The organism is Pseudomonas sp. FG86 (assembly GCF_057808775.1).
Genome location: NZ_JBMDIS010000019.1, coordinates 57,198 through 106,619 on the forward strand (window position 1 = coordinate 57,198; position 49,422 = coordinate 106,619).

The 49,422-nt window shown below is 59.7% G+C and carries 45 protein-coding genes and 3 tRNA genes (1 of these 48 cut by a window edge); 24 read left to right on the top strand and 24 right to left on the bottom strand.

Annotated elements, in window-relative coordinates:
* The 5 genes from mnmE to rpmH form a co-directional block, all read right to left on the bottom strand.
* A protein-coding gene (gene mnmE, locus ACODSV_RS14760) for a tRNA uridine-5-carboxymethylaminomethyl(34) synthesis GTPase MnmE (RefSeq protein ID WP_150054704.1) crosses the window boundary here: on the bottom strand, positions 1–991 show its 5' portion. The gene continues 380 nt to the left of window position 1, outside the view; only the first 991 of its 1,371 coding nucleotides appear in the window; its start codon is at positions 989–991; its stop codon lies beyond the left edge, outside the window.
* Between the two features lie 79 nt (positions 992–1,070).
* Positions 1,071–2,753 carry a membrane protein insertase YidC gene (yidC, locus tag ACODSV_RS14765; RefSeq protein ID WP_024078260.1) on the bottom strand — a complete coding sequence of 561 codons (1,683 nt, stop codon included), beginning with the start codon at positions 2,751–2,753 and terminating at the stop codon, positions 1,071–1,073.
* Between the two features lie 2 nt (positions 2,754–2,755).
* Complete coding sequence (gene yidD, locus ACODSV_RS14770; protein ID WP_077430980.1) at positions 2,756–3,001, bottom strand: membrane protein insertion efficiency factor YidD; 246 nt, start codon at positions 2,999–3,001, stop codon at positions 2,756–2,758.
* Positions 2,994–3,401 carry a ribonuclease P protein component gene (gene rnpA, locus ACODSV_RS14775; protein WP_020302575.1) on the bottom strand — a complete coding sequence of 136 codons (408 nt, stop codon included), beginning with the start codon at positions 3,399–3,401 and terminating at the stop codon, positions 2,994–2,996. The genes yidD and rnpA overlap by 8 nt, the downstream gene beginning before the upstream one ends.
* 13 nt (positions 3,402–3,414) lie before the next feature.
* Positions 3,415–3,549, bottom strand: a complete 135-nt coding sequence (gene rpmH / locus ACODSV_RS14780; protein WP_003213577.1) for a 50S ribosomal protein L34 — start codon at positions 3,547–3,549, stop codon at positions 3,415–3,417.
* Between the two features lie 585 nt (positions 3,550–4,134).
* On the opposite strand from rpmH, the gene dnaA reads away from it, so the two are divergent.
* The 13 genes from dnaA to ACODSV_RS14845 all read left to right on the top strand — a co-directional run bounded on the left by dnaA (position 4,135) and on the right by ACODSV_RS14845 (position 17,811).
* Positions 4,135–5,655 (top strand): chromosomal replication initiator protein DnaA, encoded by a 1,521-nt coding sequence (gene dnaA / locus ACODSV_RS14785; RefSeq protein WP_150095320.1) that lies wholly within the window; start codon positions 4,135–4,137, stop codon positions 5,653–5,655.
* A 38-nt stretch (positions 5,656–5,693) separates the two neighbouring features.
* Positions 5,694–6,797: a DNA polymerase III subunit beta gene (gene dnaN / locus ACODSV_RS14790; RefSeq protein ID WP_005783345.1), complete on the top strand. Its 1,104-nt coding sequence runs from the start codon at positions 5,694–5,696 to the stop codon at positions 6,795–6,797.
* A gap of 20 nt (positions 6,798–6,817) precedes the next feature.
* Positions 6,818–7,921, top strand: a complete 1,104-nt coding sequence (gene recF, locus ACODSV_RS14795; RefSeq protein WP_024072542.1) for a DNA replication/repair protein RecF — start codon at positions 6,818–6,820, stop codon at positions 7,919–7,921.
* A gap of 4 nt (positions 7,922–7,925) precedes the next feature.
* Positions 7,926–10,343, top strand: a complete 2,418-nt coding sequence (gene gyrB, locus ACODSV_RS14800) for a DNA topoisomerase (ATP-hydrolyzing) subunit B (protein ID WP_024072543.1) — start codon at positions 7,926–7,928, stop codon at positions 10,341–10,343.
* Between the two features lie 419 nt (positions 10,344–10,762).
* A complete protein-coding gene (locus ACODSV_RS14805; RefSeq protein WP_051448857.1) occupies positions 10,763–11,479 on the top strand; it encodes a helix-turn-helix transcriptional regulator in 717 nt (238 codons plus the stop codon).
* Positions 11,480–11,638: 159 nt separating this feature from the next.
* Entirely contained in the window at positions 11,639–12,214 is a 576-nt protein-coding gene (locus ACODSV_RS14810; protein WP_041160802.1) for an acyl-homoserine-lactone synthase, read from the top strand.
* Between the two features lie 135 nt (positions 12,215–12,349).
* The gene (locus ACODSV_RS14815; protein ID WP_024072551.1) at positions 12,350–12,943 is read left to right on the top strand and encodes an NAD(P)H-dependent oxidoreductase; all 594 of its coding nucleotides are present in this window, start codon (positions 12,350–12,352) and stop codon (positions 12,941–12,943) included.
* Positions 12,944–12,956: 13 nt separating this feature from the next.
* Positions 12,957–13,487, top strand: a complete 531-nt coding sequence (locus ACODSV_RS14820) for a DUF2867 domain-containing protein (RefSeq protein WP_150054605.1) — start codon at positions 12,957–12,959, stop codon at positions 13,485–13,487.
* Positions 13,484–14,683 carry an AfsA-related hotdog domain-containing protein gene (locus ACODSV_RS14825; RefSeq protein WP_069077294.1) on the top strand — a complete coding sequence of 400 codons (1,200 nt, stop codon included), beginning with the start codon at positions 13,484–13,486 and terminating at the stop codon, positions 14,681–14,683. Before ACODSV_RS14820 ends, ACODSV_RS14825 begins: the two co-directional genes overlap by 4 nt.
* Positions 14,684–14,696: 13 nt before the next feature.
* Positions 14,697–15,845: an oxidoreductase gene (locus ACODSV_RS14830; RefSeq protein WP_150054604.1), complete on the top strand. Its 1,149-nt coding sequence runs from the start codon at positions 14,697–14,699 to the stop codon at positions 15,843–15,845.
* 1 nt (position 15,846) lies between these two features.
* Positions 15,847–16,617 carry an SDR family NAD(P)-dependent oxidoreductase gene (locus ACODSV_RS14835; RefSeq protein ID WP_024072555.1) on the top strand — a complete coding sequence of 257 codons (771 nt, stop codon included), beginning with the start codon at positions 15,847–15,849 and terminating at the stop codon, positions 16,615–16,617.
* 8 nt (positions 16,618–16,625) lie between these two features.
* Entirely contained in the window at positions 16,626–17,393 is a 768-nt protein-coding gene (locus ACODSV_RS14840) for an SDR family NAD(P)-dependent oxidoreductase (protein ID WP_024072556.1), read from the top strand.
* On the top strand, positions 17,374–17,811 hold the full coding sequence (locus tag ACODSV_RS14845) for a hypothetical protein (protein ID WP_024072557.1): 438 nt from the start codon (positions 17,374–17,376) through the stop codon (positions 17,809–17,811). Before ACODSV_RS14840 ends, ACODSV_RS14845 begins: the two co-directional genes overlap by 20 nt.
* 155 nt (positions 17,812–17,966) lie before the next feature.
* Here ACODSV_RS14845 and ACODSV_RS14850 read toward each other — a convergent pair whose 3' ends face one another.
* Positions 17,967–18,689, bottom strand: coding sequence for a response regulator transcription factor (locus ACODSV_RS14850; protein ID WP_024072558.1), 723 nt, complete (start codon positions 18,687–18,689; stop codon positions 17,967–17,969).
* A gap of 293 nt (positions 18,690–18,982) precedes the next feature.
* Here ACODSV_RS14850 and ACODSV_RS14855 point away from each other — a divergent pair, with 293 nt between their 5' ends.
* Together ACODSV_RS14855 and ACODSV_RS14860 are read left to right on the top strand one after the other, a co-directional pair.
* Positions 18,983–19,915, top strand: coding sequence for a FecR family protein (locus tag ACODSV_RS14855; RefSeq protein ID WP_223817836.1), 933 nt, complete (start codon positions 18,983–18,985; stop codon positions 19,913–19,915).
* Between the two features lie 3 nt (positions 19,916–19,918).
* Complete coding sequence (locus ACODSV_RS14860) at positions 19,919–22,198, top strand: CHASE2 domain-containing protein (protein ID WP_150095321.1); 2,280 nt, start codon at positions 19,919–19,921, stop codon at positions 22,196–22,198.
* 181 nt (positions 22,199–22,379) lie between these two features.
* Here ACODSV_RS14860 and ACODSV_RS14865 read toward each other — a convergent pair whose 3' ends face one another.
* The 4 genes from ACODSV_RS14865 to glyQ all read right to left on the bottom strand — a co-directional run bounded on the left by ACODSV_RS14865 (position 22,380) and on the right by glyQ (position 26,776).
* Positions 22,380–23,150, bottom strand: a complete 771-nt coding sequence (locus ACODSV_RS14865; RefSeq protein ID WP_024072561.1) for a lysophospholipid acyltransferase family protein — start codon at positions 23,148–23,150, stop codon at positions 22,380–22,382.
* An 82-nt stretch (positions 23,151–23,232) separates the two neighbouring features.
* Entirely contained in the window at positions 23,233–23,772 is a 540-nt protein-coding gene (gmhB, locus tag ACODSV_RS14870) for a D-glycero-beta-D-manno-heptose 1,7-bisphosphate 7-phosphatase (RefSeq protein WP_172831391.1), read from the bottom strand.
* The gene (glyS, locus tag ACODSV_RS14875) at positions 23,772–25,826 is read right to left on the bottom strand and encodes a glycine--tRNA ligase subunit beta (RefSeq protein ID WP_150054603.1); all 2,055 of its coding nucleotides are present in this window, start codon (positions 25,824–25,826) and stop codon (positions 23,772–23,774) included. Before glyS ends, gmhB begins: the two co-directional genes overlap by 1 nt.
* The gene (gene glyQ / locus ACODSV_RS14880) at positions 25,823–26,776 is read right to left on the bottom strand and encodes a glycine--tRNA ligase subunit alpha (protein WP_003213601.1); all 954 of its coding nucleotides are present in this window, start codon (positions 26,774–26,776) and stop codon (positions 25,823–25,825) included. Before glyQ ends, glyS begins: the two co-directional genes overlap by 4 nt.
* An 81-nt stretch (positions 26,777–26,857) precedes the next feature.
* On the opposite strand from glyQ, the gene ACODSV_RS14885 reads away from it, so the two are divergent.
* The gene (locus ACODSV_RS14885; protein WP_150054602.1) at positions 26,858–27,415 is read left to right on the top strand and encodes a DNA-3-methyladenine glycosylase I; all 558 of its coding nucleotides are present in this window, start codon (positions 26,858–26,860) and stop codon (positions 27,413–27,415) included.
* Positions 27,416–27,455: 40 nt separating this feature from the next.
* The gene (locus ACODSV_RS14890; protein ID WP_017848962.1) at positions 27,456–28,343 is read left to right on the top strand and encodes a lysophospholipid acyltransferase; all 888 of its coding nucleotides are present in this window, start codon (positions 27,456–27,458) and stop codon (positions 28,341–28,343) included.
* Positions 28,344–28,474: 131 nt separating this feature from the next.
* Here the strand turns inward: ACODSV_RS14890 and ACODSV_RS14895 are convergent, their stop codons facing one another.
* The 4 genes from ACODSV_RS14895 to ACODSV_RS14910 form a co-directional block, all read right to left on the bottom strand.
* On the bottom strand, positions 28,475–28,933 hold the full coding sequence (locus ACODSV_RS14895) for an REP-associated tyrosine transposase (protein WP_454844112.1): 459 nt from the start codon (positions 28,931–28,933) through the stop codon (positions 28,475–28,477).
* 326 nt (positions 28,934–29,259) lie between these two features.
* A complete protein-coding gene (locus tag ACODSV_RS14900; protein ID WP_150095182.1) occupies positions 29,260–30,678 on the bottom strand; it encodes an efflux transporter outer membrane subunit in 1,419 nt (472 codons plus the stop codon).
* Entirely contained in the window at positions 30,662–31,831 is a 1,170-nt protein-coding gene (locus tag ACODSV_RS14905; RefSeq protein WP_024076288.1) for an efflux RND transporter periplasmic adaptor subunit, read from the bottom strand. The genes ACODSV_RS14900 and ACODSV_RS14905 overlap by 17 nt, the downstream gene beginning before the upstream one ends.
* Positions 31,821–35,042: an efflux RND transporter permease subunit gene (locus ACODSV_RS14910; protein WP_150054355.1), complete on the bottom strand. Its 3,222-nt coding sequence runs from the start codon at positions 35,040–35,042 to the stop codon at positions 31,821–31,823. Before ACODSV_RS14910 ends, ACODSV_RS14905 begins: the two co-directional genes overlap by 11 nt.
* Positions 35,043–35,282: 240 nt before the next feature.
* Here ACODSV_RS14910 and ACODSV_RS14915 point away from each other — a divergent pair, with 240 nt between their 5' ends.
* Entirely contained in the window at positions 35,283–35,693 is a 411-nt protein-coding gene (locus ACODSV_RS14915; protein WP_041161254.1) for a PA0061/PA0062 family lipoprotein, read from the top strand.
* Here the strand turns inward: ACODSV_RS14915 and ACODSV_RS14920 are convergent.
* Positions 35,690–35,851 carry a hypothetical protein gene (locus ACODSV_RS14920; RefSeq protein ID WP_168232119.1) on the bottom strand — a complete coding sequence of 54 codons (162 nt, stop codon included), beginning with the start codon at positions 35,849–35,851 and terminating at the stop codon, positions 35,690–35,692. The two genes, ACODSV_RS14915 and ACODSV_RS14920, sit on opposite strands and share 4 nt — an antisense overlap.
* Before the next feature lie 233 nt (positions 35,852–36,084).
* Between ACODSV_RS14920 and ACODSV_RS14925 the strand changes: the two genes are divergently transcribed.
* A complete protein-coding gene (locus ACODSV_RS14925; protein ID WP_150054356.1) occupies positions 36,085–36,747 on the top strand; it encodes a C39 family peptidase in 663 nt (220 codons plus the stop codon).
* Between the two features lie 7 nt (positions 36,748–36,754).
* Here ACODSV_RS14925 and ACODSV_RS14930 read toward each other — a convergent pair whose 3' ends face one another.
* The 5 genes from ACODSV_RS14930 to ACODSV_RS14950 form a co-directional block, all read right to left on the bottom strand.
* Positions 36,755–37,456, bottom strand: coding sequence for a VIT1/CCC1 transporter family protein (locus ACODSV_RS14930; RefSeq protein WP_024076284.1), 702 nt, complete (start codon positions 37,454–37,456; stop codon positions 36,755–36,757).
* The gene (locus ACODSV_RS14935) at positions 37,453–38,460 is read right to left on the bottom strand and encodes an FAD:protein FMN transferase (RefSeq protein ID WP_150054363.1); all 1,008 of its coding nucleotides are present in this window, start codon (positions 38,458–38,460) and stop codon (positions 37,453–37,455) included. The genes ACODSV_RS14930 and ACODSV_RS14935 overlap by 4 nt, the downstream gene beginning before the upstream one ends.
* Positions 38,450–40,630 (bottom strand): PepSY domain-containing protein, encoded by a 2,181-nt coding sequence (locus tag ACODSV_RS14940; protein ID WP_150054357.1) that lies wholly within the window; start codon positions 40,628–40,630, stop codon positions 38,450–38,452. Before ACODSV_RS14940 ends, ACODSV_RS14935 begins: the two co-directional genes overlap by 11 nt.
* Positions 40,631–40,655: 25 nt before the next feature.
* A complete protein-coding gene (locus ACODSV_RS14945) occupies positions 40,656–41,126 on the bottom strand; it encodes a DUF2271 domain-containing protein (protein WP_024076281.1) in 471 nt (156 codons plus the stop codon).
* An 82-nt stretch (positions 41,127–41,208) separates the two neighbouring features.
* Positions 41,209–41,532 (bottom strand): PepSY domain-containing protein, encoded by a 324-nt coding sequence (locus ACODSV_RS14950; protein WP_024076280.1) that lies wholly within the window; start codon positions 41,530–41,532, stop codon positions 41,209–41,211.
* Between the two features lie 131 nt (positions 41,533–41,663).
* On the opposite strand from ACODSV_RS14950, the gene ACODSV_RS14955 reads away from it, so the two are divergent.
* Together ACODSV_RS14955 and ACODSV_RS14960 are read left to right on the top strand one after the other, a co-directional pair.
* Positions 41,664–42,323, top strand: coding sequence for a response regulator transcription factor (locus ACODSV_RS14955; RefSeq protein WP_150054358.1), 660 nt, complete (start codon positions 41,664–41,666; stop codon positions 42,321–42,323).
* A complete protein-coding gene (locus tag ACODSV_RS14960; protein WP_150054359.1) occupies positions 42,320–43,654 on the top strand; it encodes a sensor histidine kinase in 1,335 nt (444 codons plus the stop codon). Before ACODSV_RS14955 ends, ACODSV_RS14960 begins: the two co-directional genes overlap by 4 nt.
* Positions 43,655–43,684: 30 nt before the next feature.
* Here the strand turns inward: ACODSV_RS14960 and ACODSV_RS14965 are convergent, their stop codons facing one another.
* The 4 genes from ACODSV_RS14965 to folD all read right to left on the bottom strand — a co-directional run bounded on the left by ACODSV_RS14965 (position 43,685) and on the right by folD (position 48,694).
* A complete protein-coding gene (locus ACODSV_RS14965) occupies positions 43,685–45,772 on the bottom strand; it encodes a TonB-dependent receptor (RefSeq protein WP_150054360.1) in 2,088 nt (695 codons plus the stop codon).
* A 103-nt stretch (positions 45,773–45,875) separates the two neighbouring features.
* Positions 45,876–46,265, bottom strand: a complete 390-nt coding sequence (locus ACODSV_RS14970; RefSeq protein ID WP_069077429.1) for a DUF2946 domain-containing protein — start codon at positions 46,263–46,265, stop codon at positions 45,876–45,878.
* Positions 46,266–46,475: 210 nt separating this feature from the next.
* On the bottom strand, positions 46,476–47,399 hold the full coding sequence (gene pbpG, locus ACODSV_RS14975) for a D-alanyl-D-alanine endopeptidase (protein WP_150054361.1): 924 nt from the start codon (positions 47,397–47,399) through the stop codon (positions 46,476–46,478).
* Positions 47,400–47,839: 440 nt separating this feature from the next.
* Positions 47,840–48,694 carry a bifunctional methylenetetrahydrofolate dehydrogenase/methenyltetrahydrofolate cyclohydrolase FolD gene (gene folD, locus ACODSV_RS14980; protein WP_150054362.1) on the bottom strand — a complete coding sequence of 285 codons (855 nt, stop codon included), beginning with the start codon at positions 48,692–48,694 and terminating at the stop codon, positions 47,840–47,842.
* Positions 48,695–48,969: 275 nt separating this feature from the next.
* Between folD and ACODSV_RS14985 the strand changes: the two genes are divergently transcribed.
* The 3 genes from ACODSV_RS14985 (at position 48,970) to ACODSV_RS14995 (ending at position 49,295) form a co-directional block, all read left to right on the top strand.
* Positions 48,970–49,046: transfer RNA gene (locus ACODSV_RS14985), tRNA-Arg, on the top strand.
* 32 nt (positions 49,047–49,078) lie between these two features.
* Positions 49,079–49,154, top strand: a tRNA-His gene (locus ACODSV_RS14990).
* A 56-nt stretch (positions 49,155–49,210) separates the two neighbouring features.
* Positions 49,211–49,295: transfer RNA gene (locus ACODSV_RS14995), tRNA-Leu, on the top strand.
* Positions 49,296–49,422: the final 127 nt, after the last annotated feature.

A 49,422-nucleotide genomic window follows, 5' to 3' on the forward strand; every position in this document is an offset into this window, starting at 1 on the left:
TGACTTTGGCCGGGTCTGGCCGTTGTTCAAGGAATTCCGGCCACAGCGCAAAAGGATCAACAGCTTCAGGTGCGGTGGCATCCACCACCAGCAGCACCCGATCCGCTTCGCCAATGGCCTTGAGCGCCCGTTCTACGCCGATCTTTTCCACCTGGTCGTCTGTATCACGCAGTCCGGCGGTATCGACCACATGCAAGGGCATACCGTCGATGTGGATATGTTCGCGCAGGATATCCCGTGTGGTACCGGCAATCTCGGTAACGATCGCCGCTTCACGCCCCGCCAGGGCATTGAGCAAGCTGGATTTACCGGCATTGGGTCGACCGGCAATCACCACGGTCATGCCGTCACGCAGCAAGGCGCCTTGCCCGGCTTCGCGCAGTACTGTGGATAATTCGTCGCGGATCTTGTCCAGCATCGCCAATACATGGCCATCGGCAAGGAAGTCGATTTCCTCTTCCGGAAAATCAATCGCCGCTTCCACGTAGATACGCAGGCTGATCAGTTGCTCGGTCAAGTTATGCACACGCAGGGAAAACGCCCCCTGCAGCGAGCGCAATGCATTGCGCGCAGCCTGTGCAGAACTGGCCTCGATCAAGTCGGCTATCGCTTCGGCCTGCGCTAGGTCGAGCTTGTCGTTGAGGAATGCCCGCTCGCTGAATTCTCCCGGGCGCGCCAGGCGACAACCCAGTTGCAGGCAGCGTTGCAGCAACATATCCAGGACGATCGGGCCACCGTGTCCTTGCAATTCGAGGACATCTTCGCCGGTAAAGGAATTAGGGCCCGGGAAATAAAGTGCCAAGCCTTCGTCCAATACCCCGTTATCCGCATCCAGGAAGGGGCCGTAATGCGCGTAGCGAGGCTTGAGTTCACGACCACTGATGGCTTTGGCGGCAATGCCGGCGAGCGGCCCGGAAATTCGAACGATACCGACACCGCCGCGACCTTGAGCGGTAGCGACAGCAGCGATGGTTTCACGAGGAGCGCTCATCAGCAGGTTCCAGAACAAAAGTGACGGAAAGCAAAACGCCCCACTAGGGGGCGTCTTGAGTGGTTATCCACAGAGTAAGTTACGCCGCGGCTTTTTTGGTAGCCGCTTCGATCTTACGTGTGATGTACCACTGTTGAGAGATCGACAACACGTTGTTGACCACCCAGTACAGCACCAGGCCAGCTGGGAACCACAGGAAGAAGAAGGTGAAGATGATTGGCATCATTTTCATTACCTTGGCCTGCATCGGATCCGGCGGCGTTGGGTTCAAGCGCTGCTGGATAAACATGGTCGCGCCCATGATGATCGGCAGGATAAAGAACGGGTCTTTGATCGACAGGTCAGTTATCCACAGCATGAACGGAGCCTGGCGCATTTCCACGCTTTCCAGGAGTACCCAGTACAGCGAAAGGAATACCGGCATTTGTACCAGAATCGGCAAGCATCCACCCAGCGGGTTGATCTTCTCTTTCTTGTACAACTCCATCATGGCCTGCGACATTTTCTGCCGGTCGTCACCATGTTGTTCTTTCAGCGCGGCCAATTTAGGGGCCACGGCACGCATGCGCGCCATCGACTTGTAGCTGGCGGCCGACAGTGGGAAGAAGATCCCCTTGATCAGCATCGTCAGGAAGATGATCGAGAAGCCCCAGTTGCCGACGATGCTGTGGATATGTTGCAGCAGCCAGAAGATCGGCTGGGCAATAAACCACAGGATGCCGTAATCCACAGTCAGTTCCAGGCCTGGGGATAACTCTTTCAGTACTGCCTGGCTTTTCGGGCCGGCATACAAGGTAGCGCTGGTTTCAGCCTTGGCGCCTGGAGCGACGGTCAACGCCGGGCCAGTAAAGCCAATAATGTAGTTGCCCTGGCTGTCCTTGCGGGTTTGCACCAGGTTGGCTTCACCCTTGTTCGGAATCCATGCGGTCACGAAGTAGTGTTGCAGCCAGGCAACCCAGCCACCTTGAACGGTTTCTTTCAGCGCGCCCTTGTCGATATCTTTCATCGACACTTTTTTGTACGGCTCGTTACTTGTCCACAGGGCGGCGCCCAGGTAAGTCGCGGTGCCGGTGGCGGTGCTGGAAGACGGATCGGAACTGCCATCACGCTTGAGCTGGGCAAACAGGTTGCCGCTCCACGGTTTGTCGCTTTCGTTGTCGATCAGGTAAGTGACCTTCAAGTCGTACAAACCACGGGTGAAGCTGAAACGCTTGATGTAGTTGACGCCATCGAGGCTGAATTTCAGGTCAACGTTCAACTGGTTTTGGCCATCAGCCAGTTGATAAGTCTTCTGTTCGGTCGAATAAACCGGACGACCGGTAGCACGAGCATCCGGACCGTTGGTGCCAGTCAGGCCGCTTTGTGCCAGATAAACGCGTTCGCCGCCGTTATCGAACAGCTGGAACGGAACATCCGGATGGTCTTGGCGACGTGGATAAAGCGGCAGCTTCAGCTGGGCGATATCACCACCTTGTGGATCGATAGCCAGGTCGAGCACATCCGTTTTGACGTGGATGAGGTCTTTATTGGTGACTACTGGCGTTTCTACAGGGGCGCTTGTCTCGCCATTCGCGCTGGGAACATCGGCACTCGCGGACGCATTGTTACCCAGCGGGGTGTCCGGAATAGCCGGCGCAGCCTGATTGGTAGCAACATTCTGAGTCGGCAGGGCAGCTTGGCCATAGTCCTGGTTCCACTTAAGAACCATGACGTAGGACACGATTGCCAGGGCGACGATCAGGATCGTGCGTTTAATATCCATGATTACTCGGCCATCGAAGAAGAACGGGAGGTAGGGATAGGTGGAACCGGGTCATAACCACCGGGATTCCACGGATGACAGCGGCCTAAACGACGAAAGGCCAGCCAGCCACCGCGCAGAAGACCATGATTTTCTATGGCCTCTAACGCGTAGCAGGAACAACTGGGGTAGAAACGACAGTGGTTGGCCATCAGAGGACTAATGGCATAACGGTAAAACTGGATCGGAACGAGCGCCAGTTTACGCATCAAGGCTGTCTACCCCTACAGTTTCGGTGCTGACTGCTGGTGCTGGCTTGTGGGTACGCGCCAAACGTTTCCAGAGCTTGCCGAAATGCTGAATCAATTCGGGGTTTTCTACGTCCCCCAAGCCTTTGCGCGCGACGATAACAATATCCCAACCAACCAGAGTGTCCTGGTGGAGGCGAAACGATTCGCGCATCAGACGCTTGAGGCGATTGCGCTCAACGGAGAGCTTTACGCTCTTCTTGCCGATCACCAACCCGAGACGGGGGTGATCCAGATCGTTGTTACGCGCAAGGAGCAGGAGATTTTTCCCCGGAACCTTGCCGGTGGGGGAGTCAAAGACTGCCTTGAAGTGCCGGGGGGTAAGCAGGCGCTTTTCCCGACTGAAGTCCTGACTCACCACCAGTACCGGATTATCAAACTGCCAGACGCGCACGACCTTTGGCGCGGCGACGCGACAGGACAGCACGGCCGTTCTTGGTGGCCATGCGAGCACGGAAGCCGTGGGTACGGGCGCGTTTGATGGTGCTTGGTTGGAAAGTACGTTTCATGGCGTTGTTACCTGGTTCGTCCACAACGGGCCGGAATGGCCCCCGTTTTAAGAGACCGGCGATTCTAGAGAAAGCAAGCCTCTAGGTCAATTTCCAACCAGCTTTTCCTTTAATTAGATCTTTGCACGTATCCAGGCCTTTTCTGTCCGCCTGGCTTCCATGGGCAATGCCATAGATATAAAAATAAAGAAGGAAGTTATTTAAAGCTTTTCTGTAAAGCTTATAAAAGCTAGGGAAGCGTTCGTCTGTGGATAACTGCCTTGAGGCCATATTCCACGTGATGTACAGAGAATGACAACACGGGGGAGAAACGGTGCTCTGCCTGTGCTGCGCTGTCGGATAAGCTGTGTGTGGAATGGCTTGTTATCCACAGGCCGGTTACCCACAGACTTTCGACCCCACTTGTACAACGGGCTTAGGTGCGCTTATCCACAGAGCTTATGCACAGACCATCTGTCGCCTTCTTTACGGTTAAGGCATTGATTTTGGCTGGTGTGTGAGCAACCTACATGTGGATAAGTGGGCGGCTGGCCGCTACAATGGCGGCTGTTTTTGCCTCACCGGCTTTCAACTTAGGGGATATCCGTGTCAGTGGAACTTTGGCAGCAGTGCGTGGAGCTTTTGCGCGATGAGCTGCCTGCCCAGCAATTCAACACCTGGATCCGTCCGCTACAGGTCGAAGCCGAAGGCGACGAGTTGCGTGTCTACGCACCCAATCGTTTTGTTCTCGACTGGGTCAACGAGAAGTACCTGAGCCGCGTTCTCGAATTGCTCGATGAGCATGGCAATGGCCTCGCGCCCGTGCTCTCCTTATTAATAGGCAGCAAACGCAGCTCGGCGCCTCGCGCTGCGCCGAATGCGCCGTTGGCAGCGAGTGCCTCGCAGGCACAGTCCGCTGCCGCGCCTGTTAATAACTCGCCAGCACCGGTTGCCCCGACGCCTTCAAAATCCTCGTCGCAGAAAAACGCGCCTATAAATGAAGAGCCGTCCCGCGACAGCTTCGACCCGATGGCAGGTGCCAGTTCGCAGCAGGCCCCGGTTCGCGCGGAACAGCGCACTGTGCAGGTGGAAGGCGCGCTCAAGCACACCAGCTACTTGAACCGCACCTTTACCTTTGAGAACTTCGTCGAAGGTAAATCCAACCAGCTGGCCCGGGCGGCCGCCTGGCAAGTGGCCGATAACCCCAAGCATGGTTACAACCCACTCTTCCTTTATGGTGGCGTTGGCTTGGGTAAGACTCACTTGATGCACGCTGTGGGTAACCATCTATTAAAGAAGAACCCGAATGCCAAGGTCGTGTACCTGCACTCGGAGCGCTTCGTGGCTGATATGGTCAAGGCCCTGCAGCTCAATGCCATCAACGAGTTCAAGCGGTTCTACCGTTCCGTTGATGCCTTGTTGATCGATGACATTCAGTTCTTCGCCCGCAAGGAACGTTCCCAGGAAGAGTTCTTTCACACCTTCAACGCCCTGCTCGAAGGCGGCCAGCAGGTCATCCTCACCAGCGACCGTTATCCGAAGGAAATCGAAGGCCTGGAAGAACGTCTGAAGTCGCGCTTTGGTTGGGGCCTGACCGTTGCGGTAGAGCCGCCGGAGCTGGAAACCCGCGTTGCGATCCTGATGAAAAAGGCTGACCAGGCGAAGGTCGATCTGCCCCACGACGCCGCATTCTTCATTGCCCAACGCATTCGCTCCAACGTGCGTGAGCTGGAAGGCGCACTCAAGCGGGTGATCGCACACTCGCACTTCATGGGCCGCGACATCACCATCGAGCTGATTCGCGAATCCTTGAAAGACCTGCTGGCACTACAGGACAAGCTGGTCAGTGTGGATAACATCCAGCGCACCGTGGCGGAGTACTACAAGATCAAGATTTCCGACCTGCTGTCCAAGCGCCGCTCGCGCTCGGTGGCTCGTCCGCGTCAGGTGGCTATGGCACTCTCCAAGGAGTTGACCAACCACAGCCTGCCGGAAATCGGTGATGTGTTTGGCGGTCGCGACCACACCACGGTCTTGCACGCGTGCCGCAAAATCAACGAACTTAAGGAATCCGACGCGGATATTCGCGAGGACTACAAGAACCTGCTGCGTACACTGACTACGTGATGACACCAGCGCAGCTTATTAAGGCAAGGGACTAGACCATGCATTTCACCATTCAACGCGAAGCCCTGTTGAAACCCCTGCAACTGGTCGCAGGCGTCGTCGAGCGCCGACAGACCTTGCCGGTGCTCTCCAACGTATTGCTGGTTGTCGAAGGCCAGCAGTTGTCCTTGACCGGTACCGACCTGGAAGTCGAGCTGGTGGGGCGCGTCCAGCTCGAAGAACCCGCCGAACCTGGCGAGATCACCGTGCCGGCGCGTAAGCTGATGGACATCTGTAAGAGCCTGCCCAACGATGCGCTGATCGACATCAAGGTTGATGAGCAGAAGCTGGTGGTCAAGGCCGGTCGCAGCCGTTTTACGCTGTCTACCTTGCCAGCCAATGACTTCCCCACCGTTGAAGAAGGCCCTGGCTCGCTGACCTGCAGTCTGGAGCAAAGCAAGCTGCGCCGTTTGATCGAGCGCACCAGCTTCGCGATGGCCCAGCAGGACGTGCGTTACTACCTCAACGGCATGCTGCTGGAAGTGTCGGAAGGCATCATCCGTGCCGTGGCCACCGACGGTCATCGTCTGGCAATGTGCTCGATGCGTGCTGATATCGGTCAGCCGGACCGTCACCAGGTGATCGTGCCGCGTAAAGGTATCCTTGAATTGGCACGTTTGCTTACTGAACCGGATGGCAACGTCAGCATTGTCCTGGGCCAGCATCACATCCGCGCGACCACGGGTGAGTTCACCTTCACCTCCAAGCTGGTTGACGGCAAGTTCCCGGATTACGAGCGTGTGCTGCCTAAAGGTGGTGACAAGCTGGTCATCGGCGATCGTCAGGCCCTGCGTGAAGCCTTCAGCCGTACCGCGATTCTGTCGAACGAGAAGTACCGCGGTATCCGCCTGCAATTGGCCAACGGCCAGTTGAAGATCCAGGCCAATAACCCGGAGCAGGAAGAAGCGGAAGAAGAAGTGGGCGTCGACTACAACGGCGGTTCGCTGGAAATCGGCTTCAACGTGAGCTACTTGCTTGATGTGCTGGGCGTGATGACCACGGAACAGGTGCGCCTGATCCTGTCGGACTCCAACAGTAGCGCCCTGGTGCAAGAATCCGATAACGACGACTCGGCTTACGTTGTTATGCCGATGCGCCTGTAATCATGCTCAGCAGAAGCTAGATGTCCCTCAGTCGCGTCTCGGTCACCGCGGTGCGCAATCTGCACCCGGTGACCTTCTCCCCCTCCCCACGCATCAATATCCTCCATGGCGCCAACGGCAGTGGCAAAACCAGCGTGCTGGAGGCCATCCATTTGCTGGGGCTCGCCCGTTCATTCCGCAGTGCTCGACTGTTGCCGGTGATTCAATACGAACAACTGGCGTGCACAGTGTTTGGCCAAGTTGAATTGGCTGAAGGTGGGCACAGCAGCTTGGGGATCTCCCGCGATCGTGGCGGGGAGTTTCAAATTCGCATTGATGGGCAAAATGCTCGCAGTGCGGCGCAACTGGCGGAAATCCTGCCGCTGCAATTGATCAACCCAGACAGTTTCCGTTTATTAGAAGGCGCACCGAAGATCCGGCGTCAGTTCCTCGATTGGGGAGTGTTCCACGTGGAACCGCGATTCATGGCCACGTGGCAGCGCCTGCAGAAGGCCCTGCGGCAGCGGAACTCATGGCTGCGGCATGGTACACTTGACGCCGCTTCGCAAGCGGCCTGGGACCGGGAACTGTGCCTGGCCAGCGACGAAATTGATGAATACCGCCGCGCCTATATCAAAGCCTTGAAACCAGTCTTTGAGCAGACCTTGAGTGAGTTGTTGGATCTTGAGGGGCTGACGCTGAGTTACTACCGTGGTTGGGACAAAGAGCGCGAGCTGAGTGCAGTGCTCGCCACGTCCTTGCAGCGGGATCAGCAAATCGGCCATACCCAGGCCGGACCCCAACGGGCTGATTTGCGCCTTAGATTAGGCGCACACAATGCCGCGGACATCTTGTCCCGTGGTCAGCAGAAGTTGGTGGTGTGTGCTTTACGGATCGCCCAGGGGCATCTCGTTAGCCAGGCCAGGCGTGGCCAGTGTATTTATCTGGTGGATGACTTGCCGTCCGAACTCGACGAGCAACACCGCCTCGCGTTATGCCGTTTGTTAGAAGAATTACGCTGCCAGGTTTTTATCACCTGTGTAGACCACGAATTATTGAGGGAAGGCTGGCAGACGGAAACGCCAGTCGCTTTGTTCCACGTGGAACAAGGCCGTATCACCCAGACCCACGACCATCGGGAGTGAAGGCATGAGCGAAGAAAACACGTACGACTCGACCAGCATTAAAGTGCTGAAAGGTTTGGATGCCGTACGCAAACGTCCCGGTATGTACATTGGCGACACCGATGATGGTAGCGGTCTGCACCACATGGTGTTCGAGGTGGTCGACAACTCCATCGACGAAGCTCTGGCCGGTCACTGCGACGACATCAGCATCATCATCCACCCGGATGAGTCCATCACCGTGCGCGATAACGGTCGTGGCATTCCGGTAGATGTGCACAAAGAAGAAGGCGTATCGGCGGCAGAGGTCATCATGACCGTGCTCCACGCCGGCGGTAAGTTCGACGACAACTCCTATAAAGTCTCCGGTGGTTTGCACGGTGTGGGTGTGTCGGTAGTGAACGCTCTGTCTGAAGAGCTGATCCTTACTGTTCGCCGTAGCGGCAAGATTTGGGAACAGACCTACGTCCACGGTGTGCCACAAGAACCAATGAAAATTGTTGGCGACAGTGAGTCCACCGGTACCCAGATTCATTTCAAGCCTTCGGCTGACACCTTCAAGAATATCCACTTCAGCTGGGACATCCTGGCCAAGCGTATTCGTGAACTGTCCTTCCTCAACTCCGGTGTTGGCATCGTCCTCAAAGATGAGCGCAGCGGCAAGGAAGAGCTGTTCAAGTACGAAGGTGGTCTGCGTGCATTCGTTGAATACCTGAACACCAACAAGACTGCGGTCAACCAGGTGTTCCATTTCAACATCCAGCGTGAAGACGGCATCGGCGTGGAAATCGCGTTGCAGTGGAACGACAGCTTCAACGAGAACCTGTTGTGCTTTACCAACAACATTCCACAGCGCGACGGTGGTACTCACCTGGTGGGTTTCCGTTCCGCGCTGACGCGTAACCTGAATACTTATATCGAAGCTGAAGGCCTGGCGAAGAAACACAAAGTCGCCACTACCGGTGATGACGCCCGTGAAGGCTTGACCGCAATTATCTCGGTAAAAGTGCCGGACCCTAAGTTCAGCTCCCAGACCAAGGACAAGCTGGTGTCTTCCGAAGTGAAGACAGCAGTGGAACAGGAGATGGGCAAATACTTCTCCGACTTCCTGCTCGAAAACCCGAACGAAGCCAAGCTGGTTGTCGGCAAGATGATCGATGCGGCACGTGCCCGTGAAGCGGCGCGTAAGGCCCGTGAGATGACTCGTCGTAAAGGCGCGTTGGATATCGCCGGCTTGCCCGGCAAACTGGCTGACTGCCAGGAGAAGGACCCTGCCCTTTCCGAACTGTACCTGGTGGAAGGTGACTCTGCTGGCGGTTCCGCCAAGCAGGGTCGTAACCGTCGCACCCAGGCCATCCTGCCGTTGAAGGGTAAGATCCTCAACGTTGAGAAAGCCCGCTTCGACAAGATGATTTCCTCCCAGGAAGTCGGCACCTTGATCACAGCCTTGGGCTGCGGTATTGGTCGCGAGGAATACAACATCGACAAGCTGCGTTACCACAACATCATCATCATGACCGATGCTGACGTCGACGGTTCGCACATCCGTACCCTGCTGCTGACCTTCTTCTTCCGTCAGTTGCCGGAGTTGATCGAGCGCGGCTACATCTACATCGCCCAGCCGCCACTGTACAAAGTGAAAAAAGGCAAGCAAGAGCAATACATCAAAGACGACGACGCCATGGAAGAGTACATGACGCAGTCGGCCCTGGAAGACGCGAGCCTGCACTTGAACGACGAAGCACCGGGTATTTCCGGTGAGGCGTTGGAGCGTTTGGTAAACGACTTCCGCATGGTGATGAAGACCCTCAAGCGTTTGTCGCGCCTGTACCCTCAGGAGCTGACCGAGCACTTCATCTACCTGCCGGCTGTGAGCCTGGAGCAACTGGGCGATCATGCCCACATGCAGGATTGGCTGGCTCAGTACGAGGTGCGCCTGCGCACCGTCGAGAAGTCTGGCCTGGTGTACAAGGCCAGCCTGCGTGAAGACCGTGAACGTAACGTTTGGCTGCCAGAGGTCGAGCTGATCTCCCACGGCCTGTCGAACTACGTCACCTTCAACCGCGACTTCTTCGGCAGCAATGACTACAAGACCGTGGTAACCCTGGGCGCGCAACTGAGCACCCTGCTGGACGACGGTGCTTATATTCAACGTGGCGAACGCAAGAAGCAGGTCAAGGAATTCAAGGAAGCCCTCGACTGGCTGATGGCTGAAAGCACCAAGCGCCACACCATCCAGCGATACAAAGGTCTGGGTGAGATGAACCCGGATCAACTGTGGGAAACCACCATGGACCCAGCTCAGCGCCGCATGTTGCGTGTGACCATCGAAGACGCTATTGGCGCAGACCAGATCTTCAACACCCTGATGGGTGATGCGGTCGAGCCACGTCGTGACTTCATCGAAAGCAATGCCCTGGCGGTGTCCAACCTGGACTTCTGATCAGGTGGAGGTTCTCAGAATAAATGAGAACTTTCACAAATAGATGACTCAAGCTTGTCAGCTCAACTGACTGAAAAAGCCAACGTTTTTAAACGTTGGCTTTTTTGTCTTTAAAAACAGAGATTTTTAGCGCTGTTGTAGTTATCGGCAGCGGGGCCAATTCGGTGGTGACGCCTGCACACGGTTCAGGTAACGCAACGTATCAAACTTCCCAACGCTCGGTCACCAACTGTCAATGAATTGTTCCAGCTCAATGATTTCCCGCCGCAGTCAGGCTACCCTTGCCTAGCGGCAGTAATCCCAATACCGATCACTGGTCTGGCAAGTTACCAAGCAGTAGCAGCACTACCCTGTGTCATGAGTGCGTCCGAAAGTGATAGTCGGCGCAGATAGAGCGTAACAAGGTCAATTCAAGGAGAATGACAGTGAAGTGGATGGATGACCTGTTACACACGATCGACAATGCCCAAACTGAAGCTGAATTGTTGGACCGGATAGTAAGCACTGCAAGACACCTAGGGTTCGACTATTGCGCCTATGGGATCCGAATACCTATACCCGTCACCCGCCCTGCGGTCGTGATGAGCAACAATTTTCAGCCTTCGTGGCGACAACGCTATGCCCAGTGCGAATACATTGCCGTGGACCCGACAGTGCAACACTGCACGAAATCGACGATACCGATTGTCTGGGACGAGCAAATAACCCAGCAAACCCCGCAGATGTGGGAGGAAGCCCGCGCAGCCGGACTGGTCCATGGTTGGGCTCAATCCTGTCTGGACGGCCGCGGCAGCGGCGGCATGCTGACACTGGCGCGCCCCAGCGACGCTATTACTGCGCAAGAGCTCGCATCCAATCAAAAATACATGCGGTTTTTGGTGAATGTCGCCCATCAGGGGTTCTTGCGAGTACTGACACCGCAGTGGCAATTACCGCAGGAAAAATCGCTGTCGCGGCGCGAATGTGAAGTCCTTAAGTGGGCGGCCGACGGCAAGACTGCCTACGAGATCGGTTTGATCCTCTCGCTATCGCGGGAAACCATCAAGTTTCACCTGCGCAATGCAGGCTCGAAACTGGGCGTCCATAACTGCACCGCTACCGTAGTGCGCGCCACTACACTGGGCTTGCTCGTCTGAGACACCACTCATGTGTGCACCGCTGAAGCGTTAACGGCGCCGAGTGAGAACAACAACAATAATACTCGCACGTTGAAGACGCACCTGCCCAAAAGAGCAGTACCTAAGCATTCGATTATTCTGCTGAATTATCCCTCGATTATTTGCCGAGGGTTCCTCATGTATATGACCACGGGTACGCGCCTTACATTACCGATAGAACTGTGGCAGGCCCTGCTGCGATATCGCTATCGCGTATTTGTCGAGAAACTTGGATGGCATCTGGACTGTGCGATCGGTGAGGAACTGGATCAATTCGATCGCGACGACACGGTATACGTGATCGCCCATCAAGGCCCGCGCATCGTCGGCGTAGCGCGGCTGCTGCCCACACACAAGCCCTATCTGCTGGGAGAAGTGTTTCCCCAGGTGCTCGGCGACCAGGCACTCCCTCATTCGGCGGACATCTGGGAAATCTCCCGTTTTGCTGCCGTCGACCTGCAGCAACAGACCTTCACTGGCCATTCAATGTCATCGCCGAACGCCGTGGCGCTGCTGCACGAAGTGCTCAAGGTCGCGGCTCGCCACGAGGTTCGCCAATTGATCACGGTATCTCCGCCCGGGATCGCCCGATTGTTGCGCAAAGCGGGCTTCGACGCTCATTGCGGGGAAAAGCTGACCGTGATCGAAGGGCAAAAGATCATGGCCAACTGGATCAGGGTACCGCCCAGCCTTGTTGATCGAGAAGTGGCCTGAAGCACTACGAATGGCCTGCCGCTGCCGGCAAATTGGGCAAGCCGCCTCCCCAAAAGGTTAGGTTACAACTTCAGGCCCCTGTTCTTAAATAGCGCTGCATCGGCATTTCAACCATATAAAGGACATGGGCCCTACATGAAAAAAGTCATTGTCATTTCGGGGCATCCGGATCTCTCGGTTTCCCGCGTCAATATCGCGATCATGAGCAAGATCAGCCATCGTGGCGTCAAGGTCCATAGCCTGTCCTGCGCGGTAACGCCCACCGGGTTCGATGTTCGTGCAGAGCAGGCGTTGCTCGATGCCCATGACCGCATCGTGTTGCTGTTTCCGTTGTATTGGTATTCCTGCCCGGCAATCATGAAACAGTGGATCGATGAAGTGTTCACCCCCGGCTATGCCTACGCACGCGGTGGCGACAAGCTCAAGAACAAGGAGTTCATGATCGTCACCACAGTGGGGGCGCCATCCACAGGCTACCGCGCTGGCGGGTTCAACCGTTACACACTGGATGAATTGCTCAGGCCTTTGCAGCAGACGGTGGCGTACGTCAAAGGTATCTACCTGCCTGTCGTCGGGGTTTACGAATCGGTATTCATCGACGACGAATCAATCGACGTCATCGCTCAGAATGTCGCCGAACAGGTCATTGAGGACCAGGCATCCGCCGACCAGCTCTACGAAAACATGCTATTGCAGGCCGAGCAGGCGCAAATCGCCCTGCTGCAATAAGGTGTCATCCATCATGAAGACGCCAAACGCCCAGATCCCACCGTGCGCCAGCCTGGTGGCCGAGCTCCATGAGCTAGGTTTTCTGCATTCGGCCAGCGCGATCATCGACACCGAATCCACGGTATTCGAACTGTATTGCCTGATGACGGCCGCGACGCCCGCCTGGCTCAAAGGTGCGTTCAGGCTGCGCGACAGCATCTCGCAGCACTTTCACGTCGAGAAGATCGGCGGGTTCTCGGGCGTCACACCAGAGTGCGTCCCGACGGTCGGCGAAAAGCTCGATTTCTTCACCATCGAGGCCCTCAGCGCACACAAGCTGGTACTGACCTCACGCGATACCCATCTGGCGGTCATGGTCTCGATCGATACAACACTCACGCAACCGCGTTGCCTGCATATCACCACCTCCGTCAAGACCTTCAATACTTTCGGCCGCCTCTACATGCTGCCGGTGGCGCCGGTACATGGGCCCATCATTAAGCTTTTGCTGTCCCGTCTCCCCCTACATTCCCCAATTCGCTCACTTGGAGATCGCAACCCATGAACTGCGCAGACTTGATTGACCCCCATCTGTTGCACAAAGACAGCCCCAAGGATGTCCTGATCGCTCGACCAAGGCTGATTCTGCCCAGTTTTCTCAGTACTACGATTGGTGCAGAAATACTGGCTGGCAACGCGCAGGATCAGGCCCTGTTCGAGGCGCTGTACAGTGCGCAAGATGGCCAGTATGTGCTGCGCTATCTGCCCTTGAAAATCAGTGCGGAACAGGCGAGCACACTCTCCACCTTCGAGATCCGCCTGACTGATTTCTATACCGAGTGCGGCGACCACTTCATCCTCACGGCTGAATTCATCCCCCTGCAGGCCCAACGCTACCTTGCCCAGCATTTTCAGGGAGGTGATGCCGAAATACCGTCCGACCAGGTATTACGCATGATCGAGTGCCTTGAAGCGCTCGCGCAGTGGGATAAGGCCAGGCAGGGGTCTTATCTGTTGATCAATGACACCAAGAATTACTACTTCTATAACAAGCAGCACGAACATGTGCCGGGCCTGATGTTGATCGAGGTGGCCAGGCAAGCCATGTACTACTACGTCTACAACTACTTGGGGCACCGGCGCGGCGCAGTTTCCATTTCCATCGAAGACTTGCGCATTTCCTTCAATGCCTACACCGAATCGGCCTATGAAGTCGAAATCGTGGTGCAGCAGGCCCAGGGCCTCAGGCGATCACAACCCAAGTCCATCGACAAGTGCGCGAACTTCTATCAGAACGGTCGGCTGGTGTCGCGTCTTTGGCTGCAAGGCGCAGTGATCAAGTTACCGCTGTTCAAACGCATGCGCTCGTTGAACTACCCTCAGGATCATTGGTTTACCCCTTCCGATCGCTTGCCCAAGAACATCCTCGTGCATCACGCCGATAGCGTGTTGCAAGCCAGGCTGAGCCTGCTCTCGGTACTGGGAGTGCTGGTGACTCATCAAGCCGGGGCCATCGATTGGAGCACGGTCAGTACCGTATCGCTCTACATCGAAGGGGGTGGTTTCCTCAGCCTGCCAGTTGCTTCGACCTGCTCCACCGGCGAATCCGACCAGCGGGTGCTGGTGTTCGGTAAGCTGTCTAAGGACCAGGCCAGCGAACTCCGTGAAACGATCAAGTGCCACTGCTTCTTTGCCGGGCAGATGCGATGGGCCGCGGCCTCTTCACCAGCCCCTCTGGCCCACGAGCAAATCGTGGCATGAGGATCGTTCGCCCATGAGCTATGAGCTTTCACAACGCCCACTGGTGATCGGTCAGAGCGTTTCGCTGAAAAACCGATTGTATTTCGCCCCGATGGGCATCGACCTGGCCACCTCGGACGGTTCGCTGTCCGAAGAAATGTTCACTTTCTATCAACATGTGATCGACGGTGGCTGCGCCATGGTGGTGCTGGGCAATTCCTCCATAGCGCCCTCCACGCGCCTGCATGCGCGAGGCCTGTGCCTGCACAGCGATGCCAACCTGGAAAAGCTCGCGCCGCTGGTGGAGTACGGCCACCAGCGGGACTGTCCGGTGGTGGTGCAACTTCAGCATTACGGAGCCCAAGGTGGCACGCAGATCAGCGGCCAACCGCTGCTTTGCCCGAGCCGCAGTGCGTTATCCGGTAGCAGTGGTGCCGATCTGTTGGTAGAGATGAGTGTCGAGGACATCGACGCTGTCTGCGATCAGTTTGCCCAAGCGGCTCTGCGTGCCAGACAGGCCGGCGCCAAAATGGTCCAGCTCCAGGCATCCAACGGCTATCTGCTGAGCAGTTTTCTATCGCCCTGGACCAACCATCGGCGTGACGCCTATGGCGCCAGCCCGCTCAAGCGAGCGCGGTTCCTGCTGGAAGTCATCGACCGCATTCATAGGGTTACCGCTGGAGACCTGGAGGTTTCCGTGCGCCTGGGCATCGATGATTGTCTGGGCACCAGCGGGCAGCAACCGGAACTGCTCGAGGACGTAGTGGCTGCCCTGGCGGACGCCGGGACGTCGGCAATCATGTGCTCGATCACCATCAAGGAAACCTTCCGCTACATGCTTTCTGCCCATCCTGAGATTCAGCGACAGTTCGTCGAAGGGGTGCGGCTGATCAAGTCGTTCACCTCGCTCCCGGTCGGCTATGCCGGTTTCATTGGCTCGCTGCAGGAGGCAGAAGATCAACTGCGGCTGGGTCACTGTGATCTGGTCGGCATGAGCCGAGCCCTTTTTGCCGATAACGACCTGATCAGCAAGTCGCTCGCCGGCCATGAGGATCAGGTCCAGCAATGCCGGTTTGACGGTAACTGCTTTCGAGACAAGAGCAATCCGCAACTCGATCGGGTGTATTGCTGCGTGAATGAGCATTACAAGCGGCCCGCTCACATCCATTACGGGAATCAATAACATGGAATTTCAAGACAAGAACGTCGTCATCACCGGCGGAGCAAGCGGTATCGGCCTAGCCGTGGCAAAGCAACTGGCCGGAGCGGGCGCGCGGCTGTTCCTGATGAGCAGAAACGAGCAAAAGGCTGCCGCCGCTCTGGAGATACTCGGGGCTTCGGCGCAGTTCATCTTTTGCGATGTAGCGTCGGAAACTTCAGTAGCCGAGGCCTTCGCGAAGGTGGCTGGCGAGGTTGATCAGTTGCACTACGCCATCAACAACGCAGGCATTACCGCCCCCTACGCGCCGATCGCGACAATCCAGCCGCAGGACTGGAACAGGGTCATCCACACCAACCTGAACGGCCCCCTTTACTGCCTGCAAAAAGAACTGGCATTGATCAGCCAGTACCCCGATGGAGCGATCGTCAATGTTTCCTCGTGCGCTGGCGTGATGCCGATGGCCAATCAGGCGGCCTACGTCGCCAGCAAGACAGCGCTCAATGCCTTGACGCAGGTCGCCGCCATGGAGAATGCCTGCGACAGCGATTCCGGCTTTGCCGTGCGCGTCAACGCCGTAGCGCCCGGGCCGACACTGGGAGGTATGAACTCTCCGGAACGGCTGGCTGCCCATCCGGAAAACACCCAGCGCAAGCGTGACGTGACGGCCATGAAGCGCTTTGCCCAGCCAGAGGAAATCGCCGATGCGATCATGTTTTTGCTGAGCAAGAGATCCAGCTATATCACCGGCACAGTGCTCAGCGCCGATGGCGGCTATCACATCGGCAAATTCTAGGGGTAATCATGGCTAGCATATTGATCACCGGTGTAAGCACCGGTATCGGCAACGCCCTGGCACGCTATCACCTGGCCAGGGGCGACGAGGTGCTCGCGGTGTCACGAAATCCTGCGGCCAATATCCCGCCACAGGAGCACTTCCACTTTATGCGGTGCGATTTGACCGATATCGAGCGCGCACCGGCAATCTTGCAGACGTTGCTATCGCGTACCCCTGCCCCGGTAGAGACCGTCTACCTGAATGCGGGACGGTTCGGCGGCGCGCCCCAACTGGCCACGCAGACCTCGATGCAGGAGTTCAATAGCGTCTTGGCGCTCAACCTGGGCGCCGTAAAAATGGTCCTGGACATTATGCTGAGTGCGACGCCGCCCCCCAGTACGGTGGTCTTTTCATCATCGATTTCGGCACTGCGCCAACGTGCGGGGATGCTCTCATATTCCGTATCCAAGGCAGCGTTGAATGCTCTGGCAAAAATCTATCAATTGGAAAACCCACACACATTCTTTGCAGTTCTGGGGCTCTGCAACGTCCAGACGACTGTGGCACGGACCATCATGGCGGCGGATGAGCGTTTCAGCGATCTTGTCGCGCTGCGGCAACGAGCGGCAGTTCCCGGCTACATCGTCGACGCCGACTCCCGCGCTGGGCATATTGTCCAGGTTTTGGCCGAGCGCCATCGTAATGGACTGAAATCGGGAGAGTTCCAAGAAATTCGCGACTTGCTGAACCAACCACTCAAGGAGGAGACCCGCAATGACCCAATCCACACATGAGAAAATCGTACGCGTTGGCGCTATATACGACATTCTTGCAATGGCCCCATTCGCCTTGCCGATGGTGTCCGTCTGGGCCTATTCAATGATCCAATGGGTCGATCAACAACTGGGCTTCAACAGCCGCTTCTCGACGCTCGACCCCACGGCCATGTTCCTGCTCAACATCGGCGCCTGGGCATACCTTGTGTGGGGCTTTGTGCGTTGGCGAGCCCCCACACGCGAACATGCCCGTCTCAGCGCCTTGCTGCGCGTGATCGTAGTGGTACTGCAGGTATTGGCCGTCAGCGGTGGCGCTTCGCCTTTCTTGCTGGTGCTGGGTGTCGTTCAACTGTTGCTGGCGGTACTGGAGTTTTCCCACAGATTATTCGAGCGCAACGTCGCCAAACCCACCCGAGAAGGGGCCCGTTCTTACTGATGGTTGGCGCCGATGCGGAGTTGACCCAGTTGCCGAGATTTCACCGATCGGTCAATCCCGGGGTCGGCATCAACACGACAATCCTGTTGGAACCGAGAACGGCCTGGACTGCTCAGGCCGTTTTTTAAAATGCTCCACGTGGAACATCGTGATTTTCAGCGTTGAGTCGCCGGCGCCACACTCTCCAATCGATACCCATACCCATAGATGGTCAACAGCTGCCAACCCCGGTCGGCCGTCAGGCCAAGCTTGTTACGCAGCCGATAGATATGCGTATCCAACGGTCTTGAAGAGACCATTTCCTCATGGCTCCAGAACCGCTCATAGAGGTACTCTCGGGAAAGCGGCCGTGCCAGGTTGGCAAACAAGCAACTGGCCAATCGGTACTCGCGTTCGGTCAGGTTGATTGGTTTGCCCGCACGGGTAACGGTGAGTTCGGCGTCATCGAAGGTCAGGTCGTTGAAGCTTTGTACTTCGTTGTTCGCGGACTTCTGAAAACCATGCCGACGCAAAACGGCGGTGACTCGCGCTTTGAGCTCATTGGGTCGAAAGGGTTTGCTGACGTAATCATCGGCGCCGCTGTTGAGCGCAGTGACAATATCGCTCTCGGCATCACGGCTGGTCAGCATGATGACCGCGGGGGGCGCTTCCATGTGTTCGCGTGTCCAGCGCAGTATCGCGATGCCACTGATATCAGGCAATTGCCAGTCGAGTATCAGCAGGTCAAAGGTTTCGCGGCGCAGTTGGCGCAGCAGGTCTTCACCGCGTTCGAAGCAATGCAGGGACCAGGGCTGTTCCGTGATACTGGGGATTTGTCGCAGTGTCTGTTCCACCCGCCGCAGTTCAGCGGGTTCGTCATCCAGTATTGCGACACGCATGTCGAAGGTCCTTTCTTCTAATATTAGGCAGCCGACGGCCTTGGATATATGGCACATACTGCACAGTTGCCGGCCTCTGAATCTGAAGAATTGTGGTCAGATTCAACGCCCCCTTGGAACTCTCGGTACGCTGATATCAAAGGGCCGTTAAGCCATTGAAAGTTCTCGATACCCAGGTGGGAAAGATACCGGCTCCCGATCGTAAGTAAAAGGATCAGCCGACAGGTACGCTGCCGCCAACACCTGCGCGTTGATGTCAGATGCCTTCTGGAACCCATACCTTAATGAGCACCATGACCCTCTCTCCCCGCGCGACGCGCCGTACCCTCCCCGCCCTGTTGATCCTGGTAGCTTCGGCCAGCGCCGGTGCCAAGACGCGTCCCCCCTACCTCGATGATGATTTTCTTTGCCGTGCGCAACCTTTGCCGGCCGTCGTCCAGCATGTCACCGGGGATGCCTGGAAACTCGACCCGCGAGGCAAGGCAATGCCTTTGCAGGAAGGCATGACCATCGATGAGCAGGAGGGTGTGAAGACATCGGCGTCGGCGTTTGTCAGCCTGTCGTTGGGGGATGGCTCGCGGCTGGTGCTGCCCTCCAGTTCCCAGGTGCGCTTGCGCCTGGTCGAGAAGCGGTCGATTCCGCAGGTCATACTCGAACAAGGCCAGGTTGAAGCGTATGTGATCAAGCGAGCCAGTGATTACGACCGGTTCCAGATCATCACCCCTGTCGGGGTGTTGGGTGTGCGAGGCACGCACTTTCGAGTACGTGATGACGGTGAACAGTCCATGCTGGAGGTGCTTGATGGTCAGGTGGCGGTCAATCGCGCCCTGAAAACCGCGCCTGCCGAAGCAGAGGTCAAGGTCGATGGCCGGCAAGGCCTGCTGTTCAAGCAACAAGGTGATCTTCACCCCGTTGAGTTACTGTCCGCGCCCAGGCTTATCGGCCAGGATGGGCAGAAAGGTGATGCGCCGGTCTGGCGTTTGTACCTGCGACCGTTGCCCGGTGCCCGGCGGTATCGCGCCCAAGTGGCGACTGATAAAGCCTTTATGAACATCCAGCAGGAAAACTTTTCCAGTGAGCCGAAAATGAGCTTCACTGGGCTCAAGGCATCGTTCTATCACGTTCGTGTATCGGCGTATGACGAGCATGGCCTGGAAGGAGAAACCGGGGTCTATGACATCTTCTACTACCCGCCCGCCACGCAGGCGCAGGCTTCCGGTGGCTGACCAATGATGTTCTGGCGCAAGGCCGAGAAACGCCAACCCACCCATGCCCAACGCCTGTTCCACGGGTTGGTCCGCGAGTGGTTGTGGATCGGTTTACTGTTGCTGCCGATCACGGCCTATCTGTCCTTGAGCCCCGGCCTCGCCCTGAACAATCCGTTGTATGACAGCCTGCGCCGTCTTACCCCCTTACCCGTTGACCCACGCATCTTGCTGGTAACAATTGATGACGCGAGCTTGAAAAAGCTCGGCCAATGGCCCTGGCCACGCAGCTTGCACGCCGACTTGATCGATCGCCTGAGTGCCGCGCAACCGGCAGGCATTCTGTTTGATGTGATCTTCAGCGAGCCCGGCAACGCTGCCAACGACAAACGCCTGGCCGAGGCAGTGTGCAACGCGGGGAATGTGCTGTTGCCACTGGTGCGCGAGGGCACCGCCAGCTACAGCGAGCCAGGGGAGCAGATGCTGCCGCTGCTCAAATGCGCCAAGGGCGTTGGGCATATTAATGTTGAGGCGGACAGCGACGGCGTGGTGCGCAGCCTGTACATGCGTGAAGGACCGCCTGCAGCCACCGCTGCGCAGTTGGCGTGGTTGGCGTACCAGTTGAGCGGCGAAGCCCAGGCCATGCCGGGGGAGCCCCAGGATTCAAGTGCTCAAACCTGGCATCGCGAGCACGCCATCCGTATCCCTTTCATCGCGCCGCACACTCATTTTCCCAGCGTGTCCTACGTCAGCGTATTACACGGTGAAGTCCCTTCCGAACTGCTACGTAATCGCCTGATCCTGGTGGGGGCTACCGCTTCGGGGATGGGTGACCGGTTCGTCACACCCCTCTCCTCCACCGTGGGCACGACCGCGGGGGTGGAGATCCAGGCCAACGTGCTCAATGGCTTGCTGCAAGGGCGCAGCATTGTCGATCTGCCTGGCTGGTTGGCGGCAACGATGGCGACGTTCCTGGTGGCGTTGTTGCTCGGCCTGCTGCTGTACCGGCCGCGCTATGCATTGTGGATGACGCTGGGCTGCATGGCGGTTGCGCTGCTCGGTTCCTGGGCGTTGTTACGCCTGGGGCACTGGTGGTCGCCGGCGGCCTGCCTGATTGGCCTGCTGTTGAGTTACCTGATCTGGAATTGGCGCCGCTTGAGTGTGATCCTCGCCTATTTCGGCTGGGAACTGGCGCGGCTGGATAACGAACCCAAAGTACTGCCCGAACGCCGTCGCGCGCCGGCCAGCAAGGGGGATGTGTTGCAGGCGCGTATCTTCGCCCTTGAGCAAGCTGTCGGTCGTACGCGGGACACTCGCCGCTTTATGGCCGATGGCCTGGAGTGCCTGCCGGTGGCGACGCTGATCACCGACCCCAAAGGCAACATCCTGCTGGCTAACCGCATCGCCCGCGATGTGTTCGGTAATGACCTGGTCAGCGAAAACCTTCTCGAACAACTCGCTGACCTGGGGTATCCACCGTTGCATAACGGCGTGCGACCCGCGCTTGCGGCGCTCGAACTCGTCGAGTTCCGCGACATTCATCAACGCAGTCTGCGAATGGAACTTGCGCCGCTTTTGCCCGCCGACGGTGACGTCGCACTCGGATGGCTACTGAGCCTGACGGACCTGAGTAAGGAGCGTGAGGCCCAGCAGCACCGCGAGACCATGCTGCGCTTCCTCTCTCACGACTTGCGCGCACCCCACTCGGCGATCCTCGCGCTGTTGGATGTGCACAATGGTGAGTCGCCCGTATTCGCCCAGATCGAGCAACAGGTTCGACGTGCCTTGAGCCTCACCGAGTCCTTCGTGCAATTGGCCAAGGCGGAAGCTGACGGCTACCAATTCCAGCCGACGCTGTTCGCCATGCTGGTGATGGATGCCTTCGACCAGGTGGCGCTGATCGCGCAGCTCAAGGGCATTCACTTGGTCCATGACCTCGACGAGGCGGACGAAGGCATGGTTTCAGCCGATCAATCGTTGCTCACGCGTTCGTTGTTCAACGTGCTGGAGAATGCGATCAAGTATTCCCCGTCCGGTACCACGGTAAGGTTGAGACACAGCAGCGTACAAGGCTGGTTGGAATGCCGCATCAGCGACCAGGGCCCGGGGATTGCCGCTGAAGATTTACCCGAGCTGTTCAGCCAGTATCGGCGCTTCGAGTCCGCCCAAGGCAGTGAAGGTCTTGGATTGGGGCTGACCATGGTCAAGGCCGTTGTAGAGCGCCATGGTGGCCTTATCAGGTGTGAAAGCGTGGTAGGCAAAGGCACCACATTCAGTCTGCAGCTGCCGTTGTTGGAAGACTGACCCGCGTACTATTCGGCTGTGTATAAAAAACCGGTCTCAAGGACCGGTTTTTTACTGCGCAAAAAACTTATGCACGTTTTTATGGATTTTATGATGCGGGGAAATATGTAATTAAATCAGGTTGTTAGACGGTAAAAATGCCAATTTGCCAACAATCCGTACACAGGTTATCCACAGAACCTCAAATCACCGGCGTCTCGACCACCACCGGCTCCGGTGGCAGCGAACCCATGGCGCGTTGCTGGGCTTCGTTCCACGCGGCAGCGCGGTCATTCAGCGCGGCAATGGCCCGCGGCCCTTCCCCCTCGGCGTACATCGGTTCGCCAATCACCACGGTGATAGTTCCAGCACGCTTGGCCCAACCGGTCTTTGGCCAGAACTTGCCGGCGTTGTGGGCAATGGGCAACACAGGCAGGTGGGCATTGACCGCCAACGCGGTGCCGCCCCGGGAGAACTTGCCGACGGTACCGTAGGGCACGCGTGTACCTTCCGGAAAGATCAGCACCCACACACCGTCCTTGAGCAACTCATCACCCTTCTTGGCCACGTGCTTGAGTGCGGCCTTGGGGTTGTCACGGTCGATGGCGATCGGCCGCAACATGGCCATGGCCCAGCCGAAGAACGGCACGTACAGCAGTTCACGCTTGAGCACCTGGCTCAGGGGCGAGAAGTACGCCGACAGGAAGAATGTCTCCCAGGTGCTCTGGTGGTTCGACAGAATCACGCAAGGCTGGTCCGGGACGTTTTCCGCGCCCTTGACCTCGAAACGGATGTTCAGGAACACCTTGGTTAGCCACAACGCACAGCGGCACCAATAGACGTTGATGAAGCGATAGCGCGCCTTGAACGGCAGGAAGGGCGCGATAAAAAAGCTCAGGGTGCACCAGAGAAACGAGCTGGTGCCCAACAGCAGGTAAAAGAAGAAGGTTCTGATGGCCTGCAAAATCGACATGGCGGCATTTACCGTTGCGGGACAACGCCCGCCTGTTAAAAGCGCACTCCCGAACAGTCCTTGGTCAGGAAGTCGAGGGCGGCTAGTTGTTGATAAGTTCTGCGGCAACCGCCGCCAGATCGTCAAAAATCAAGGTGCCTACCGGCAGGTTTTTCGCCTGGGTCTTTTCGCCTTTCCCGGTCTTAACCAAAACTGGCTGAGAGTCGACGGCTTTGGCCGCCTCCAGGTCACCGAGGCTGTCCCCGACGAACCATAGCCCAGCCAGGGGCACGTTGTAATGTTCTGCAATGGTTTTCAGCATGCCAGGCTTGGGTTTGCGGCAATCGCAGCCCTCATCCGGCCCGTGGGGGCAGTACACCACCAGCCCCACCTCACCGCCCTGCTCGGCCACCAATGTGCGCAAGCGCGCGTGCATGGCGTCCAGTGTGGCGATGTCGTAATAGCCGCGGGCGATGCCGGACTGGTTGGTGGCAATGGCCACCGTCCAGCCGGCTTTGCTCAACTGCGCGATGGCCTCGATCGAACCGGGCAATGGAATCCATTCCGCCACCGACTTGATGTAAGCGTCGGAGTCGTAATTGATGACTCCGTCCCGATCGAGAATCAGCAGTTTCAACATGATCAGCCCAGTACGGAAATGTCAGCGATGTTGATGAACAGGCCGCGCAGACGCGCCAGCATGGCGTAGCGGTTTTTCCGCACGCCAGCATCTTCGGCATTGATCATCACCGCTTCGAAGAACGCGTCCACCGGCTCACGCAAGGTGGCCAGGCGTGCCAGGGCTTCGGCGTAGTTACGTTCGGCGATCAGCGGCTTCACCGCGTTTTCGGCCTTGGCGATAGCCGAGTTCAACGAAAACTCCTTGGCATCGGCGAACAGGCCAGGGTCGACATCGGCGTTGCCCAGGCCTTCGGCCTTGCTCAGCAGGTTCGATACACGCTTGTTCACGGCGGCCAGGGCATCGGCTTCCGGCAGCTTGCGGAACGCTTGTACGGCCTGTACGCGTTGGTCGAAGTCCAGCGCCGAACCCGGTTGCAGGGCACGTACCGACAGGTACACCGAAACGTCCACGCCTTCGTCTTCGTAACGCGCACGCAGGCGGTCGAATACGAATTCGAGTACCTGTTCAGCCAGGCCGGTTTGCTTGACCTTGCCACCAAACTGGCCGACAGCGAACACCACGGCCTGGGTCAGGTCGAGGTCGAGCTTCTTGTCGATCAGGATCCGTAGCACGCCCAGCGCCGCCCGGCGCAGGGCATAGGGGTCTTTGCTGCCAGTAGGCAGCATGCCGATACCGAAGATACCCACCAGGGTGTCGAGTTTGTCGGCGATGGCCACGGCTGCACCGGTCAGGGTGGTCGGCAACTCGGCGCCAGCACCGCGCGGCATGTACTGCTCGTTCAGTGCCAGGGCGACATCGTCCGGCTCGCCGTCATTGAGGGCGTAGTAGTAACCGGCAACGCCTTGCATCTCCGGAAACTCGCCCACCATCTCGGTGGCCAGGTCGCACTTGGACAGCAGGCCGGCACGCGCGGCCCATGCAGCGTCACCCCCAATGCGCGGGGCAATGTAGGCCGCCAGCTTGGAAACCCGTACGGCTTTGTCGTAGACGCTGCCGAGTTTTTCCTGGAACACCACGTTTTGCAGGCGCAGGTTGAAGTCTTCGAGCTTCTGCTTCTTGTCTTGCTTGAAGAAGAACTCGGCGTCGGTCAGGCGCGGGCGCACGACTTTCTCGTTACCGGCGATGATCTGCTGCGGGTCCTTGCTCTCGATGTTGGCCACGGTGATAAAGCGCGGCAACAATTTGCCGTCCACGTCCAGCAGGCAGAAATACTTCTGGTTGTCCTGCATGGTGGTGATCAGCGCTTCCTGCGGCACGTCGAGGAAGCGTTCCTCGAACGAGCACACCAGCGGCACCGGCCATTCAACCAGGGCGGTCACTTCGTCGAGCAGGCTTGGCGGCACGATGGCAGTACCTTCCTGCAGGCGGGCCAGCTCTTCGGTGCGCTTGCTGATCAGCTCGCGACGCTCATTGGCATCCGCCAGCACGTACGCTGCACGCAGGTCATCAAGGTAGTTGGCCGGCGCGGTGATACGTACGCTTTGCGGGTGGTGGAAGCGGTGACCACGGGAATCGCGGCCGGCTTTCTGGGCAAGGATGGTGCAGTCGATGACCTGGTCACCGAGCAGCATCACCAGCCACTGGGTTGGGCGCACGAACTCTTCCTTGCGTGCCCCCCAGCGCATGCGCTTAGGGATCGGCAGGTCGTTGAGGGAGTCTTCAACGATCGTCGGCAACAGGCTGGCGGTCGGCTTGCCCTTGATGACCTGGCTGAAACGCAGTTTCGGGCCGCTCTGGTCGATCTCGCTCAGCTCGACGCCACACTTCTTGGCGAAGCCCAGTGCGGCTTGCGTCGGGTTGCCTTCGGCGTCGAAAGCCGCCTGGCGTGGCGGGCCGTCGAGGTTGATGCTGCGGTCCGGCTGCTGGGTTTCCAGCGCGGTCAGCAACACGGCCAGGCGACGTGGCGCGGCATAGACTTTTTTCGCGGCAAACTTCAGGCCGGCGGTCTGCAGGCCCTTTTCGATACCGGCCAGGAACGCATCGGCCAGGGTGTTCAATGCCTTGGGTGGCAGCTCTTCGGTGCCCAGTTCAACCAGGAAATCTTGAGCACTCATTGTGCAGCCTCCAGCTTAGCCAACACTTCATCACGCAGGTCCGGGGTGGCCATCGGGAAGCCCAGCTTGGCGCGAGCCAGCAGGTAGGCTTGGGCGACGGAACGCGCCAGGGTGCGTACACGCAGGATGTATTGCTGACGCGCGGTTACCGAGATGGCACGGCGGGCGTCCAGCAGGTTGAAGGTATGGGACGCCTTCAACACCATTTCATAGCTCGGCAACGGCAGCGGCTGATCCAGTTCGATCAGGCGCTTGGCTTCGCTTTCATAGAAGTCGAACAGTTCGAACAGCTTCTCGACGTTGGCGTGTTCGAAGTTATAGGTCGACTGCTCCACTTCGTTCTGGTGGAACACATCGCCGTAAGTCACTTTGCCGAACGGGCCGTCAGCCCACACCAGGTCGTAGACCGAGTCCACGCCTTGCAGGTACATGGCCAGGCGTTCAAGACCGTAGGTGATCTCGCCGGTCACCGGGTAGCACTCGATGCCGCCCGCTTGCTGGAAGTAGGTGAACTGCGTCACTTCCATGCCGTTGAGCCAGACTTCCCAGCCCAGGCCCCAGGCGCCCAGGGTTGGCGACTCCCAGTTGTCTTCGACGAAACGGATGTCGTGGACCAGCGGGTCCAGGCCGACATGTTTCAGCGAGCCCAGGTACAGCTCCTGGAAGTTGTCCGGGTTCGGCTTCAGTACCACCTGGAACTGGTAGTAGTGCTGCAGACGGTTAGGGTTTTCGCCGTAGCGGCCGTCAGTCGGGCGACGACTGGGCTGCACATAAGCGGCGTTCCAGGTTTCCGGGCCGATGGCCCGCAGGAAGGTTGCGGTGTGGAAAGTGCCGGCGCCTACTTCCATATCGTAGGGCTGAAGTACCACACAACCTTGCTCGGCCCAGTATTGCTGGAGGGCGAGGATCAAGTCTTGGAAGGTACGCACGGCTGGCGTAGGCTGGCTCACGAAATTCACCTGTTACTTGGGCTGCGATTTAAAGAGCGGGAGTATACCCGATTCGGCCGCGCCACCATCCCCTGGAGCCTTATGCCACGCTGCTTTTGGTGTTCTGAAGATCCGCTGTACATGGCTTATCACGATCAGGAGTGGGGAACGCCGCTGCGCGACGCGCAGGGTTTGTTCGAGTTGCTTTTGCTCGAAGGGTTCCAGGCGGGCCTTTCCTGGATCACCGTTTTACGCAAACGCGAGCATTATCGAAAGGTCTTGTTCGGTTTTGATGCGCAGCGGTTGGCGCGCCTGACCGACGCTGATATCGAAGCGTTGATGCTCGACCCAGGCATTGTGCGCAATCGCTTGAAGCTCAACGCGACCCGCCGAAATGCCGCGGCCTGGCTGGCGCTGGAGGACCCCGTGGGATTGCTCTGGTCGTTTGTCGGCGGCGTGCCCAAGATCAATCATTTCAAGGACCGCAGCGAAGTCCCGGCGATTACGCCGGAGGCTGAGGCCATGAGCCGTGCCCTGAAAAAAGCCGGTTTCACCTTTGTCGGCCCGACCATTTGCTACGCGTTCATGCAGGCTTCAGGCATGGTCATGGACCACACCCAGGACTGTGACCGTTACGCGGACCTGGCCAACGCCGGTTAGAATGCGCGCTTTGCGCACTACACACGATCAGGAGTGACCTGTGGAAAAGTTTAAAGGCGCCTTGCTGGTAGGCGCTCTTCGGTTGTTTGCCCTGCTGCCTTGGCGCGCGGTGCAAGCCGTGGGTTCGGCCATTGGCTGGATCATGTGGAAAACCCCCAACCGCTCCCGCGACACGGTGCGGATCAACCTCTCCAAGTGCTTCCCGGACATGGACCCGGCCGAACGCGAGCGCCTGGTGGGCCGCAGCCTGATGGACATCGGCAAGTCCTTGACCGAAAGCGCCTGCGCCTGGATCTGGCCGGCGCAGCGTTCCATCGACCTGGTGCGCGAGGTCGAGGGCCTGGAAGTGCTGCATGAAGCCCTGGCCTCAGGCAAAGGTGTAGTCGGTATCACCAGCCACCTGGGCAATTGGGAAGTGTTGAACCATTTCTATTGCAGCCAGTGCAAACCGATCATTTTCTACCGCCCGCCCAAGCTCAAGGCCGTGGACGACTTATTACGCAAGCAGCGCGTGCAACTGGGTAACCGCGTGGCCGCCTCCACCAAGGAAGGCATCCTCAGTGTGATCAAGGAAGTGCGCAAAGGTGGCCAGGTGGGCATCCCCGCCGACCCTGAACCGGCGGAATCCGCCGGGATCTTCGTGCCGTTCTTCGCTACGCAGGCGCTGACCAGCAAGTTCGTGCCGAACATGCTCGCCGGCCATAAGGCCGTCGGTGTTTTCCTGCATGCGCTGCGCCTGCCGGATGGCTCGGGCTACAAAGTGATCCTGGAAGCGGCGCCGGAAGACATGTACAGCACCGACACTGCTACGTCCTGCGCGGCGATGAGCAAGGTGGTGGAGCGTTACGTCGGCGCCTACCCAAGCCAGTACATGTGGAGCATGAAACGCTTCAAGAAGCGCCCGCCGGGTGAGGCGCGGTGGTACTGACCCAAGGCCAATACAAAACCAAATGTGGGAGGGGGCTTGCCCCCGATAGCGGCGGTTCAGCCAAATATGCATTGGCTGACACCCTGCTATCGGGGGCAAGCCCCCTCCCACGTTTTGAACTGCGTTTGACGTTAGACCCAGATGGCATCCCACAACGGGTAGTCGCCAATCCGTTCCACCAACCCCGCCCGCAATGGATTCGCCACCACATACCTGGCCATTTTTACCAGGTCATCTTCCTTGCGCAGTGCCCGGTCATGGAAGCTCTCTTGCCAGAGCCGCCCCTTGCGACCACTTACGCCATTGACGGATCGCGTGCTCTTGGATTTCACCTGCCGCATCAAATCCGCCAGCGAGCCTTTCTGTAGCTCGACAATCCAATGAAAGTGGTCCGGCATGACCACCCAAGCCAGGGAGTTCGCCAGCCCTTGGTACTGGGCTAACCGAAATTGCCAGACCACCAAGCGACCGAGATGGAAATTGTTGAATATCGGTATGCGTTCGTGGGTGTTGGTGGTGATGAGGTAGATGCGGTTGGGTTCGCTGACGCGGCCGATGCGCAGGCGGTGTGAAGCGGGTAAATCTGCCATTCCCTGGCCCTCTCAAGATGTGCCTGGAGAGGCTAGATTGGAGGGCAAGAGGCTGATGGGCAGGCTGTTGGCAGGATGTGTCTGGAAGGGCGCTATCGGGGGCAAGCCCCCTCCCACAGGGGCTCAGCGGCGTTTATACATTATGTGTCTGACACAGCATCAGTGTGGGAGGGAGCCCCCTCCCACAGGGGAGCTGCGGTGTTCATACAGTATGTGTCTGACACAGCATCAGTGTGGGAGGGGGCTTGCCCCCGATAGCGGTGGGTCAGCTACGGATGAACTGGCTGTCCTCCTGCATTTAGCCTGAACGGTGCCTGAGGGCGTTGTCAGGCCTCAGGCTGCCAACCGCCGCCCAGGGCTGTGACCAAGCCGATACTCGCCTGCAACTGCCGCGTCTGCACCGCCTGCAATGTCCGCTGGGCTTGCAATGCCGCCGTCTGCGCCGTCACCACATCCAGGTAACTCACCGCGCCCGCCTGATAGCTGTTCATCGCCAGGGACTGGGTGTGCTGCGCCGCATCTGCCGCGGCTTGTTCATCCTGTGCCTCCTGCTGCAAATCCCTGAGCTGCGCCAGGTTATCTTCCACCTCACGCACGGCCTTCAGCACCCGGCTGCGATACTGCGCCGACGCCTCTTCAAACTCGGCCTTGGCCTGGCGTTCATTGGCACTCAAGCGCCCGCCATCAAAGATCGGTAAATTCACCAATGGCCCCAGCGCCCAATATCGATTCCCCGCAGACAGCAGGTTGCCCACCCCTTGCGTCTGCCCCCCGATCAACCCGGTCAAACTGAAATCCGGATACCACGCCGCCTTGGCCACGCCGATATTCGCATTGGCGGCAAACACCCGGCGTTCCGCCGCGGCAATATCCGGGCGGCGTTGCAGCAGGTGGCTGGGCAACTGCGAGGGAATCCCGGGCAGGGTCATCAGGTGTTGGCTCTGCGGCAGCGTAAAGTCACTGGCCGCCACGCCCACCAGTTCACCGATCGCATGTTCGGTGAGGTTGCGCTGGCCGGTGACTTCATCCAGTTGTGCCTTGGCTTCGGCCAGTTGATTTTGCGCGCGAGTCAGGTCCAGTTCGGAGGCGATCTGGCCTTCATAACGGCTGCGCGTCAGTTGCAGTGCCTGGCTGTAATCCTCCAGCGAACGGTTGAGAATCCGACGCTGTGCATCCAGCCCATTGAGCTGCACATACAGCGTCGCCAGCTGATGTTGCAGGCTCAGGCGCGCCACGGCCAAGTCATCGCCGGACGCTTGCGCCTGGGCATCACCGGCCGCGACCTGGTTGCGGATTTTGCCCCACAGGTCCAGGTCGTAGCTCAGGGAAAAACCGGCGGTGTTGCTGTTGTATACCGATGGCTGCGTATCCCCGCGCAGCGGCCGTGAATCCGATTGGCGCTGGCGCAACGGCTGCGCGCTGGCGGTGATTTGCGGGAACAGCCCGGCATGCAGTTGGCTGGCATACGCCTGGGACGCATCGAAGTGCGCCAGCGCTGCCGCCAGGTCCGGGTTGGCCTCGATCAGTTGTTGTTGCAGCTGATTCAGGCGCGGCTCGTGGTAGAGCGTCCACCACTGCGGCGCCAGTTGGTCGGACGGCTGCGCGCTGTGCCATGGACCGTCGCTGGTCTGTTCGCGGTAGTTCGCCGGCAGGTCGATCGACGGCACGTGGTAGGTCGGCGCCATCGAGCAGCCTTGCAATGCCAGCAGCATCAACGCCGCGAGGGGCTTAAGCCTTGGGCGCATGCGCACCTCCGGAGGCGTCGGCCAGTTGCACCGGGTCGCCTTCGCGCAGGGCGTCGGGCGGGTTGTCGACGATGCGGTCAGCGGGTTTCAGGCCCTGGTCGATGACCAGGCGTTCGCCGAGGTCGAGGCCGATATGGATGTCTTGCAGGTGCACATGGTTCCGCGCATCGAGCACCGCGACCTGAGTGCCTTGGGCACGGAAGATCAGCGCACTGGCCGGGATGCTGACGCCATGAGTATCCGCCGGAATCGGCAGGGTGGCTTCGGCGTAATCACCGGGCAGCAGTTCGCCGTGGGGGTTGTCGGCGACGAACTGCGCGAGCAGGGTGCCGGAGCGACGGTCGATGGCGGTGGAGTCGCCGATCAGGCGCGCCTTGAAGTGTTTGCCGGGATGCTCAGGCACCGTCAGTTCGGCTTCCAACCCTGGGTGAATCACCGCCGCATAGTTCTGCGGTACCGGCACATAGAGGCGCAATTGGTGGGTGTCGGCGATGTTGAACAGTTCCGGATCGCTGTCGGTATCGGCCTTGATCAACTGGCCGATATCGGTGTTGCGCGCGGTGATGGTGCCGGCGAAGGGGGCCCGGATGGTCTTGTAGCTTTCCAGCGCCGATAGCCGTGCATAGTCGGCCGCGGCCGCCTCGGCGTTGGCCTTTGCGGCTGCGGCGTTGGAGGTTTTTTCATCGGCTTCCTGGCGTGACACCGAGTGGCTGCCCAGCAGGTTTTGCCAGCGTGTGGCGGTGGTTTCGGCCAAGCGTGCATTGGCCTGTTGCTGCACCAGGCGCGCATGGGTTTGCGCCAGTTGCTGGTCGAGGTCGGGGCTGTCGATCTCGGCGAGGATTTGCCCGGCCTTGACCTGGCTGCCGATATCAACTTTCCAGTCCTTCAGGTAACCGCTGACCCGCGCATGGATCGGCGCCTTGCTCCAGGCCTCGAGGTGCGCGGGCAGGCGCAGGGTGTCGCCGGCCACGTTCTGTTGTGGCTGGAACACCATGACTTGGGGGATGGCGGCGGTTTCGGTCCAGGCGGTGACCGATTGTTCGTGCATCGTGCGGGCATGCAGGCCGTTGGCGACCAACAGGGCGGCCAGGGTCAGGCCGCCGACACCCATGAGCATCAGACGCTTGCGCGAGGGGTTGTGATCAGACGACATGTGGGTTTTCTCCAGCAACTGCGCGAGTAGAGTGACGACCGTGGACCAGGCTGAAGACCACGGGAACAAATAACAGGGTGGCGACGGTGGCGCAGATCAAGCCGCCGATCACCGCTCGGCCAAGGGGCGCGTTCTGTTCTTCGGAAAGGGCCAGGGGCAACATGCCGATGATCATCGCCAGGGCCGTCATGCACACCGGGCGAAAGCGCGTATAGCCGGCTTCCAGCGCGGCCTTCAGAGCATCGCCATGCTCGGCCAGGCGTTCGCGGCAGAAGCTCACCACCAGGATCGAGTTGGTGGTGGCCACGCCCATGCACAGGATCGCGCCGGTCAATGCCGGCACCGACAACGACGTCCCGGTGAGGAACAGCATCCACACGATCCCTGCGAGCGCCGCCGGCAATGCGGTGATGATCACGAACGGATCGACCCACGACTGGAAGTTGACCACGATCAGCAGGTAGATCAGCACCACCGCGCCGAGCAGGCCAAAGCTCAAGCCGCTGAAGGCTTCGTGCAGCGCATCGATCTGGCCATGCAGGCTGATCACCGCGCCCTTGGGACGCATCGATGCGGTGTCGTCCAGCACTTTTTGCACGTCGCGGGCCACGCCGCCGAGGTCACGGCCTTGCACGTTGGCGTACAGGTCCAGGGTCGGTTCGATGTTGTAGTGCGTGACCACTGCCGGGCTTTGCACGCGGGAGATGGTCGCCACGCCGCCGAGGATCTGCGACTGGCCGTCGGCACCGGTCACCGGCAGCGCTTCCAGCGATGGCAGGCTGTCGAGACGATATTGCGGGGTGGCGGCGACGATGGAATAGGACACGCCATTGGCCGGGTTAAGCCAGAAGGTCGGTGCGGTTTGCGAGCTGCCGGCGAGGGAGGCGACCATGCTGTTGGTCACGTCCCGTTCGGTAATGCCCAGGCCGTTGGCGCGCATACGGTCGACATTCACTTGCAGCGACGGGTAGCCGGTGGACTGCTGGATACGCAGGTCGGCGATGCCGGGTACGTGTTGCAGTCGACGCTCAAGCTCCACGGCATAGGCGCGGTTTTCTTCATCGCTGCGCCCGGAGATTTTCACGTCCAGCGGAGCCGGCGCGCCGAAGTTGAGGATCTGGCTGCTGATGTCCGCTGGCAGGAAGGCGAAGTGGCTGCCGGGGAAACTCTGCGGCAGCGCCTCACGCAGTTTTTTCACGTAGTCCGCGGTGGGCGCGTGGCCCTTTTTCAGGCTGACCTGGATATCACCGTCCTGCGGACCGATGGTGCCGCTGCTGCTGTAGGCCATGTCGATGCCGCTCAGCGGAATGCCGATATTGTCGACGATGGTGTCCAGCTCTTCGGCGGGGATCACTTCGCGAATCCGCGCTTCAATCCGGTCGAAGGCCGCCGCGCTTTCTTCGATCCGCGTGCCCAGCGGCAGGCGCACATGCAGCGCCAATGCGCCGGCATCGGTGGCGGGAAAGAAGTCCTGGCCGAGGCTCGGCAGCAGCAGGAACGACGCCAGCACACAGGCCAGGAAGCCGACGATAAAGCCCTTGCGGGTGCCCAGCGCGAGGGTCAGCAGGCCATGGTAGGTGTCGCGGATATTCGAGAAGTGACGCTCGAACCCCTGCTGGAAATTCAGCACCGATTGCAGCAGGGCATTGCGCGGTTGGCGGTGCTGCTCGCCTTCGTGGTGGTTGATGAAGTCATCTTCCGGATGATGCCCCGCACCGGGCTCCGGCGTGTGCGGCTTGAGCAGGAACATCGCCAGGGTGGGCACCAGGGTGCGCGAAAGGATGAACGAACTGGCCATGGCGAAGATCACCGCCAGGGCCATCGGCCGGAACAGGTAACCGGCGATGCCTTGCAGCAAAAACATCGGCACAAATACGATGCAGATGCACAGCAGGGAGACGAATGCCGGGCCGACGATCTGCGCGGCGCCGTCGAGGATCGCGGTCTTCACCGCCTTGCCTTGTTCCAGGTGCCAGTTGATGTTTTCGATGGTCACCGTGGCGTCGTCCACCAGGATCCCCACCGCCAGCGCCAGCCCGCCGAGGGTCATCACGTTAAGGGTTTGCCCGCTGACCGCCAGCAGCGCGATGGCCGACAGCACGGCCAGGGGAATCGATGCGGCGATGATCAGCGTGGAGCGCCAGCTGCCGAGGAACAACAGGATCATTGCGCTGGTCAGCAGCGCGGCGATGATGCCTTCCTGGGCCACGCTGCCCACCGATTGCTTGACGAATACCGAGGCGTCGCCCAACAGCGAAGTCTTCAGCGACGGCGGCAGGGTTTCGTTGATGCGCGGCAGCATCTGGCGGATGCCGTCGATGATCGACAGGGTCGAGATGCTGCCGTTTTTCAACGCCGGCATCAGCACCGCGCGATGGCCGTCGACGCGCACGATATTGGTCTGCGGCGGCGAGCCGTCGCGCACGTGGGCCACCTGGCCGATGGTGATCAGTGCGCCATCAACCGTTTTGATCGGCAGGTCGTTGAGCTCATCGATGGCCTTCGGGCTGTTGTTGAGCAGGATCGTGTATTCGTTGGGGCCGAGCTTGGCGGTGCCCACCGGGATGATCTGGTTTTGCAGCGCCAGGGCGTTGCCCACGTCCTGTGCCGACAAGCCCTTGGCGGCCAGCGCCTGCGGGTCGAGGTCGAGGGTGATCTGGCGCTGTTTGCCGCCCATCGGCGTGGGCATGGCCAGGCCGGGCAGGGCGCTCAAGGGCAGGCGGATATTGTTCTGCACCAGGTCGCGGATCCTGGCTTCAGACAGCGTCGGGCTGGAGAACGCCATTTGCAGGATCGGCACCGTCGAGGCGCTGTAGTTGAGGATCAGCGGCGGCGTGATGCCCGGCGGCATTTGCTTGAGTACGGTTTGTGACACCGCCGTGACTTGGGCATTGGCGGTGCGGATATCCACGCCGGGTTGGAAGAAGATCTTGACGATGCCCATGCCGGGCAGCGATTGCGATTCGATATGTTCGATGTCGTTGACGGTGGTGCTCAAGGAGCGTTCATAGGTGTAGATCACCCGACCGGCCATGGCGTCCGGCGACAGGCCGTTGTATTGCCACACCACGGCGACGACGGGGATGCCAATATCGGGAAAAACATCGGTGGGGGTGCGCAGGGCCGCCATGGGCCCGACGATGCAGATAAATATGGCCAGCACGATAAACGTGTATGGCTTTTGCAGTGCGGTCTTTACCAGCCCGAGCATGCGTGAACCTCCGGAGGGAGCAGGATTGCAAACCCCGGCAGTCTTGACCGACCCACCTAACACGCACCTTTCAGCCAGGTGAAGGAAGTTTTAGTTATGCGCTGAAGATCGTTTCATGTGTATTCATTTGTTCTACAAAGGCGAGCTCCTCAAGCTTGTACCCCATCGGACGCGAGTCACTTTTCTGCGTCCAGCGCCTTGATCGATGTCCTTTGGAGCCCTGCCATGAACTTGAAAAACCTGTCACTTAAACCACTCCTGCTGATTCCCGCCCTGGGCGCGGTCTTGTTGTTGTCGGCCTGTGCCGGCCCGATTCCCAAGGCTGACCCGAGCGAAGCCTGGATCGGCTTGAAGGAAGAAGCCCCGAATGACTTGATGGCCGAGCGCGTGGATGGCAAACGCGTGGATGACGGGCGCTTTTTTGAAGTGCCACCGGGGGACCACCGCCTGGATGTGACGCTCTATGAGGAGGAACCGGGCGACGATAACCAGCAGGATTGCCAGGGCCGCGTGGAGTACAAGCACTTCAAGGCGGGTGAACACTACACCCTGGTGGAATCCAGCCTGGGCACCACTGTGCGCGCATCCCTGATGGATGGTCACGGTAAGGAAGTCGCCGCGACGCAGGACTTCAATTGCATGCCTGGCTAGGCGTGGTGCACCGCGCGCTTATGCGGCTTGGCGGGCGCAGTGGGTCTGGCGTGGGGGTGATGGTGCCGGCGGGTAATGCGCAACACCCCCCACAACATGGCGCCGGCTACCGCCAGCCAACCGCAGATCAACAGGACAATCGTTGTTGCAAGGCTCATTCGGGCCTCCTTCGCCCCGTAGGGGGCACACACAGTCTTCTCAATGGACAGTCTAGCTACCCGGCGGTTGCCTGCTATTGACCAATGGTCGTGTCCATCCAACTTGTTTGCTCTATCACCGCGTGTTTACTGGGGTTCTCGGCTATAGAGAACGCCATTGCCCGCGGTTTACTGTCGGCGCGATTGGGCTATGATCAGGCCCCTCACCGACAGTTGATCAAGAGAGTAAAAAATTGCGGTTACGGTCGAACGTTAAAACATCCTGGTTGCTGGCCTGTGCCCTCGGGCTGGCGGCCTGTTCCGGTCATCCGTCGAAGCTTGCGGGCTTGCCGGAGCGCGTTGAACTCAATGGCGTCCCGACGTTTCGCAGCGATGCCTATCAGAGCGGTCCTACGGCATTAGCCAGCATGCTGTCGCAACAAGGCATTGTGATGACACCGGGCTTGCTCGATAAACCGCTGCGCTTGCCCGCTGCGCAGGCTGATCTGGAGCGCAACATGCAGGTGCTGGCGCGTGAGTACGGGCTGATGGTGTACCCGCTGGAGGCCAAGCTGACCGCGGTGCTGGCGCAGGTGGCGGCGGGCTACCCGGTGATGGCGCGCATCAGTGGCCGGTTCTGGTCTGAACCGCACTACGTGGTGGTGGTCGGCTTTAACCAGCAGAAGAGCACCGTGTTGTTGCGTTCAGGCATGGACCGGCGACTGTTGATGGGCTTCAGTGATTTTGAATCGGCGTGGAAGAGCGCCGGACACTGGGCCATCCTGACCCAGCGCCCGAGCCAGTTGCCGGCCAACGTGGACGCACAACGCTGGCGTGAAGCCGCCAACGCCACTGCCCAGGCCGGGCAGGAGCAGGCAGCGGCGCAGGCGCTCAAGGTGTTGGCTGAGAAAAAGTAAGCGCCACCTACACCACCGCGCCAAACAGCGCTCCTACGGTCGCCGTAACGCCCATGGCGAGTGCCCCCCACAGGGTCACTCGCCAAGCGCCGGTGATGATGCTTGCTCCGCCGGCCTTGGCCGCGACGCCGCCCAGGCTGGCCAGAAACAGCAGGGACATGCCGGATATCCACGGCACCACGCTGTGGGGCGGCGCGATCACCGTTACCGCGAGTGGCAATGCGGCACCGACCACAAAACTGGCGGCCGAGGCGAGTGCCGCTTGCAGCGGTTTGGCCGTGAGTGCCTCGCTGATGCCCAACTCGTCACGGGCATGTGCGCCCAGGGCGTCGTGTGCCATTAACTGATCGGCGACTTGGTGGGCCAGTTCGGGTGACACCCCGCGGTGCATGTAGATGTGGGCAAGCTCGCTATGTTCGGCCTTCGGGTTGCTCGCCAGCTCCGCCCGTTCCCGTGACAGGTCGGCCCGCTCGGTATCGGCTTGGGAATGCACGGAAACGTATTCGCCGGCCGCCATGGACATTGCGCCCGCCACCAACCCGGCCATGCCGGTGACGAGCAGCGAAGCGTGGGTAGCGTTGGCGGCAGCGACGCCGATCAGCAGGCTGGCGGTGGAGACGATACCGTCGTTGGCCCCCAGGACTGCGGCGCGCAGCCAGCCGATACGATCACTGCGATGGGACTCGGTGTGCCGGTGCATGAATTTCATGGTTGAGCGGGACTCGCGTTTGTTGGCGGGGTTTGGGTCGGACGGTTCTCAATCTGCGCCTGCAGAATGCCGCCGACAATCGATATTTCCTTGAGTTGGTCACCCTCGCGCAGCACGAACAGCGCGTCCATACCGAGCGCCTGCGCCAGGCGTGGGCCTTCGATCTCGCCGAGCACCATCAACGCCGTGGCCCAGGCATCGGCAAGCATGCACGAGGCGGCTACCACCGTGACGGCGGCGATTGTATTGCACAAGGGCGCGCCAGTGGCCGGGTCAAGGGTGTGGGCATACTGTCGCCCCTTGAGGTCAACCCAGTGCCGGTAGTCGCCAGAGGTGGCGATGGCTGCATCGCAGAGCTCCATCACGCCCATGACTTCCCGCCGGCCCCGGCACGGCTTTTCAATGGCCACGACCCAAGGTTGGGCATCCGGCTTGACGCCTCGGGCCCGCATTTCGCCGTCGATACCGACCAGGTAGCGGGTCAGCCCGAAACCGTCCAGGCAGCGTGCCAGTTCATCGACGCCAAAGCCTTTGGCGATCGCGTTGAGGTTCAGGTGCAGCGGCGCGTGTTTGCGCACTTGATGTCGTTGCAGGTCCACCGTCAACCCCGCATGGGCGCTCAGACGGGGGCGTGGCGCCAGGGTGTCGACGTTGTGTGCGGTGATCGTGGGTGCGCCGGGGCCAAAGCCCCAGGCCTCGACCTGGTCACCGACCGCGATGTCGAAGGCGCCGGCGGATTGCTGGCTGACCCGCAGTGCTGTCGCCAATACGCTGGCCAGTTCCTTGGGCACCGGCAGCCAGGTCTGCTCGGGGGCGGCGTTGAGGCGATTGAGGTCGGAATCGGCTTTCCAGAGGGACATTTGCTGGTCCACCCGCTCCACGGCCTGGGCCAGGCTGCGGCTGATCGCCTCGATGTCGAGGCCCGCCTCGGCATAGAACACGGCGCTGTAGCGCGTGCCCATGGTCTCGCCGTTGAGGCTGTAGCGTTGGCTATCAGTAGACATCTTCACGGTAGCGTCCTTGTGCCTTGAGGGCTTGCACACTCAAGTTGAGTGGCACCAGTACTTCATCCAGGGCCTGCATCACGCCTTTGGCCATCTCGCGACTGCCACACACCAGCACCTGGGCGCCTTTTTCAATCAGCCGCCGCAACGCCAGGGCATCGTTGATCAACCGGTCTTGCACGTAGCTGCGGTCCTGCACTTGGGAAAACGCGGCGCGTAACGTGGTCAGGCGGTGGTCGGCCAGGTAACGGTTGAGCTCCGGTTCATAGAGGAAATCCGACGCCGGGTTACGCCCGCCCCAATACAGGTGCATCGGGTGCCTGGCCTTGTTGTTGCGAATAAAACCGGCCAGGGGGCCAATGCCGGTACCCGCACCAATCAGGATCACCGGGTGTGCACCCGACGCCGGGCGAAATTGCGGGTTGGGTTGGATAAAGGCTTCGATCGACGCGCCGATTGCCAGGCCATGCAGGAAACCCGAGCACAGCCCACCTTCGTGTTTGCGCACGCAAATCTCCAGTACGCCATCGTCACGGCTGCTGGCCAGCGAATAAAAGCGTGGCAACGGGCTGCCCGGCGGGTAGATGCCGACCAGATCGCCGGCCTGGAAACGCGGCAGCCCGCCGGGTGCCTTGAACCGCAGGACGTGGGTCGGTGCCTGTACTTGCTCGCCATAGACAGTGCATTCGGCCAGTACCAGTTGATGGGTACGTGGTCGCTCAGGGTTGTGGACCAGTTTCAACGCCTGCCCGAGGACTTCACCCAGGTCCAGGCCCCAGCGCATGAACTCCTGGGAGGACTGGCGGTTGATGGTTTCCAGTGGCAATAACGCCACGCCGCCGGCCTGCTCCATGGCGGCCTGCACGACGTGGGCGTATTGGCAGAACTGCGCAAACTGTCGATCGCCAAAACCCAGTACGGCAAAAGGCAGGCCGGGTTTGATCGCGCATTGCTCCAGCCGTTTGAGGAACTGTGTGGCCGAGGCGGGCGCGTCGCCGTCGCCGTGAGTGGCCGTCAGGATCAATACCCGCTGCGCGCTGCGGTAATCCCCTGTCCATTCATTCATCGCTGCGCTATGCACCCGATGGCCGGCCTGGTGCAGCGCGTCATGCAAGGTGCTGGCAAAGCCCCAGGTGGTGTTGTTTTCACTGCCCACCAGAATCACGCTGTCGGCGGCGTGGGCAGGGCTGTTATGACGAATGCGCGGGCCGGCCTTGCGGCGGCGCCACCAGAGCAGCATGCCGGTCACGCTCATCAGGGGCACGCTGAGGGCGCAGAGGCCAAGGAACAAGCCCAGCCACCAGAGGCCTTCACCGGTGTGCAATTGATAAATCAATTGGTAAAGGTCATGCAGCGAATCATGGGCCTGATAAGACACCAACGCGCCGCTGACCGGGTCCACGTAGCCGTCGCCCTGGGCGGTGCGCAGGGAAAACACGTCCTGCGGGTGACCGGGGCTCGGGTATACCAGTTCGCGCAGGTCATTCAGGTCGGTGGCCTGCAAGGCTTGCAGGTTGGCCACCGGCTGCGCCGCGCCGGCGCTGATGGCGGTCGGGAAGGCCGGCTCGCTCTGGCTGCCGTCGGCGACCAGGCCAAAGGTGGTGGCGCACAGGTAGAGCCCCGTCAGGGCCGAGAGCAACAGGCCAAGCACCGCCAGGCGCCCGACTTCGGCATGCCAGCGTTGGCTGAACGTGCCCCGCAGCGGTCGCAGCAGGTTGCGCAGGCCGCCCAGGCGGCGCGCCAGCAACAGCGCGCCAGACACTGAAAGGATCAGCATGAAAAACGCGCCGATACCCGCGACCCCATGCCCTGCGGTGCCCATGAACAGCGAGCGATGCAGGTCTTTGACCCAGCGCGAAACGGCCGACGGTTCGTAGGGGCCAAGGCCCTCGCCCGTCAGTGGATCGACCGTTTGCGCAGCGGCCTGGCCGTCCTGGTTGTAGTAGATGATCAACGTCCCGGACGCGGTGCGCTGAATCTGCTCCACCCCCGGAAAATGCTGGGCGATGCGTCCGGCCAACTGGCCGACATTGAGCTGCCCGGCCTCGATTGACGTGCTGTGCAGGCGTTCCAGCGCTGGGTTGACGGACAACACTGCGCCGCTGATGGCCATGATCATGACCAGCAGGGCGGCGATCAGTCCGGGCAGTGAGTGGAACTGGCGAAGCATGTTCAGCCTCCAGAAGTGGCGAGTACTACAGGGCGTAGGTAAACGACTCGACGTAAGTGTTGCCGCTGACCGGCTTGCTCGACCCGCTCGATGTCAGGGCAACGCTGACGTCGGCGCGGCTGTCGCGTTTGTCTTCCACGGCGCTGTCGATACGGATCTGATACCCGGCATCGATCAAGGTGTCGGCCAGTTCAACGCTGACGGTGAGGGTGTCGCCGCTGCCGACGCTGGCACCGCTGAGCCCGTCAAACTCGCTTGGGTTCATGCCGCTGCCACGGGCCCAGTCGCTCAGGTGGCGGTAGTACTTGGCTTTCTTGCCGGCCACCCAAAGGGTTTTCTGGTACTGGCCGTTGGCGTCAGTGACATAGATCGCCAGGTACGCACCGTTGCCGCTGTAGGGCTTGAGCTGGGTGGTCAGGGTGACTTCTCGGGCCTGGGCCAGGCTCGGGAGAGCAAGGGCGCCGGCGAGGCAGGTTGCAGCGAAGAGTGTTTTCATGGGGATGTCCTGGTTGAGCGTTGTGGCGAAAGCCTGGACCTGCTGGCTGACAGCAACCTGAAAGCCTTGGAAAGCGTCAGGCTCATTGAGCACCAGGGCGGTCGAGGTAATCCCGTGCGTCGCCGTTGTCGCCGAAATGGATTTCCAGTTTGCGCAGGCGAAGCGAGGCGGGTGCGTAGCTGGCTTCGATCGCATTGCCCTTGCGGTCGGTGGCCTTGAGCGTGTAGCAACCGTCGTCGACCTTGATGCGCTGCACACTCCAGCCGTATTGCTGCTCGACCTGCTGGCGCAAGGTTTCGCGCGGTTGCCAGTCGTTGACCGGCTCGCGGCAGTCGTCATCGGCCAGGGCGTACCTGCCGAGCAGGACGCTCAGCAGGGCGGTGCTGGCAATAAAAGCGGGTTTCATGATCTATCTCCGATTCGATGGGCCTGTGCGGCATACCCTAGGGGGCATTCCTGACAACCGGCTGAATCTTCAGATTCACGTCAGGTAAGGCCGCTAGGGTGCTGCACGACAACCATCAGAGGAGGTGCCAGATGCGGGTTTTATTGGTCGAGGACGCACCTGGGCTGGGCGAGGCGGTGCGCGAACAGATTGCCGATGACGGCCACGCCGTCGATTGGGTGCAGCGACTGGAGCATGCGAGCGCCAGTGTGCGTACCGCGCCGTATGACCTGATTCTGTTGGACCTGATGTTGCCTGACGGTCGCGGGCTGGACTTTTTGCGCCAGCAGCGTTCGGCTGGCAACGTGACCCCGGTGATCATCCTCACCGCCCAGGACCAGATTTCCGACCGCATCGCCGGCCTGAATGCCGGCGCCGACGACTACTTGGTCAAACCGTTCGACCTGTTTGAACTCTCGGCCCGTGTGGCCGCGGTGGCCCGCCGCTACAGCGGCAACCCGAACCCGCTGATCAGGCTCGGTGAATTACAGGTCGACATGAACGCGCGCACCGTGCAGCGCGCCGGCGTCACCATTGACCTCACGGCACGCGAGTGGGCGCTGTTCGAGGCGTTTGTGCAGCGCCCTACGGCGTTGCTGTCGAAGTCGCAGCTCGAAGAGCGCTTGTATGCCTTTGGCGCCGAAATCGAGAGCAACACCATCGAGGTCTACATCAGCCGCCTGCGTAAAAAACTGGGGCGTGAGCTGGTGGAAACCGTGCGCGGCATGGGCTATCGGTTGATGACCGTATGAAGTCGCCGATCAGCCTGCAAAGGCGCCTTGGCCTGGGACTGACCCTGGGCATGACCTTGCTCTGGCTGGGCGCGACCGTCGGCGCCTGGCTGGTGGTGCAACATGAGTTGAACGAAGCGTTCGACAGTGCCCTGGAAGAGACCGCGCAACGCATCCTGCCCCTGGCCGTGCTGGAAATCAGCAACCGCGAAGAACCGCGCACCGCCCAGCACATCGCAACCTTGAAGATGCACAAGGAGTATCTGACCTACCTGGTGCGTGATGCCCAGGGCCAGATCCTGATGCAGTCCCATGACGCCAACCCGAAGATATTCAACGACTCGCCGCGCGAAGGGTTCTCTACCACGAAAAAGTACCGGCTGTATGGTGCGAGTGCGCTGCGCAATACGTTGTTCATTGAGATCGCCGAGCCGCTGGGGCATCGCCGCGAGGCGGCGCGGGAAGCCTTGTTTGCTTTGTTGCTGCCGCTATTGGCGTTGATCCCCATCAGCTTGTTGGGCACTTGGCTGTTTGTGCGCGTCAGCCTGCGTAGCGTGTTGGCCTATCGCCGTGCCGTGGAAGCCCGAGGGGTGGGGGATTTGTCGCCGATCAGCGTGGCGCGGTTGCCGGCAGAAATCGACCCGTTGGCCGACGCGGTCAACCACCTGTTGGAGCGCCTGCGCAAGGCATTGGAGGCCGAGCGTAGCTTCACCGCCAACAGTGCCCATGAATTGCGCACACCGTTGGCCGCGACGTTGGCGCAGATCCAGCGTCTGCGCCAGGAAGCGCCGGAAGGTCCATTACGCATGCGTGCGACGAAGATCGAAAACTCATTGCGCGAGCTGGCACGGCTGTCGGAAAAGCTCATGCAGTTGGCCAAGGCCGAGGGCGGCGGGCTGTTGTCCGAGGCGCCCCAGGACCTGATCCCTTTGCTGGCCCATGGGGTCGATGAATGGAATCGCAGCAGCGGTCAGCGCATCCGCTTGCAGCTTCCTACCCAGGGCAGTGTGTATGCGGCGATTGACCCAGACGCGTTCGGTATTCTGCTGCGCAACCTGATCGAGAATGCATTGAAGTATGGGGCGGAGGACCAACCGGTTGAAGTCAGCCTGACGGACCAGGCGCTGCTGCGGGTGGTCAATGGTGGGCCGGCTGTGCCTGCACCAGTGTTACAGCGCCTGACCGAGCGCTTTGTGCGCGGCAGCAGCGAAGCCAGCGGCACAGGGCTCGGCCTGGCCATTGCCAAGACCATCGTCCAAGGGGTCAAGGCGCGTATGACCCTGGCTTCGCCAGCGACCGGCAGGGATGACGGGTTCGAAGTCAACGTTCAGTTCTTGCGCCTGCCGACCTGAACGTTGACTGAGCCCCAGCGACTGCTTGCCTCAGAAATCCACGCTGACACCGGTATACAGCGCCCGCCCGTCACCGGGTGAATGCAGCGAAGCCTGGGCACCGTCCGGGTCGTACCAGACGTATTCATAGTAACGATTGGTAAGGTTCTTCAACTGCAGATCGACACTGACCGACTCGGTCACCCGGTAACTGGCGCCGAGGTTCATCAGCACGTAGCCACCGTAAGTCCCCTGGGTATTTTCGCGTTCCAGGTAGTAATTCGTCTGGCCATTCATCCACGCTGTCAATTGCAGCGCGTGGGTCGCCTTGTAGCTGACCCCGGCGTTGTACAGGTGATGAGGGATGTGGTCGATTTCCTGGCCTTTGCTGTTGGGCAAGGTTGAACTGGGCTGGAGTATTTTCGAGTACTGCCAGGCGTAGGCCATCCAGATGTCGGTGCGCTCATTCGGGTGCAGGTTCACTTGCGCGTCGTAACCCCAGCGCCGGGTTTGGCCGACGTTATCCGACTCACCACTCGGGTCGTTGAGTCGACGACTGACTTCGCCACTGGCCTTTTGTTGCCAATAAGCCACGCGGCCGTCGATCCAATCGGCGGGCGTGAACTTGATGCCGGTTTCCCAGCCTTCGTTGATGGACGGCGCGAGATCCGTATCCCTTGGCGGAATCTTGTAGGCCGCGGCACCGGTACCCACCTGAAATGTACGGCCCCAGTTGGCATAGACGCTGGCAACGTCCCACGGTGAATACACCACGCTGAGCTTGGGTTGTTTGATCAGGCCATAGTCATTGATGGCGTAGTCCAGGCCGGTCATTTCGTTGGTGAAGTCGCCTTGGATCTTATCGACGCGATAGGCCGGGATGATCTTCAGCGACTCGAACGGTTTGATCTCGGCCTGCACGTAGGCGCCGTAGGTATCGAAGTCGAATTGCTGGTCACGGGTTTGGGCCTGCCGGACCCGGTCCTTGGTGCGGTAGCGCTCGCTTTTGTTGTGTTGCTGCTGCATGTCCGCGCCGCCTTCCAGGGCGAAGTCATACAGCCAGCTGACTTCAGGGCGCCAGGTCAGGGAGGTGAGGGCGCCGTATTGGGTTTCGTACGCATCGCGCTCTTGCTGGGCGCTGGTGCGCCAATATTGCGTCCAGCGCCGGTCGTCGAAGGTGTTGACGTAGGTTTTCGCCGCCCAGGCCAAGGTGTCGGACAGCTCAGTGTCGAAGTGCACGCTGAGCTGGTTCATCCGCCGCGTGCCTTTGTCGGTGGCGTTGTAGCTGTTGGTCATGGTCGGGTGCTGGTGGGCGTCCTCTTCACTCAGGTAGCCGGGTTCCTGCGCCTCGGTTTCGTAGTGACGGGCGATCAGGCCGATACGGTAGCGGTTGTCGTCCGGGGTATAGAACCATTTGCCGGCCATGGAAAACTTGTCTGCCTGGGCGTGATCGCGGTAGCCGTCGGATTTCTGGTAGGCGAAGAAGTAATTCTGCGTCCAGTTGCTGGTTTCGATGCCCTTGGCGAGCTGGGTCTCCTGCGTGTTGTAGCTGCCATAGCGAATACGTGCCTTGGTGTAGTCGCCACCGGTGCGGGTCAGCATGTTCACATTACCGGCGATGTTGTTCAGGCCGTAGCGCGCATCGCTGGTACCGCGTACCACTTCTATGCTGTCCAGCTCCAGGGGGAAGATCATGTCCATGAACGGCATATTGCCGTCGTTGCTGTTGCTCGGAATGCCGTCGATCAGCAACTTCACTGCGTTGACTTCACCTTCGCCGTTAAAACCGCGAAAGGAAATCTTGCCGGAGGTGGTGCCTTGGTTGAATTCGGTGAGCATCACCCCCGGCGCACGGCTGAACAACTCCCAGCTGTAATTGACCGGCATTTTTTCGAGGATATCGGCGCCGAGCACATCCACTGAGCTGAGCACACTGCTGGTACTCAGCGGGCCATTGCTGCCGGTGGCGCCCTGGACCGTGACGGTGCCGAGGGTGAGGGTTGAGTCTTCGGTTCTACTGGCTTCGGCCAAAGCCAGGGGCAGCGGGTTGATGGCGAACAAACCGACCGACAGGAGCGGCCATAGGGATCGGGACACGCAAACGCGCTTTGCGCACGGCAAAGTCAATGGAGCAGGCATAACGCACACTTCCTGATAAACAAGACACTTCAAAGGGGTTCAACCACCTCAGGGGGCGGTGAAAAAGAAGAGCGCACCTCACCTAGGTGGGTGCAGGTGTCGATCAGGCGGTGGGGGAGGCGCGTGGGCTCAGGCTGGGCCAGCGAATCCTGGGGTGCAGCGTCGGCAGCTCAGGGTTGACGAGGGCGATGGCAAGCGCGTAGCGCGGCAGGAAATGTCGATAGTAGTCGGAGGGCAGTGCCGCCAGCCCGGCATGGCCGCAACAGCAATCGCTGTGTTTCATGGGGCTGCTGGACGGGGCTGACTGGAGTGGGTCGATCAGCTTGCTCAAGCTGGGAGGTAATGCCTGCGAGGTGCCCCCCGAGCAGAATCCGCCCCATAGCAACAGCCCCATATCCGGCGGCTGCAGGGCACGGCCGAGCGGCATGGCCAGCATGTTGAGCAGCACGGCAAGGCAGGCGATCCAGGGGCTTATGCGTTTGAAGCTAGCCATGAAAGACGTCGACTGAAAGGGATGAACATTTAGCGGCAGTTCCTGCGCAAAGTAAAAGCGCATTCGTGCGCTATTTTGCCGCAGATCAGGCAGTGGCCTGGGGCGACCGACTCCCCCGCAAAAGTCTGTTTTGTGTGTCTATCGGACAAAAAAATGCCCCGAGCGAGTCGGGGCATCCGCCAAGGTGACGCCTTGTCCTGGCGGGTTGGTTCAGCGCCGAACCTCTGTCGCGTTGGCGCGGTTCTTCAGGTTCTTATCGGCTTTGTAGCGCAATGCCACATCCGGCACCGAACCGCTCTTGCCGGTCTCGACCCAGTTGCGAATGCGGCTGGCATCGGCGAAGTGGGTGAATTTGCCGAAGGCGTCGAGGATCACCAGCGACACCGGGCGGTTACCCATGCTGGTTACCAGCACCAGGCAGTGACCGGCCTGGTTGGTGAAGCCGGTCTTCGTCAGCTTGATGTCCCAGTTGGCGCGGTTGATCAGGTGGTCGGTGTTGGAGAAGCCCAGGGTGTAGTTGGGCTTGCGGAACGCCACGGTTTTTTCCTTGGTGGTGCTCAGCTGGCTCAGCATCGGGTATTTGCGCGCATAGGCCAGCAGCTTGCTCAGGTCCCTGGCGGTCGACACGTTGTGGATCGACAGGCCGGTGGGCTCGACGTAATGGGTACTGGTCATGCCCAGCGCCTTGGCCTTGGCGTTCATCGCTGCAATAAAGGCCGGGTAGCCGCCTGGGTAGTGGTGGGCCAGGCTGGCGGCGGCGCGGTTCTCCGAGGACATCAGGGCGATCAGCAGCATTTCTTTGCGGGGCATTTCGCTGCCGATTTTCACCCGGGAGAACACACCCTTCATTTCCGGGGTGTCCTTGATGTTGATGTCGATGTACTCGTCCATGTTTTGCTTGGCTTCGAGCACGATCAACCCGGTCATCAGCTTGCTCACGGAAGCGATGGGTACCACCACGTCCGGGTTGCTGGAATAAATCACCTTGTTGGTCTGCAGGTCGACCAGCATGGCGCTGCCGGAGGCAATTTGCAGTTTGGAGGTGTCGCGCGGCGCCAGGGTGGTTTCGGCGGCTTGCGCGAAGGTGCCTGTGAAAGCAAACAATAGGCTGACGAGAGAGAGACGAATTTTCACGCGGATGAACTCGCTAAAAAGTAAGGAAATACCGTTCTGCAACGGGTTATATGAAAAATGACGTTACATTTTAAGAGTATGGATCAGAAAACGATAGAGAGCCTTTAAATAAAGGCTGTAAGCCGATGATTGGTTGGGTTTGTACCCACCCGCGGAAAAAAAAGGCCCGCTTGCGGGCGGGCCTGATGGAGTTCTTCAAAGGAGTGGGGGTAAGTTGCGCCCGTTCCCGTCGATGGCGGGTGAAAAGGATGTCGAAGAATCGAGAAACCCGGCCTTGCGGCTGGCTATTGAGCAGGATGCCCGAGCGAGTCCTTTATGTGGCTGACTTCAACAGTCCGTGGCGTTTTGGGAGGGGGGGAGGAGAGCAGCTTTATTGATGGGTGATCAAAAAAACAAAAGCCCTGCGATCAGGCAGGGCTTTTGTTCAGCGCGCCAGAGGGTCAGGCGTGCAGGGTTTCCGCCGCATACAGCGTATTTTCCAGCAGGCAGGCACGGGTCATCGGACCAACGCCGCCTGGCACCGGGGTAATCCAGCCAGCGCGGGGCAGGGCGGTTTCGTACACCACGTCGCCGACCAACTTGCCGTCTTCCTGGCGGTTGATGCCGACGTCGATAACGATGGCGCCTGGCTTGATCCATTCACCTTTCACCAGCCCTGGCTTGCCGGCGGCGACCACGACCAGATCGGCGCGGCTGACATGATCGGCCAGGTCGTTGGTGAAGCGGTGGGTCACGGTCACGGTGCAGCCGGCCAGCAGCAACTCCATGGCCATCGGGCGACCGACGATGTTGGAAGCGCCGACGATGACGGCGTCGAGGCCGTATAGGTTGACACCGGTGCTTTCAAGCAGGGTCATGATGCCTTTGGGCGTGCACGGGCGCAGCAGCGGGATACGCTGGGCGAGGCGGCCGACGTTATACGGGTGGAAGCCATCGACGTCCTTGTCCGGGCGGATGCGCTCCAGCAGCTTGGAGGCGTCCAGGTGCTCAGGCAGCGGCAATTGCAGCAGGACGCCGTCGATGCTCGGGTCGTCGTTGAGGCTGTCAATCAGGTCGGTCAGGGCCTGTTGAGTCGTGTTGGCAGGCAGGTCGTAGGCTTTGGAGATAAAGCCGACCTCTTCACAGTCTTTACGCTTGTGCGAGACATAAACCTGAGAGGCAGGATCGCTGCCGACCAGGATCACCGCGAGACCCGGCGTGCGCAGACCTTGCTGGCGACGCTCGGTGACGCGTTTGGCGATCTGCTGGCGCAGGCTGGCGGCGATTGATTTGCCGTCGATAAGTTGTGCAGTCATTACGCGTGATTAACCATCGAGAGGGGGAAGAAAAGTGCGCGCATTCTCGCACGCCAAGGCGTGAGGGCAAAGGCGCTTGGTCTGCAAATTGGCCTAACCCCTTAAATAAAATGAATTTTTTTTAAAAAAGATTTGACGGGTTTCCGGGGCCTCTATACTATTCGTCGCACTTGTCGGGCACAGCCTAGCACTGGTTAAGAAGGTCGAGCAGAATTGCTGTTCTGCAAGGCTGGAAGCACTTAGTTTGTAATCCTCCAAGAGTACAGATTAATCAGGCGCCCGTAGCTCAGCTGGATAGAGCATCCGCCTTCTAAGCGGATGGTCGCAGGTTCGAGTCCTGCCGGGTGCGCCATTAGGCAGCTTTGGCACAAGTAGCGCTATATGGTGGGCGTAGCTCAGTTGGTAGAGCACGGGATTGTGACTCCCGTTGTCGAGGGTTCGATCCCCTTCGTCCACCCCATATTTAGAAAGGCGCCAGATTAATCATCTGGCGCCTTTGCTTTAAGAGCTTCAAGCGCGGATGTGGTGGAATTGGTAGACACACTGGATTTAGGTTCCAGCGCCGCGAGGCGTAAGAGTTCGAGTCTCTTCATCCGCACCAATTAAAGCCATGCGCAGCCGACAGGCTGGGTAGGGCTCAACAAAGAAGTGGTTTGGTTTCTTTGTTAACGCAATATGGTGGGCGTAGCTCAGTTGGTAGAGCACGGGATTGTGACTCCCGTTGTCGA

Bases quoted from the DNA above. Each gene is read 5' to 3' on its own strand.
- rpmH (WP_003213577.1), bottom strand. From the start codon at position 3,549: ATGAAACGTACTTTCCAACCAAGCACCATCAAACGCGCCCGTACCCAC.
- dnaN (WP_005783345.1), top strand. From the start codon at position 5,694: ATGCATTTCACCATTCAACGCGAAGCCCTGTTGAAACCCCTGCAACTG.
- ACODSV_RS14840 (WP_024072556.1), top strand. From the start codon at position 16,626: ATGGCTAGCATATTGATCACCGGTGTAAGCACCGGTATCGGCAACGCC.
- ACODSV_RS14825 (WP_069077294.1), top strand. From the start codon at position 13,484: ATGAACTGCGCAGACTTGATTGACCCCCATCTGTTGCACAAAGACAGC.
- ACODSV_RS14930 (WP_024076284.1), bottom strand. From the start codon at position 37,456: ATGAAATTCATGCACCGGCACACCGAGTCCCATCGCAGTGATCGTATC.
- ACODSV_RS14885 (WP_150054602.1), top strand. From the start codon at position 26,858: ATGCCACGCTGCTTTTGGTGTTCTGAAGATCCGCTGTACATGGCTTAT.
- ACODSV_RS14945 (WP_024076281.1), bottom strand. From the start codon at position 41,126: ATGAAAACACTCTTCGCTGCAACCTGCCTCGCCGGCGCCCTTGCTCTC.
- ACODSV_RS14830 (WP_150054604.1), top strand. From the start codon at position 14,697: ATGAGCTATGAGCTTTCACAACGCCCACTGGTGATCGGTCAGAGCGTT.
- ACODSV_RS14900 (WP_150095182.1), bottom strand. From the start codon at position 30,678: ATGCGCCCAAGGCTTAAGCCCCTCGCGGCGTTGATGCTGCTGGCATTG.
- ACODSV_RS14865 (WP_024072561.1), bottom strand. From the start codon at position 23,150: ATGTCGATTTTGCAGGCCATCAGAACCTTCTTCTTTTACCTGCTGTTG.
- ACODSV_RS14955 (WP_150054358.1), top strand. From the start codon at position 41,664: ATGCGGGTTTTATTGGTCGAGGACGCACCTGGGCTGGGCGAGGCGGTG.
- ACODSV_RS14935 (WP_150054363.1), bottom strand. From the start codon at position 38,460: ATGTCTACTGATAGCCAACGCTACAGCCTCAACGGCGAGACCATGGGC.
- ACODSV_RS14810 (WP_041160802.1), top strand. From the start codon at position 11,639: ATGTATATGACCACGGGTACGCGCCTTACATTACCGATAGAACTGTGG.
- ACODSV_RS14905 (WP_024076288.1), bottom strand. From the start codon at position 31,831: ATGTCGTCTGATCACAACCCCTCGCGCAAGCGTCTGATGCTCATGGGT.
- yidC (WP_024078260.1), bottom strand. From the start codon at position 2,753: ATGGATATTAAACGCACGATCCTGATCGTCGCCCTGGCAATCGTGTCC.
- yidD (WP_077430980.1), bottom strand. From the start codon at position 3,001: ATGCGTAAACTGGCGCTCGTTCCGATCCAGTTTTACCGTTATGCCATT.
- ACODSV_RS14860 (WP_150095321.1), top strand. From the start codon at position 19,919: ATGATGTTCTGGCGCAAGGCCGAGAAACGCCAACCCACCCATGCCCAA.
- ACODSV_RS14895 (WP_454844112.1), bottom strand. From the start codon at position 28,933: ATGGCAGATTTACCCGCTTCACACCGCCTGCGCATCGGCCGCGTCAGC.
- ACODSV_RS14950 (WP_024076280.1), bottom strand. From the start codon at position 41,532: ATGAAACCCGCTTTTATTGCCAGCACCGCCCTGCTGAGCGTCCTGCTC.
- ACODSV_RS14920 (WP_168232119.1), bottom strand. From the start codon at position 35,851: ATGAGCCTTGCAACAACGATTGTCCTGTTGATCTGCGGTTGGCTGGCG.
- folD (WP_150054362.1), bottom strand. From the start codon at position 48,694: ATGACTGCACAACTTATCGACGGCAAATCAATCGCCGCCAGCCTGCGC.
- gyrB (WP_024072543.1), top strand. From the start codon at position 7,926: ATGAGCGAAGAAAACACGTACGACTCGACCAGCATTAAAGTGCTGAAA.
- ACODSV_RS14965 (WP_150054360.1), bottom strand. From the start codon at position 45,772: ATGCCTGCTCCATTGACTTTGCCGTGCGCAAAGCGCGTTTGCGTGTCC.
- ACODSV_RS14855 (WP_223817836.1), top strand. From the start codon at position 18,983: ATGACCCTCTCTCCCCGCGCGACGCGCCGTACCCTCCCCGCCCTGTTG.
- ACODSV_RS14815 (WP_024072551.1), top strand. From the start codon at position 12,350: ATGAAAAAAGTCATTGTCATTTCGGGGCATCCGGATCTCTCGGTTTCC.
- recF (WP_024072542.1), top strand. From the start codon at position 6,818: ATGTCCCTCAGTCGCGTCTCGGTCACCGCGGTGCGCAATCTGCACCCG.
- ACODSV_RS14850 (WP_024072558.1), bottom strand. From the start codon at position 18,689: ATGCGTGTCGCAATACTGGATGACGAACCCGCTGAACTGCGGCGGGTG.
- ACODSV_RS14970 (WP_069077429.1), bottom strand. From the start codon at position 46,265: ATGGCTAGCTTCAAACGCATAAGCCCCTGGATCGCCTGCCTTGCCGTG.
- ACODSV_RS14805 (WP_051448857.1), top strand. From the start codon at position 10,763: ATGACAGTGAAGTGGATGGATGACCTGTTACACACGATCGACAATGCC.
- glyS (WP_150054603.1), bottom strand. From the start codon at position 25,826: ATGAGTGCTCAAGATTTCCTGGTTGAACTGGGCACCGAAGAGCTGCCA.
- ACODSV_RS14845 (WP_024072557.1), top strand. From the start codon at position 17,374: ATGACCCAATCCACACATGAGAAAATCGTACGCGTTGGCGCTATATAC.
- ACODSV_RS14940 (WP_150054357.1), bottom strand. From the start codon at position 40,630: ATGCTTCGCCAGTTCCACTCACTGCCCGGACTGATCGCCGCCCTGCTG.
- ACODSV_RS14910 (WP_150054355.1), bottom strand. From the start codon at position 35,042: ATGCTCGGGCTGGTAAAGACCGCACTGCAAAAGCCATACACGTTTATC.
- ACODSV_RS14835 (WP_024072555.1), top strand. From the start codon at position 15,847: ATGGAATTTCAAGACAAGAACGTCGTCATCACCGGCGGAGCAAGCGGT.
- ACODSV_RS14820 (WP_150054605.1), top strand. From the start codon at position 12,957: ATGAAGACGCCAAACGCCCAGATCCCACCGTGCGCCAGCCTGGTGGCC.
- ACODSV_RS14960 (WP_150054359.1), top strand. From the start codon at position 42,320: ATGAAGTCGCCGATCAGCCTGCAAAGGCGCCTTGGCCTGGGACTGACC.